The organism is Duganella sp. GW821-FHT01E12, assembly GCF_059422325.1.
Map to the genome: position 1 here is coordinate 56,228 of NZ_JBWKWR010000016.1, position 54,492 is coordinate 110,719.

The 54,492-nt window shown below is 64.3% G+C and carries 57 protein-coding genes and 3 tRNA genes (2 of these 60 only partly in view); 32 read left to right on the top strand and 28 right to left on the bottom strand.

What is annotated here, in order from left to right:
- A protein-coding gene (locus tag AC07WS_RS28610; protein ID WP_494732329.1) for an alpha-hydroxy acid oxidase crosses the window boundary here: on the bottom strand, positions 1-1,087 show its 5' portion. Its footprint begins 62 nt before the window's first position; the window shows 1,087 of its 1,149 coding nt (coding positions 1-1,087); it begins with the start codon at positions 1,085-1,087; its stop codon lies beyond the left edge, outside the window.
- A gap of 83 nt (positions 1,088-1,170) precedes the next feature.
- Between AC07WS_RS28610 and AC07WS_RS28615 the strand changes: the two genes are divergently transcribed.
- Positions 1,171-1,371, top strand: a complete 201-nt coding sequence (locus AC07WS_RS28615; RefSeq protein ID WP_494732330.1) for an entry exclusion lipoprotein TrbK — start codon at positions 1,171-1,173, stop codon at positions 1,369-1,371.
- A 49-nt stretch (positions 1,372-1,420) separates the two neighbouring features.
- On the opposite strand, the gene AC07WS_RS28620 is transcribed toward AC07WS_RS28615, so the two are convergent.
- A tRNA-Arg gene (locus tag AC07WS_RS28620) sits at positions 1,421-1,497 on the bottom strand.
- 173 nt (positions 1,498-1,670) lie between these two features.
- On the opposite strand from AC07WS_RS28620, the gene AC07WS_RS28625 reads away from it, so the two are divergent.
- Positions 1,671-2,390 carry a hypothetical protein gene (locus AC07WS_RS28625; protein ID WP_494732331.1) on the top strand — a complete coding sequence of 240 codons (720 nt, stop codon included), beginning with the start codon at positions 1,671-1,673 and terminating at the stop codon, positions 2,388-2,390.
- A 49-nt stretch (positions 2,391-2,439) separates the two neighbouring features.
- Here AC07WS_RS28625 and AC07WS_RS28630 read toward each other — a convergent pair.
- From AC07WS_RS28630 to AC07WS_RS28640, 3 genes are all read right to left on the bottom strand, one after another.
- Positions 2,440-2,516 (bottom strand) — tRNA-Arg (locus AC07WS_RS28630).
- Between the two features lie 137 nt (positions 2,517-2,653).
- A tRNA-Arg gene (locus AC07WS_RS28635) sits at positions 2,654-2,730 on the bottom strand.
- A gap of 190 nt (positions 2,731-2,920) precedes the next feature.
- Positions 2,921-3,121 (bottom strand): hypothetical protein, encoded by a 201-nt coding sequence (locus AC07WS_RS28640; RefSeq protein ID WP_494732332.1) that lies wholly within the window; start codon positions 3,119-3,121, stop codon positions 2,921-2,923.
- 345 nt (positions 3,122-3,466) lie between these two features.
- On the opposite strand from AC07WS_RS28640, the gene AC07WS_RS28645 reads away from it, so the two are divergent.
- The 3 genes from AC07WS_RS28645 to AC07WS_RS28655 all read left to right on the top strand — a co-directional run bounded on the left by AC07WS_RS28645 (position 3,467) and on the right by AC07WS_RS28655 (position 7,828).
- A complete protein-coding gene (locus AC07WS_RS28645; RefSeq protein ID WP_494732333.1) occupies positions 3,467-4,297 on the top strand; it encodes a response regulator in 831 nt (276 codons plus the stop codon).
- A 136-nt stretch (positions 4,298-4,433) separates the two neighbouring features.
- Positions 4,434-6,668 carry a hybrid sensor histidine kinase/response regulator gene (locus AC07WS_RS28650; RefSeq protein ID WP_494732334.1) on the top strand — a complete coding sequence of 745 codons (2,235 nt, stop codon included), beginning with the start codon at positions 4,434-4,436 and terminating at the stop codon, positions 6,666-6,668.
- A gap of 182 nt (positions 6,669-6,850) precedes the next feature.
- Entirely contained in the window at positions 6,851-7,828 is a 978-nt protein-coding gene (locus tag AC07WS_RS28655) for a diguanylate cyclase domain-containing protein (RefSeq protein ID WP_494732335.1), read from the top strand.
- Between the two features lie 16 nt (positions 7,829-7,844).
- On the opposite strand, the gene AC07WS_RS28660 is transcribed toward AC07WS_RS28655, so the two are convergent.
- Positions 7,845-8,186 (bottom strand): hypothetical protein, encoded by a 342-nt coding sequence (locus AC07WS_RS28660; protein WP_494732336.1) that lies wholly within the window; start codon positions 8,184-8,186, stop codon positions 7,845-7,847.
- Between the two features lie 226 nt (positions 8,187-8,412).
- On the opposite strand from AC07WS_RS28660, the gene AC07WS_RS28665 reads away from it, so the two are divergent.
- Both AC07WS_RS28665 and AC07WS_RS28670 read left to right on the top strand, forming a co-directional pair.
- Positions 8,413-10,044, top strand: coding sequence for a response regulator (locus tag AC07WS_RS28665; RefSeq protein ID WP_494732337.1), 1,632 nt, complete (start codon positions 8,413-8,415; stop codon positions 10,042-10,044).
- 77 nt (positions 10,045-10,121) lie between these two features.
- On the top strand, positions 10,122-10,835 hold the full coding sequence (locus tag AC07WS_RS28670; RefSeq protein WP_494732338.1) for a sensor histidine kinase: 714 nt from the start codon (positions 10,122-10,124) through the stop codon (positions 10,833-10,835).
- A gap of 1 nt (position 10,836) precedes the next feature.
- Here AC07WS_RS28670 and AC07WS_RS28675 read toward each other — a convergent pair whose 3' ends face one another.
- The 3 genes from AC07WS_RS28675 to AC07WS_RS28685 form a co-directional block, all read right to left on the bottom strand.
- Complete coding sequence (locus tag AC07WS_RS28675) at positions 10,837-12,141, bottom strand: NAD(P)/FAD-dependent oxidoreductase (protein ID WP_494732339.1); 1,305 nt, start codon at positions 12,139-12,141, stop codon at positions 10,837-10,839.
- A 36-nt stretch (positions 12,142-12,177) separates the two neighbouring features.
- Positions 12,178-12,657 (bottom strand): hypothetical protein, encoded by a 480-nt coding sequence (locus AC07WS_RS28680; protein ID WP_494732340.1) that lies wholly within the window; start codon positions 12,655-12,657, stop codon positions 12,178-12,180.
- Positions 12,658-12,767: 110 nt separating this feature from the next.
- Positions 12,768-13,523 carry a transporter gene (locus tag AC07WS_RS28685; protein WP_494732341.1) on the bottom strand — a complete coding sequence of 252 codons (756 nt, stop codon included), beginning with the start codon at positions 13,521-13,523 and terminating at the stop codon, positions 12,768-12,770.
- 108 nt (positions 13,524-13,631) lie between these two features.
- On the opposite strand from AC07WS_RS28685, the gene AC07WS_RS28690 reads away from it, so the two are divergent.
- Genes AC07WS_RS28690 through AC07WS_RS28705 form a run of 4 tightly spaced genes read left to right on the top strand, consistent with a single transcriptional unit; the run spans position 13,632 to position 18,194 of the window.
- The gene (locus tag AC07WS_RS28690) at positions 13,632-14,066 is read left to right on the top strand and encodes a MarR family winged helix-turn-helix transcriptional regulator (protein ID WP_494732342.1); all 435 of its coding nucleotides are present in this window, start codon (positions 13,632-13,634) and stop codon (positions 14,064-14,066) included.
- On the top strand, positions 14,063-15,586 hold the full coding sequence (locus AC07WS_RS28695) for an MDR family MFS transporter (protein ID WP_494732343.1): 1,524 nt from the start codon (positions 14,063-14,065) through the stop codon (positions 15,584-15,586). Before AC07WS_RS28690 ends, AC07WS_RS28695 begins: the two co-directional genes overlap by 4 nt.
- 23 nt (positions 15,587-15,609) lie before the next feature.
- The gene (locus AC07WS_RS28700) at positions 15,610-17,031 is read left to right on the top strand and encodes an efflux transporter outer membrane subunit (protein ID WP_494732344.1); all 1,422 of its coding nucleotides are present in this window, start codon (positions 15,610-15,612) and stop codon (positions 17,029-17,031) included.
- 14 nt (positions 17,032-17,045) lie between these two features.
- Positions 17,046-18,194 (top strand): HlyD family secretion protein, encoded by a 1,149-nt coding sequence (locus AC07WS_RS28705; RefSeq protein ID WP_494732345.1) that lies wholly within the window; start codon positions 17,046-17,048, stop codon positions 18,192-18,194.
- On the opposite strand, the gene AC07WS_RS28710 is transcribed toward AC07WS_RS28705, so the two are convergent.
- Positions 18,195-19,754, bottom strand: a complete 1,560-nt coding sequence (locus AC07WS_RS28710) for a hypothetical protein (protein WP_494732346.1) — start codon at positions 19,752-19,754, stop codon at positions 18,195-18,197.
- Between the two features lie 291 nt (positions 19,755-20,045).
- Positions 20,046-20,543, bottom strand: a complete 498-nt coding sequence (locus tag AC07WS_RS28715) for an Lrp/AsnC ligand binding domain-containing protein (protein WP_117010045.1) — start codon at positions 20,541-20,543, stop codon at positions 20,046-20,048.
- A 100-nt stretch (positions 20,544-20,643) separates the two neighbouring features.
- Here AC07WS_RS28715 and AC07WS_RS28720 point away from each other — a divergent pair, with 100 nt between their 5' ends.
- The gene (locus tag AC07WS_RS28720; protein WP_494732347.1) at positions 20,644-21,927 is read left to right on the top strand and encodes a D-amino acid dehydrogenase; all 1,284 of its coding nucleotides are present in this window, start codon (positions 20,644-20,646) and stop codon (positions 21,925-21,927) included.
- 143 nt (positions 21,928-22,070) lie between these two features.
- Positions 22,071-22,910 (top strand): HDOD domain-containing protein, encoded by an 840-nt coding sequence (locus tag AC07WS_RS28725; RefSeq protein ID WP_494732348.1) that lies wholly within the window; start codon positions 22,071-22,073, stop codon positions 22,908-22,910.
- A gap of 3 nt (positions 22,911-22,913) precedes the next feature.
- On the opposite strand, the gene AC07WS_RS28730 is transcribed toward AC07WS_RS28725, so the two are convergent.
- Entirely contained in the window at positions 22,914-23,486 is a 573-nt protein-coding gene (locus AC07WS_RS28730; protein ID WP_494732349.1) for a cysteine dioxygenase family protein, read from the bottom strand.
- Between the two features lie 81 nt (positions 23,487-23,567).
- On the opposite strand from AC07WS_RS28730, the gene AC07WS_RS28735 reads away from it, so the two are divergent.
- Positions 23,568-24,593: a transporter gene (locus tag AC07WS_RS28735; RefSeq protein WP_494732350.1), complete on the top strand. Its 1,026-nt coding sequence runs from the start codon at positions 23,568-23,570 to the stop codon at positions 24,591-24,593.
- Positions 24,594-24,595: 2 nt separating this feature from the next.
- Here the strand turns inward: AC07WS_RS28735 and AC07WS_RS28740 are convergent, their stop codons facing one another.
- Positions 24,596-24,826: a hypothetical protein gene (locus tag AC07WS_RS28740; RefSeq protein WP_494732351.1), complete on the bottom strand. Its 231-nt coding sequence runs from the start codon at positions 24,824-24,826 to the stop codon at positions 24,596-24,598.
- Between the two features lie 153 nt (positions 24,827-24,979).
- Here AC07WS_RS28740 and AC07WS_RS28745 point away from each other — a divergent pair, with 153 nt between their 5' ends.
- Positions 24,980-25,330: a hypothetical protein gene (locus AC07WS_RS28745; protein WP_494732352.1), complete on the top strand. Its 351-nt coding sequence runs from the start codon at positions 24,980-24,982 to the stop codon at positions 25,328-25,330.
- A 51-nt stretch (positions 25,331-25,381) separates the two neighbouring features.
- Entirely contained in the window at positions 25,382-25,570 is a 189-nt protein-coding gene (locus AC07WS_RS28750) for a DUF1737 domain-containing protein (protein ID WP_494732353.1), read from the top strand.
- A gap of 109 nt (positions 25,571-25,679) precedes the next feature.
- Here AC07WS_RS28750 and AC07WS_RS28755 read toward each other — a convergent pair whose 3' ends face one another.
- On the bottom strand, positions 25,680-26,195 hold the full coding sequence (locus AC07WS_RS28755) for a hypothetical protein (RefSeq protein WP_494732354.1): 516 nt from the start codon (positions 26,193-26,195) through the stop codon (positions 25,680-25,682).
- A gap of 130 nt (positions 26,196-26,325) precedes the next feature.
- Here AC07WS_RS28755 and motA point away from each other — a divergent pair, with 130 nt between their 5' ends.
- The 4 genes from motA to AC07WS_RS28775 all read left to right on the top strand — a co-directional run bounded on the left by motA (position 26,326) and on the right by AC07WS_RS28775 (position 29,374).
- Positions 26,326-27,189 carry a flagellar motor stator protein MotA gene (gene motA / locus AC07WS_RS28760; protein ID WP_494732355.1) on the top strand — a complete coding sequence of 288 codons (864 nt, stop codon included), beginning with the start codon at positions 26,326-26,328 and terminating at the stop codon, positions 27,187-27,189.
- The gene (locus AC07WS_RS28765; RefSeq protein WP_494732356.1) at positions 27,186-27,404 is read left to right on the top strand and encodes a DUF6500 family protein; all 219 of its coding nucleotides are present in this window, start codon (positions 27,186-27,188) and stop codon (positions 27,402-27,404) included. Before motA ends, AC07WS_RS28765 begins: the two co-directional genes overlap by 4 nt.
- Before the next feature lie 132 nt (positions 27,405-27,536).
- Positions 27,537-28,757: an MFS transporter gene (locus AC07WS_RS28770; protein WP_494732357.1), complete on the top strand. Its 1,221-nt coding sequence runs from the start codon at positions 27,537-27,539 to the stop codon at positions 28,755-28,757.
- Positions 28,754-29,374: a helix-turn-helix transcriptional regulator gene (locus tag AC07WS_RS28775; protein ID WP_494732358.1), complete on the top strand. Its 621-nt coding sequence runs from the start codon at positions 28,754-28,756 to the stop codon at positions 29,372-29,374. Before AC07WS_RS28770 ends, AC07WS_RS28775 begins: the two co-directional genes overlap by 4 nt.
- On the opposite strand, the gene AC07WS_RS28780 is transcribed toward AC07WS_RS28775, so the two are convergent.
- The 3 genes from AC07WS_RS28780 to AC07WS_RS28790 are packed head-to-tail and all read right to left on the bottom strand — an operon-like array spanning position 29,361 to position 33,674.
- Positions 29,361-32,024: a bifunctional diguanylate cyclase/phosphodiesterase gene (locus AC07WS_RS28780; protein WP_494732359.1), complete on the bottom strand. Its 2,664-nt coding sequence runs from the start codon at positions 32,022-32,024 to the stop codon at positions 29,361-29,363. The two genes, AC07WS_RS28775 and AC07WS_RS28780, sit on opposite strands and share 14 nt — an antisense overlap.
- Complete coding sequence (locus tag AC07WS_RS28785) at positions 32,021-32,449, bottom strand: type 2 periplasmic-binding domain-containing protein (RefSeq protein ID WP_494732360.1); 429 nt, start codon at positions 32,447-32,449, stop codon at positions 32,021-32,023. The genes AC07WS_RS28780 and AC07WS_RS28785 overlap by 4 nt, the downstream gene beginning before the upstream one ends.
- A 10-nt stretch (positions 32,450-32,459) precedes the next feature.
- On the bottom strand, positions 32,460-33,674 hold the full coding sequence (locus AC07WS_RS28790; RefSeq protein ID WP_494732361.1) for a porin: 1,215 nt from the start codon (positions 33,672-33,674) through the stop codon (positions 32,460-32,462).
- A 426-nt stretch (positions 33,675-34,100) separates the two neighbouring features.
- On the opposite strand from AC07WS_RS28790, the gene fur reads away from it, so the two are divergent.
- Positions 34,101-34,553, top strand: coding sequence for a ferric iron uptake transcriptional regulator (gene fur / locus AC07WS_RS28795; RefSeq protein ID WP_494732362.1), 453 nt, complete (start codon positions 34,101-34,103; stop codon positions 34,551-34,553).
- On the opposite strand, the gene AC07WS_RS28800 is transcribed toward fur, so the two are convergent.
- A complete protein-coding gene (locus AC07WS_RS28800; RefSeq protein ID WP_494732363.1) occupies positions 34,516-35,433 on the bottom strand; it encodes a LysR family transcriptional regulator in 918 nt (305 codons plus the stop codon). The genes fur and AC07WS_RS28800 overlap by 38 nt on opposite strands.
- Positions 35,434-35,557: 124 nt before the next feature.
- On the opposite strand from AC07WS_RS28800, the gene AC07WS_RS28805 reads away from it, so the two are divergent.
- Positions 35,558-36,562, top strand: coding sequence for a zinc-dependent alcohol dehydrogenase family protein (locus AC07WS_RS28805; RefSeq protein WP_494732364.1), 1,005 nt, complete (start codon positions 35,558-35,560; stop codon positions 36,560-36,562).
- 41 nt (positions 36,563-36,603) lie between these two features.
- Here AC07WS_RS28805 and AC07WS_RS28810 read toward each other — a convergent pair whose 3' ends face one another.
- A complete protein-coding gene (locus tag AC07WS_RS28810; RefSeq protein WP_494732365.1) occupies positions 36,604-37,713 on the bottom strand; it encodes an alkene reductase in 1,110 nt (369 codons plus the stop codon).
- Positions 37,714-37,837: 124 nt separating this feature from the next.
- Between AC07WS_RS28810 and AC07WS_RS28815 the strand changes: the two genes are divergently transcribed.
- The 7 genes from AC07WS_RS28815 to AC07WS_RS28845 all read left to right on the top strand — a co-directional run bounded on the left by AC07WS_RS28815 (position 37,838) and on the right by AC07WS_RS28845 (position 45,795).
- Positions 37,838-38,722, top strand: a complete 885-nt coding sequence (locus tag AC07WS_RS28815; RefSeq protein WP_494732366.1) for a LysR family transcriptional regulator — start codon at positions 37,838-37,840, stop codon at positions 38,720-38,722.
- Between the two features lie 65 nt (positions 38,723-38,787).
- Positions 38,788-39,012 (top strand): hypothetical protein, encoded by a 225-nt coding sequence (locus tag AC07WS_RS28820; protein ID WP_494732367.1) that lies wholly within the window; start codon positions 38,788-38,790, stop codon positions 39,010-39,012.
- Between the two features lie 51 nt (positions 39,013-39,063).
- On the top strand, positions 39,064-39,210 hold the full coding sequence (locus tag AC07WS_RS28825; protein ID WP_494732368.1) for a hypothetical protein: 147 nt from the start codon (positions 39,064-39,066) through the stop codon (positions 39,208-39,210).
- A 45-nt stretch (positions 39,211-39,255) separates the two neighbouring features.
- Positions 39,256-43,656 (top strand): DEAD/DEAH box helicase, encoded by a 4,401-nt coding sequence (locus AC07WS_RS28830; protein WP_494732369.1) that lies wholly within the window; start codon positions 39,256-39,258, stop codon positions 43,654-43,656.
- 164 nt (positions 43,657-43,820) lie between these two features.
- Positions 43,821-44,438, top strand: a complete 618-nt coding sequence (locus AC07WS_RS28835; protein ID WP_494732395.1) for a LemA family protein — start codon at positions 43,821-43,823, stop codon at positions 44,436-44,438.
- Positions 44,435-45,295 carry a TPM domain-containing protein gene (locus AC07WS_RS28840; protein WP_494732370.1) on the top strand — a complete coding sequence of 287 codons (861 nt, stop codon included), beginning with the start codon at positions 44,435-44,437 and terminating at the stop codon, positions 45,293-45,295. The genes AC07WS_RS28835 and AC07WS_RS28840 overlap by 4 nt, the downstream gene beginning before the upstream one ends.
- A complete protein-coding gene (locus AC07WS_RS28845; protein ID WP_494732371.1) occupies positions 45,289-45,795 on the top strand; it encodes a TPM domain-containing protein in 507 nt (168 codons plus the stop codon). Before AC07WS_RS28840 ends, AC07WS_RS28845 begins: the two co-directional genes overlap by 7 nt.
- A 49-nt stretch (positions 45,796-45,844) precedes the next feature.
- Here the strand turns inward: AC07WS_RS28845 and AC07WS_RS28850 are convergent, their stop codons facing one another.
- Positions 45,845-46,417 (bottom strand): type 1 glutamine amidotransferase family protein, encoded by a 573-nt coding sequence (locus tag AC07WS_RS28850; protein WP_494732372.1) that lies wholly within the window; start codon positions 46,415-46,417, stop codon positions 45,845-45,847.
- A gap of 153 nt (positions 46,418-46,570) precedes the next feature.
- On the opposite strand from AC07WS_RS28850, the gene AC07WS_RS28855 reads away from it, so the two are divergent.
- On the top strand, positions 46,571-47,137 hold the full coding sequence (locus AC07WS_RS28855) for a carboxymuconolactone decarboxylase family protein (protein ID WP_494732373.1): 567 nt from the start codon (positions 46,571-46,573) through the stop codon (positions 47,135-47,137).
- A gap of 139 nt (positions 47,138-47,276) precedes the next feature.
- Here AC07WS_RS28855 and AC07WS_RS28860 read toward each other — a convergent pair whose 3' ends face one another.
- The 7 genes from AC07WS_RS28860 to AC07WS_RS28890 all read right to left on the bottom strand — a co-directional run bounded on the left by AC07WS_RS28860 (position 47,277) and on the right by AC07WS_RS28890 (position 53,176).
- Positions 47,277-48,737, bottom strand: coding sequence for a hypothetical protein (locus AC07WS_RS28860; protein WP_494732374.1), 1,461 nt, complete (start codon positions 48,735-48,737; stop codon positions 47,277-47,279).
- A gap of 598 nt (positions 48,738-49,335) precedes the next feature.
- Positions 49,336-49,857 carry a hypothetical protein gene (locus tag AC07WS_RS28865; RefSeq protein WP_494732375.1) on the bottom strand — a complete coding sequence of 174 codons (522 nt, stop codon included), beginning with the start codon at positions 49,855-49,857 and terminating at the stop codon, positions 49,336-49,338.
- A gap of 94 nt (positions 49,858-49,951) precedes the next feature.
- Entirely contained in the window at positions 49,952-50,284 is a 333-nt protein-coding gene (locus AC07WS_RS28870) for a low molecular weight protein tyrosine phosphatase family protein (protein WP_494732376.1), read from the bottom strand.
- Between the two features lie 56 nt (positions 50,285-50,340).
- Complete coding sequence (locus tag AC07WS_RS28875; RefSeq protein WP_494732377.1) at positions 50,341-50,541, bottom strand: hypothetical protein; 201 nt, start codon at positions 50,539-50,541, stop codon at positions 50,341-50,343.
- Positions 50,542-51,285: 744 nt separating this feature from the next.
- Positions 51,286-51,774 (bottom strand): hypothetical protein, encoded by a 489-nt coding sequence (locus tag AC07WS_RS28880; protein ID WP_494732378.1) that lies wholly within the window; start codon positions 51,772-51,774, stop codon positions 51,286-51,288.
- Between the two features lie 112 nt (positions 51,775-51,886).
- The gene (locus tag AC07WS_RS28885; RefSeq protein WP_494732379.1) at positions 51,887-52,402 is read right to left on the bottom strand and encodes a GFA family protein; all 516 of its coding nucleotides are present in this window, start codon (positions 52,400-52,402) and stop codon (positions 51,887-51,889) included.
- 15 nt (positions 52,403-52,417) lie between these two features.
- Positions 52,418-53,176: an ArsR/SmtB family transcription factor gene (locus tag AC07WS_RS28890; protein WP_494732380.1), complete on the bottom strand. Its 759-nt coding sequence runs from the start codon at positions 53,174-53,176 to the stop codon at positions 52,418-52,420.
- Positions 53,177-53,309: 133 nt separating this feature from the next.
- Here AC07WS_RS28890 and AC07WS_RS28895 point away from each other — a divergent pair, with 133 nt between their 5' ends.
- On the top strand, positions 53,310-53,522 hold the full coding sequence (locus AC07WS_RS28895) for a ParD-like family protein (RefSeq protein WP_494732381.1): 213 nt from the start codon (positions 53,310-53,312) through the stop codon (positions 53,520-53,522).
- Positions 53,519-54,286 carry a type I methionyl aminopeptidase gene (map, locus tag AC07WS_RS28900; RefSeq protein WP_494732382.1) on the top strand — a complete coding sequence of 256 codons (768 nt, stop codon included), beginning with the start codon at positions 53,519-53,521 and terminating at the stop codon, positions 54,284-54,286. The genes AC07WS_RS28895 and map overlap by 4 nt, the downstream gene beginning before the upstream one ends.
- A 19-nt stretch (positions 54,287-54,305) precedes the next feature.
- Here map and AC07WS_RS28905 read toward each other — a convergent pair whose 3' ends face one another.
- Positions 54,306-54,492: the final stretch of a sigma-54-dependent transcriptional regulator gene (locus AC07WS_RS28905; protein ID WP_494732383.1), read on the bottom strand. The gene runs 1,145 nt beyond the window's last position; the window shows 187 of its 1,332 coding nt (coding positions 1,146-1,332); the start codon falls outside the window, past its right edge; it ends in the stop codon at positions 54,306-54,308.

The following is a 54,492-nucleotide window of genomic DNA, read 5'->3' on the forward strand; positions in this document are numbered from 1 at the left end:
AGAAGGCCATCGTCAGATCGAGCTCGTTGCGGATGATGTCCAGGCATTTGCTCACGCCCTGCTCGCCCATCGCGCCCAGGCCATACAGGAACGGCCGGCCGATGTAGACGCCCTTGGCGCCCAGCGCCAGCGCCTTGATCACGTCCTGGCCGGAGCGCACGCCGCCGTCCATGTGCACTTCGATCCGCGTGCCGACCGCGTCGACGATGGCCGGCAGCGCGCCGATCGACGACTGCGCGCCGTCCAGCTGGCGGCCGCCGTGGTTGGAGACGATCAGCGCGTCGGCGCCGCTCTCCACCGCCAGGCGCGCGTCCTCCGCGTCCATGATGCCCTTGATGATCAACTTGCCGCCCCAGCGCTGCTTGATCCACTCGACATCCTTCCACGACAGGCTCAGATCGAACTGCTGGCTGGTCCACGCCGACAGCGACGACATGTCCGACACCGACGAGGCGTGGCCGACGATGTTGCCGAAGCTGCGGCGCTGGGTGCCCAGCATGCCCAGCACCCAGCGCGGCTTGCTGGCCATGTTGACGATGTTGGCGATGGTGAGCTTGGGCGGCGCCGACAGGCCGTTGCGCAAGTCCTTGTGGCGCTGGCCCAGCACCTGCAGGTCCAGCGTCAGCACCAGGGCCGAGCAGCGCGCCGCCTTGGCGCGGTCGATCAGGCGGTTGATGAATTCGCGGTCCTTCATCACGTACAGCTGGAACCAGAACGGCTTGCTGGTGTTGGCGGCGATGTCTTCGATCGAGCAGATGCTCATGGTCGACAGCGTGAACGGCACGCCGAATTTTTCCGCAGCCCTGGCGGCGAGGATCTCGCCGTCGGCGTGCTGCATGCCGGTCAGGCCGGTCGGCGCCAATGCCACCGGCATCGCCACCTCCTGGCCGACCATGGTGCTTTTGAGCGTGCGGTTCTCCAGGTTGACCGCCACGCGCTGGCGGAATTTGATGCGCTGGAAATCGTCGACGTTGGCGCGGTAGGTCGATTCGGTCCACGAGCCGGCATCAGCGTAATCGTAGAACATGCGCGGCACGCGCTTCTGGGCCAAGACGCGCAGGTCTTCAATGGTGGTGATGATGGTCATGCACGCTCCTCCGGGATGATGATCGGATAATCATCGCACGAGGCCCGTGTATCATGGAAGCACTATCAAAAAAGGAATGATCTTTGAAATCCAAAACCAACGTCGCCATCACGCTGGCCGCCGCAGCGCTGCTGGGCATATTCGGCTACCGCAGCTTGACCCGCCAGGTGCAGCCGGTCGCGGTCAGCGCCGCCAACTGCACGCCGGAGCACATCCGCGGCGTCACCGACGCGATGGAGCGCTCGATCCTGTCGGCGCAGTGCGCCAAGGCCCGCAAGCCATAAAGAAAAAGGGCCTGAAGATTTCTCTTCAGGCCCTTCGTCTTACGAATTTTGGTGCGGCTGGCAGGAATCGAACCCACGACCCCTTGGTTCGTAGCCAAGTACTCTATCCAGCTGAGCTACAGCCGCGAAAGACAACATTATAGCAGGGGAAATTCAAATCAAGAAGAGCGGCGGCGACTTTTTTTATGGTGCGTTTTTCAGCGGCCTGCGCGGAGCAAAAGTGATAATTCGTGTAATTTCCCGCCATTTATGCCGCATACAATGCACTCCCCCACTTTATGTGACACGGAGAGAAATTAATGATTCAAAAAATAGAACAGGTCTACCTGCAATTACTGCGGATAGTTTTGCTGCTGGTCGCAACCCTGGCCATCGTCGCCAGCGTCGTATTGGGAATTCGATATATCAATACCTATGATGCCCAAGCCGTTCCCGTAAAAGACGAGATCAAGCTGAATCTGTCGAGTTACGAGCCAGCCAAGCAAGCCCAAGCCCCGGCAAAGGGCGGCGACCGGACTGACTCCTCACAGCAGGCCACCCGGAAACTGGATCCCCTGTTCGAAGATTACTATAAAGCGGTCGATTCGTTCATCAAAGCCGCCGGGGCCGCAGTGACCCTCAACAAAGAACAACTGCACCAAGGGTTCGAGAACATGGAACAAGACCCAAGCCTGGGGCGCGACTTCCTTAAATTATTCATTCCCGTCATTAACGATGCGGCGAAAAACCCAGCCATCCTCGCTCGCGCGAAATCAAATATGAACGAAGAATATGGCCGCCTGCTGAGCCATTTTGGCGAAGAGTTCAAACGCGACGCGCAACAAATAGAAGCGAAGAAAATGGACGCCCAGCAGCTTGCCCAGACGGCGCGGGCCAGCTCCACCTCGTCGCTGTACGCCGCCGGCGCGGGCTTCATGATCTTTGCCGGCCTGGTCCTGTTGATCGTCTTGCTGAAAATCGAGCGGAATCTCCGCACCGGAATAGTGAAGGCATCCGACCAGGCGGAATTGGCCGGATAAAGAAAAAGGGCCTGAAGATCGCTCTTCAGGCCTTTCGTCTTACGAATTTTGGTGCGGCTGGCAGGAATCGAACCCACGACCCCTTGGTTCGTAGCCAAGTACTCTATCCAGCTGAGCTACAGCCGCGAAAAACAAGATTATAACAGCGTTTTCTTGTTTGGCGAAGCATTCCTTGAAGAAATTTTGCAATCTGTTTCAAGGGCTTACACTTATAGCAAAAGGGCCCGAAGATTGCTCTTCAGGCCCTTTCACTTACGAATTTTTGGTGCGGCTGGCAGGAATCGAACCCACGACCCCTTGGTTCGTAGCCAAGTACTCTATCCAGCTGAGCTACAGCCGCTTAAGCAACATTATAAAGCATTAATTTCGTTTTGCAAAGTTCGATTTTTTCTATCGTTTAGTTGGTTAAGTGTGCGAAACACCGAATCAACCACTTTGCAAACTGCTTTGCTGCATCTCCTTCAACCGGCATGCCGTTCGAAAGAAGCAGCATTATAGGGACACTCCCCCGGCTTGTCCAGCACTCTCTGTCAGGTGCCGAATTCGGCCGCCGCCTTGGCCGACCACAGCGCCTCGTTATAGGACCCGTACGGAACGCCATAGCAATCGATCTGGCCGTTCTCGCCGACAAACTTGATCCACCAGCCGGCGGCATCGACGATGATGGCGATATCGCCCGGCCGGCAGTTGTCCGCGATCTGTTCGCTTTGTTCGAGTACAACAATATGCACTTTTCTGTGCTTTAACACCGTGGCCATCGCCGCTCCCGTTTTGCGGCACTGCGCCGCTCCGCCCGCCAGTGTATATGCAGCGCACGGCCTGGCGGGAAAAAACCTGGCCATTTCACTCGCAAACCCGGCATGTTCAAGGCCTGCGGGTGGCTTCATTCATGCCAGTGATCTCGCTCATCATCAGAAAAAATTTGCATTCGATTGCGCGTTGCAGCATCATTCACCTGTCTCCTCTATTCTCCTCCAAGGAAATAGATTTAGCCCGCTCCTGTAGCGGGCTTTTTTTTTAGTGTACGATGCGGTCAGCTTTGCCTTCCAAGACAAATACAGACAGGTTGCCCCAGCATGACACCATCCACCGCCGTCGCGCCGCCCTCCCCTGACTGGTCGCGCACCGCCCTGGGCGAGCCGGCCGGCTGGCCGCTGCCGCTGCGGCTGACGGTGGACATCCTGCTCAACTCCCCCGCCGCCATGCTGCTGATGTGGGGCCACGAACAAATCATGGTCTACAACGACGCCTACGCCGCGCTGATCGGCTTGTCGAGCCTGCGTGCGCCCGGCGGCGGCGTGCCGTCCATCCAGCCGGCCGCGTGGAGCTGGAACGGCGCCGCGATCCGCCAGGCCTGGGCCGGCGACAGCAGCAGCTACCGCGGCGTCAGCCTGCCGGCGTGGCGCAACAACGGCGTCGCCCAGCTGCCGCTGGACCTGTACTACACCCCGGTGCGCAACGACACGGGCGGCGTGGCCGGCGTGCTGTGCACGCTGACGGCGGCCCAGGCCGCGCCGCTGGCCGATGCCGCGCGTCCGCTGCGCATGCTGGTGGTCGAGGACAACGCCGACGCCCGCTACCTGGTCTGCGAAACCCTGCGCGCGCTCGGCCACGAGGTGCAGGCCGCCGCCAGCGGCGAAGAGGCCCTGCCCGAGCTGGCCCGCCTACCCTTCGACGTGCTGTTCACCGACGTCAGCCTGCCCGGCATGTCCGGCGTCGAGCTGGCCCGGCTGGCGCACAAGCAGGCGCCGGCGCTGCAGCTGCTGTTCGCCTCCGGCTACGGCGACGCGCTGACGCGCCACCTGGAATTCCCCGCCCAGTCGCTGCAGAAGCCCTACGACATCGAACAGCTGCAAGCCGCGCTGGACCAGATCGCCCAGCACATGGGCGGCGCCCGACCGGCCTGAGCCGCTGCCAACCGTGCGTAGCCACGGTGGGAGATGGGCATACAATAAAGACACCGTAAAACGTCAAGCGTTAGCCTGACGAGCCTGACGGTCGCCGTCCGGCGGCCACAGGTATCGTGGCAGCCCCAAGCCCTACATGATTCTTCCAAACGAGCCCACCGACGCCGTAACGCCCGAACCCCCGCCGGACGACGCCGCGCTCCTCCCATCCTCCAACGCCCAGCTAGACTTGCTGAGCGCGCGGGAAGCGTTGCGCCAAAGCCAGCTGGAGCTGCGGGCGCTGGCCAATTCGATGCCGCAACTGGCATGGATCGCCGAGCAGGACGGCAGCAAGATCTGGTACAACCAGCCGTGGTACGCCTACACCGGCACCACGCCCGAACAGATGGGCGGCAACGGCTGGCGCCAGGTCTACGCGCCCGACTGCATCGCCCCCATGCTGGAGCGCTGGGAACACTCGCGCGCCACCGGCCAGCCCTACGAGCTGGAGGTGCCGATCCGCAGCGCCAACGGCGAATTCCGCTGGTTCCTCACGCGCGCCAACCCGGTGCACGACGCCGCCGGCCGCGTGCTGCGCTGGTTCGGCACCAGCACCGACGTCGACCAGGTCAAGCGCGTGCAGGAAGCGCTGCGCGACGAAACCGCCGTGCTGGAACTGGTCAACCGCACCGGCAGCGCGCTGGCCTCGACCCGCGACCTGCATCCGCTGCTGCAGGAAGTGACGGACGCCGCCACCCGCATCAGCGGCGCCCGCATCGGCGCCTTCTGCTACCAGGGCGCCGACGGCCACGGCAAGGGACGCATGCTGCACCTGATGTCGTCCGACGCCCCGGCCGGCTACGCCGGCTTCGGCCGCCCGCCCGACGGCGCGCCGCCCGGCGCCGCGCTGGGCGCGCACGGCACGGTGCGCAGCAACAACTGGCCGGCCGACACGCGCAACGCCCGCGGCGCGGACGGCCACCGCATGCCGCCCGGCCAGCCGCCGCTGCGCAGCTACCTGGCGGTGCCGGTGGCGCTGCGCTCGGGCGCGGTGATCGGCTGCCTGTACTTCGGCCATCCGGAGCCGGCCATGTTCAGCGAGCGCACCGAGCGCATCATCGGCGGCATCGCCGCCCAGGCCGCCGTCGCGATCGACAACGCCCGCCTGTACGAAGCGTCGCAGCAGGCCGCCGAGGAACGCAAGATCCTGCTCGACAGCGAGCGCCAGGCGCGCGCCGAGGCCGAGCGCACCAGCCAGATGAAGGACGAATTCCTGGCCACGCTGTCGCACGAGCTGCGCACGCCGCTCACGGCCATCCTCGGCTGGGCCCAGGTGCTGCGGCGCGGCAGCCGCGACCAGGCCGACCTGCACCGCGGCCTGCAGACCATCGAACGCAACGCCCGCGCCCAGGCCCAGCTGATCGAGGACCTGCTCGACATGAGCAGCATCGCCTCCGGCAAGGTGCGGCTGGAGATGCTGGCGCTGGCGCCGGCCGCCATCGTGGCGGCCGCCATCGACACCGTGCGCCCGGCCGCCGAGGCCAAGCAGATCCGCATCGAGCAGGACTTCGAGCCGGCGCCCGGCATGGTGGCCGGCGACGCCAACCGCCTGCAGCAGATCATCTGGAACCTGCTGACCAACGCCCTCAAGTTCACACCGGCCGGCGGCCGCATCGAGGTCGCCATCCGGCGCGAGGGCGACCAGATCGCCATCGTCGTGCGCGACAGCGGCATCGGCATCGCGCCCGACTTCCTGGCCCACGTGTTCGAGCGCTTCCGCCAGGCCGACGCCACCACCACCCGCAAGCACGGCGGCCTGGGGCTGGGGCTGGCGATCGTCAAGCACCTGGTGGAGCAGCACGGCGGCACCGTCACCGCCGCCAGCGACGGCGTCGGCCGCGGCGCCTGCTTCACCGTGCGCCTGCCGCGCCGGCGCGGCGGCAACGAACCGTTGGGCGCCAGCCACGGCGGCCGGCGCGCGGCCGCCCACGACCTGTCCGGCCTGCAGGTGCTGGTGGTCGACGACGAGGACGACGCGCGCGAACTGATCAAGCGCATCCTGGCCGACTGCAACGCCGACGTGCTGACCGCCGCCACCGCCACCGAGGCGCTGTCGCTGCTGCAGCATGCGCGGCCGGACCTGATGGTCAGCGACCTCGGCATGCCGGAGGTGGACGGCTACGGCCTGCTGGACCGGGTGCGGGCGCTGGGGCCGTCGCGCGGCGGCGACCTGCCGGCCATCGCGCTGACCGCCTTCGCCCGCTCGGAGGACCGCATCAAGGCGCTGTCGAGCGGCTTCCTGGCGCATATTTCCAAGCCCGTCGAACCCAACGAGCTGATCGCCAAGGTGGCCGCCATGGGCGCCGGCCGCTCCTACCCGCAGACGCGGTAATGTCCTACAAGCAATCCGAAATTCGATTGATAAACTACGGAAAAACGAAAATGCAGGTACAATTAGTTTCCATGTGGAAATATCATGCGCAGGTGTGCGCCGCAGCACAGACGCTTGCGCTATGATCGTGGGACGATAACTTTCCGGCCAGAATGGCCGATTTGAGACAGACAGAGACCTATATGCCGAGCCGAGACGAAATCCTGCACGCCAAGATCCTGGTGGTGGATGACAGCGCCGACAACGTCGAATTGATGTTGGAGATCCTGCGCGAAGCCGGCTATACCGATGTCGCCTCCACCATGCTGCCCGAGCAGGTGTGCCCGCTGCACCGCCAGCACTGCTACGACCTGATCCTGCTGGACCTGCAGATGCCGGGCCTGAACGGCTTCCAGGTCATGAAGGGGCTCAAGGAAATCGAGCAAGGCGGCTACCTGCCGGTGCTGGCGCTGACCGCCCAGCCCAGCTTCAAGATCGCCGCGCTGGAAGCGGGCGCGCGCGACTTCATCAGCAAACCCTTCGACCTGCTGGAAGTGCACAAGCGCATCCACAACATGCTGGAGGTGCGGCTGCTGTACAAGGAACTGGCGCAATACAGCCGCCAGCAGCAGGAACTGGCGCTGCACGATCCGCTCACCGGCCTGCCCAACCGCCGCCTGCTGGAAGACCGCATCGCCACCGTGCTGCAGCACGCCACGCGCCAGCAGAACAAGGCCGCCGTCATGTATCTGGACCTGGACGGCTTCAAGGCCATCAACGACACCCACGGCCACGCGGCCGGCGACGAGATCCTCAAAATGGTGGCGCAGCGCCTGGTCGGCTGCGCCCGCAAGGAGGACACGGTGGCCCGCGTCGGCGGCGACGAGTTCGTCATCGTCATGGGCAATATCGCGCAGCCGGGCGACACCCACGAGCCGGCCGCCAAGCTGATCGAGGCGGTCTCCGAACCCTACGTCGTCAACGGCCTGACCCTGCGCCTGTCGACCAGCATCGGCATCGGCATCTATCCCGACGACGCCGACCAGGTGGCCTCGGTGATCGCCGTGGCCGACGCCGCGCTGTACGAGGCCAAGCGCCTGGGCAAGAACCGCTGCTGCACCGCGCAGATGATGCCCATGCCGCCGCAGCAGCACCACGCGCTGTCGCCAACGCCGGCCTGAGCGGCCGGCGCAAGGCTTAGTGCGCCATGGCCGGGGTGGTCTCGACGCGGGTCGCGCCGGCATCGACCGACACCGGATCGCTGGCCGGGAAGGTCATCTCCAGGCCATCGTCGAGCCGGACTTCGGCGGCCAGCTCCTGCGGCGTGGCCTGTTCATGCTCGGCCAGCGTGGTGATCGCGCTGGCCCATTTGACGAAGTCCAGGTTGGCCAGTTCGCGCACCGTGTGCACATTGAACGCCTGTGCCAGCGCCTTGGCGTCCTTGGCGCTCAGGCCGCGCAGCGCGCTGGTGGGGGCGTCGGCCAGCGCCCGGAAACTCAGGCCGACGTACTCTTTATCCACGACAGTATCGATGTTCATGATGGGTCCTTTCCTTGGGGGTGGACCACCACTATCGCAGCTAGCGGCCGCCGGTTCTGTACGGAGCCGAACACTGGCGCCGCATGGCTGTTGTCGCGTCCGATTGACAGGGCGTTTTTGACATTCATATATGCAATTGATATGATGATTTGGCGTATATTTCTTGCTTCTCTGGCAGCTTCAAGGCCGCGAAGATTTCGCCGTGTCAGCAGTATGCAGAGACCCCGTGCCTAAAACTGAAAAACCCAAAATCCTGGTGGTCAACGACGATGCCAACAGCCTGTTCGCGTTGACCAGTCTGCTCACGCAGTGGGCCGAACAGGAAGCCTACGAGGTGTTGGCGGCCCGCTCGGGCCAGGAGGCCTTGCGCCAGGTGCTGATGCACGACTTCGCCGTGATCCTGCTCGACGTCAACATGCCAGGCATGGACGGCTTCGAGACCGCCGAGGCCATCCACCAGCGCGCGCGCTCGGCCAACATCCCCATCATCTTCATCACGGCCTTCCTCGCGGACGAGCTCGACCGTTTGAAGGCTTACCAGCGCGGCGCGGTGGACTTCCTGTTCACGCCGGTGATCCCGCAGGTGCTGCGCGCCAAGGTCGCGGTGTTTGTCGCGCTGGCCACCAAGAACGAGGAACTGAAGCGGCAGGCGCGCCAGCTGAGCCAGCGCACCACCGAGCTGACCGCCACCAACCTGCGCCTGACGCGCGAGATCGAGGAGCGCGAGTCGGCCGAGCGGCAGAACCACGCCAAGGACGAGTTCCTCGCCATGCTGGGCCACGAGCTGCGCAATCCGCTGTCGGCCATCAGCAGCGCGGCCTCGCTGATCGGCCTGCCGGGCGTGTCGGCCGACGGCGTGAGCCGCGCCAAGAAGATCATCCAGCGCCAGAGCCAGCACCTGGGCAGCATCGTCGACGACCTGCTGGACCTGTCGCGCGCGATGTCGGGCAAGATCCTGCTCAACCGCGCGCCGCTGGACCTGGCCGCGCTGGTGGCGCAAACGCTGGAAACCTACCGCGCCACCGGCCGCAGCGCCGACTACCAGCTGGTGCACGACCTCGACCACGGCTGGGTCGACGGCGACGCCACCCGGCTGGAGCAGATCGCCAGCAACCTGCTCGACAACGCCCTCAAGTACACGCCGGCCGGCGGCCGCATCGAGGTGCGCACCTGGACCGAGAACGACGACGTCGTGCTCAGCGTGCGCGACACCGGCGTCGGCATCGCGGCCGACCTGCTGCCGCACGTGTTTGACGTGTTCGTGCAGGGCTCGAGCACGCTGGACCGCTCGCAGGGCGGCCTGGGCATCGGCCTGTCGCTGGTGCGCCGGCTGGCCGACCTGCACGGCGGCCACATCGCCGCCGAAAGCAAGGGGCCGGGCGGCGGCAGCACCTTCACGCTGCGCCTGCCGCGCATCGAGCACCAGACGGCGCCGGCGCCGCCGCCCGCCGAGGCCGGCGGCGCGCACGGCCTGCCCAATATGCCCAGCATCCTGCTGATCGAGGACAACGACGACGGCCGCGAAATGATGACCATGATGCTCAGCTGTTACGGCTACGAGGTGCACTCGGCGGCCGACGGCCACGAGGGCGTGGCGGCCGCCGCCCGCCTGCAGCCGGACGTGGCGCTGATCGACATCGGCCTGCCCGGCATCGACGGCTACGAGGTGGCGCGCCGCCTGCGCGCCGATCCCGCCACCGGCGCCATCCGCCTGATCGCGCTGACCGGCTACGGCCTGGCCGAAGACCTGCGGCGCGTGATGGACGCCGGCTTCGACCGCCACCTGGTCAAGCCGGTCGACATCGACCAGCTGCTGGAGGCGATCGGCGGCTGCGTGTGCGTGCCGGTCAAACAGTGAGCATTTGCCAGAGTGCGCCACGACTTGCAAAGCTCGGGTATGATCGCCACACAAAGTACGTCCTAACAGAGAGAACCATGTCCGTCCCGGCACCACAAGAACAAGACGCCCTGCGCAGCGCCGAGCTGAGCGACCTGCTCGGCCACGTCCACACCTGCTGGGACAACGAGCGCCGCTCGCTGTCGCGCCAGCTGCACGACAGCCTCGGCTCGTCGCTCACCGCGCTGACCATGCACCTGGGTTTGCTGATGCAGAAAATGCCGCAGGAGGCCGCGCTGCAAGACCGCGCCGTCCACATGAAGCAGCTGCTGATGCAGATCGTTGAAACCAACCGCCAGATGCAGATCAAGCTGTGGAACGACAAGCTCGAATTCCTCGGCGTGCGCGTGGCGCTGGGCGAGGCGGTCGAGCAGTTCGGCCAGCAGCACCAGGTCGCCGCGCGCTGCAGCCTGCCGGAAGAAGAACTGAACTGTCCGCGCAGCCACGGCATCGTGCTGCTGCATACGCTGGAAGAAGCGCTGCGCAACATCGCCGCGCACGCGCATGCGACCGAGGTGGACGTCATCGTCGACGACAACGAGGACGAGGTGATGCTGACGGTGAAGGACAACGGCATCGGCCTGAGCGCCCCGCTGGCGGGCGTGCTGGGCCAGGTCAGCGGCAAGTTCGGCCTGCGCACCGCGCGCGAACGGGCCGCCTACCTGGGCGGCACACTGACGCTGTCGGCCGGCGCCGAGCGCGGCGTCACGCTGACGATGATACTGCCCAAGCCTGCGCCGGCATCAAGCTGAGCTAGTGCAGCTTGACCAGCGGCGTGCTGCGCTTGATCAGGAAGCGCGCCAGCGCCAGCAAGGCGGTGCGCACCGTGCCCAGCACGGCGCGGTGATGCATCAGGTGCAGGCTCACGTACATCAGCCGCGCCACCAGGCCGTCGACAAACCAGCTCAAGCCCTTCAGCGATCCCATCAAGCTGCCCACCGTCGTGCTCTGGCCGAACGACACCAGTGAGCCGTAGTCGCGGTAGACGTACGGCCGCTGCTGCGGCGGCCTGCCCTGGTGCTGGCGCATAACGGTCTGGTACAGGTAATCGGCCTGCTGGTGCGCGGCCTGCGCGCGCGGCGGCACCAGCTTGCCGTCGGCCCCGGCGCAGGCGGCGCAATCGCCCAGCGCGTAAATGCCCGGATGGCCTTGCACCGCCAGGCGGGCGTCGACTTCGAGCTGGCCCGACTTCGTGGCCGGCAAGCCCAGCTGACCGAGCCACGCCGGCGCCTTGATGCCGGCCGCCCACACCACCAGCTGCGCCGGGTAGACGGTGTCGCCGGCCGTCACCGCGTCGGCGGCGATGGCGCTCACGCGGGTGTCGGTCACGACCGTCACGGCGCGTTCGCGCAACAGCGCCAGCGCGGCGGCCGCCACCTTGTCCGGCAACGGCGCCAGGATGCGCGGCGCGCCTTCGAGCAGGGTGATGCGCACGTCGCGTTCGGCGTTCAGTCGATGGAAGTCGTAGGCCGCATACACGCCGCTGGCCTCGCGCAGTTCGGCCGCCAGTTCGACGCCGGTGGCGCCGCCGCCGATGATGACGATGTCGACGCCGGCCTCGGGCCGCGTTGCCTTCTGCAGCGCGGCCTGGGTGAGCAGCTTGAGCAGGGTCAGGCGGAAGCGCTCGGCGTCCTCGGTGGCGTTCAGGGAAATGGTGTGTTCGGCCGCGCCCGGCACGCCGAAATAATTGGAGACGCTGCCGACCGCCAGCACCAGCGCGTCGTAGCCGATGCGGCGCTCGGGCAGCACTTGTTCGCGCTGGCCGTTGTCGCCGCTGTAGATGGGGCCGACCGTCAGCTGGCGCTCGGCCTCGGCCAGCGCCAGCATCGGCCCGTAGACGAAGGTGAAGCCGTTGTCGTGCGCCAGCATCGGATAGGACAGGCCTTCCTGATGCACGTCCAGCGTGCCGGCCGCCACCTCATGCAGCGACGGCTTCCAGATGTGGAACTGCCGGCTGTCGACCAGGGTCACCGCCTGCGGACCCAGTTTGCGGCCCAGCTTGCAGGCGAGTTCCAGCCCGCCCGCACCGCCGCCTACAATCACGATTTTGCTGTGCAAACCTGACTCCCGTGGGCGGCGGCCGGCGCCGCGGGATTAGTCCTTGTTGTGGCCGTTGCCGTTGCCGTGGCCATTGCCATTGCCATTGCCATGTCCGCGGCCGTTGCCGTTGCCATGGTCGTCGTCGCGGCGGTCGTCGCGGCGGTCGTCACGCCGGTCTTCGCGGCGGCCTTCGCCATGACGCTCGCGATAGCGCGGCACGTATTGATTCTGGTACCAGCCGTCATCGACGAAGTACACGCGCTGGCCGCAGGCGCGATACTCGGCGCAATGCTTGTCCCAGTGCTTGGCGTGGCCCGGCGGCACATGCAAGTAGACCGGCGCGGTCTCCACATAGCGCACCGGGCGCTGGATGATCACCGGCTCGCGGTAGATCACCTGCGGCTGCGGGAAATCGCCGATGTCGATGCGGCCATAAAAGCCCGGCTGGCCGATGTTGATGGAAACGCCGACGTCGCTGGCATACGCTGCGGAGGACAATGCCAGCAGGCTGGCGGCAAGTATCTTGGCTTTCATGATGGCCTTCTTTTCTTGTAATCGTGGCTGAGCGAACTTGCTCACTTCTCATCTTAGCAAACCGTGGAGTAACTTTCCGTACGCTAGCGTACATAAAACGCCACAATCGCTCACCACAGTTGCGCCAAAGGCAACACTACGCCGCTGAAGAAAGCCCAGTCCGGCGACGCGCGGTTCAAGCCGTGGGCCGCGCCGACATCCACCGTCAAGCGCTTGCTGGGACTGTAGCTGAACGCCACCAGCACCTGCGCCGTGCTGGCCGCGCCGCTGCGGCGGGTGCCGGACCACTCGCCGGTCACGCCCCACTGTTCGTTCAGCGGCGTCGAGAACGAGGCCGACAGCCCGGTCTGCACCCTGCCCGTGCCGGCGTCGTAGGCGCCAAGGCGGGTGGCGTTGAGGTTGGCGTCCATGTGGACCTTGCCCATGTCCTGGCTGTAGATGCCGTTGAGGCTGTAGTCGGCGCGGCCGCTGCCGATGCTGTCCTTGGCGGTGGGCGCCTTCGCGCCCAGTTCCAGCCCCAGCGCGCTGGCCTCGTCGAGGATGAAGGCGCGCTTGAGCACGAACTGCGTGTCGCCGATGCCGCGCGCGCGGCCGCCGTTGCCGTCCGGCGCCGACACAAAGCCCTCGCCCACCAGCACCACGCCCCACTGCTCGTTGAAGCCCAGCTTGAGCGCGTACGGCAGGCTGTTGCGGCGGCCATCATCGGATTTGCTGCTCAGTCCACCCAGTTCAAGTTCCAGCTGGCCGGCGGCCGGCAATTGCGCCGGGCTGGACACGGACGGCCGGTACGGCGTGATCGGCGGCCCGTCTTCCGCGTGGCAAAACAGCGGCAACAGGCACAGCGCGGCGGCGAGAGGAGTTTTCATCATGTTTCCCAATTTAACAATGCCATCAGCGTAGCACGCCGCTTGCTGAAGGGAAAACCCCCATGCTAGAATAATCGTTCGAGACCTAACCATTAGTCGCTAAATCATATGCCCTCTATCGAAGAACGCTTCTCCGCCGCGCTGCACGGCACCGCCCGCGCCTGGCGCCTGGCGGTCGACCGCCGCCTCAAGCACCTGGGCCTGAGCCAGGCCAGCTGGATGGCGATCGCCTTCATCGCCAAGGAAAGCGAGGCGCTGTCGCAAACCCGGCTGGCCGCCCGCGTCGGCGTCGAGGACCCGACCATGGTCGCCACCATCGACCGCCTGGTCAAAGCCGGCTACGTGGTGCGCACGCCGTCCGCGACCGACCGCCGCGTCAAGCTGGTCAGCCTGACCGAGCAAGGGCAGCAGATCTACCAGAGCGTCTGGCAGGAAGCCTCCGCCTTCCGCCTGGAACTGCTGGGCGGCGCCGATCCGGCGGTGCTGCGCGTCGTCACCGAATTCCTGGAGACGCTGCTCACCGAGATCGAGCCGCGCCCATGAGCACAGCCGCACCGCCGGGCGAGATCAACCGCCCCATGATCACGCTGTCAATCATGCTGGCGACCGTCATCCAGGCGCTCGACGGCACCATCGCCAACGTCGCGCTGCCGCACATGCAGGGCAGCCTGTCGGCCTCGCAGGACCAGATCACCTGGGTGCTGACCTCCTTCATCGTGGCGGCAGCCATCGCCACGCCGCTGACCGGCTGGCTGTGCGACCGCTACGGCCAGAAGAACATCTTCCTGACGGCGGTGGCCGGCTTCACGCTGGCCTCGGTGCTGTGCGGGCTGTCCGGCTCGCTGGCCGAGATCGTCGCCGCGCGCCTGCTGCAGGGCGTGTTCGGCGCGGCGCTGGTGCCGCTGTCGCAGGCCACGCTGCTCGACATCAATCCGCGCGAGAAGCATGGCTCGGCCATGGCCGTGTGGGGCATGGGCGTGATGATCGGCCCCATCCTCGGCCCCACGCTGGGCGGCTGGCTGACCGACAGCTACAACTGGCGCTGGGTATTCTTCATCAACGTGCCGGTCGGCGCGCTGGCGTTCTACGGCATCTGGCGCTACATCCGCCCGGTGCCCGGCGCGCGCAAGATGAGCTTTGACGCCTTCGGCTTCGCCACCCTCAGCCTGTCGATCGGCGCGCTGCAAATGCTGCTCGACCGCGGCGAACAGAACGACTGGTTCGCGGCCAGGGAGACCTGGGTGGAGGCCATCGTGCTGGCCCTGAGCTTCGCCTACTTCGTGGCGCACACCGCGCTGCGGCCGGCCGGCAAATCGTTCTTCGACTACCGGCTGCTGAAGAATTCGAACTACGTCAGCGGCCTGCTGTTCATCTTCATCGTCGGCCTGGTGCTGTTCGCCACGCGGGCGCTGACGCCGTCGATGCTGCAAAGCCTGATGGGCTATCCGGCCGCCGTCGCCGGCCTGGTGACGGCGCCCAGCGGCATCGGCACCATGATCGCGATGATGGTGGTGGGCCGGCTGGTCGGCAAGTTCGACCTGCGCCTGCTGCTGGGCATAGGCTTCGCCATCACCGCCTTCTCGCTGTGGCAGATGACGCGCTACACGCTGGTGCTCTCGCGCAGCGACATCGTCTGGCCGGGCGTGATCCAGGGACTGGGACTGGGACTGGTGTTCGTGCCGCTCAGCGCCGCGACCTTCGCCACGCTGTCGCCGGAGATGCGCGCCGAAGGCACGGCCATCTACAGCCTGATACGCAATATCGGCAGCTCGATCGGCATCGCGATGGTGCAAACGCTGCTGGTGCGGAACACGCAGACCATGCACGCCACGCTGGCCGAGAAAATCACCACCGTCAATCCGGCGCTGCTCGACAACGTGGCCACGCCGGAAGCGGCGGCCGCCCTGAACGGCGAGATCACCCGCCAGGCGTCGATGATCGCCTACGTCGACGATTTCTGGCTGATGATGATCCTGACGCTGTGCGTGATCCCGCTGCTGCTGTTGGTGCGCCCGCCCGCCAAACAGGCCGCGCCGGCGGTCGACCACGCCGCCATGGAGTGACTTTGAAACGAATGGAACCTCAAATGAACAAGACCACCCTGCTGCTTGCCATGGCCCTGGCATTGGCCGGCTGCGCCCACATCGCGCCGGACCAGCATCCGCCGGCGCGGCGCGACATCGCCGAGCTGCCCGCCGACATCAAGCTGGCGCGCGAAGGCTGGCCCGACGCGCAATGGTGGACCGCCTACCGCGATCCGCAACTGGACGCGCTGATCGCGCAGGCCCTGGCCTCCGCCCCGACACTGGAGGTGGCGGCGGCGCACATCGGCAGCGCGCGCTCGGCGCTGTCGCGCACCGCCGCCGACCTGGGACTCGATGTCGATGGCTACGCCGGCGCCAACCGCCAGCGCTATTCCGGCACCGGCCTGTTCCCCGCGCCCATCGGCGGCGCGTGGTTCACCGCCGAGACCTTGCGCCTGGAAGCGCGCTACAACTTCGACTGGTGGGGCAAGAACCGCGCGCAGGTGGCCGCCGCCGTCGGCGAGTTGAACGCCGGCCGCGCCGAATACGCGGAAGCCGAACGCGCGCTGGCCGCAACCATCGCGCAAAGCTACTTCCGTTTGCAAGGCGCGTGGGCGCGGCTGGCCAACAACGAACAGCTGGCGGCCACGCAGGCCGCGCTGGTGCAGGACAAGGCCAGGCGCATCGCCGGCGGCCTGGCCGTCGGCGACGAGCAGCGCGCCGCCGAAGCGGAACTGAATCAGATCCGCAAGCAGCACGCCCAGCTCACCGCCGACATCGGCCGCGAACGCGAAGCCCTGCGCGCCCTGACCGGCGCCGGCGGCGAGGCGCTCGCCGGCCTGGCACCGCGGCCGCTGGGCAGCGCGGCGCACGCCCTGCCCGCCCGCCTCGGCATGGAGCTGCTGGCGCGGCGCCCGGACCTGCAGGCGGCGCGCTGGAAGCTGGAAGCCTCGCTCAGCAGGATAGACGCGGCCAAGGCGGCGTTCTATCCCGACGTGAACCTGACCGGCTCCATCGGCCTGGACACCATCAAGCTGGAGAACCTGCTGCAGGCGGCCAGCCGCACGTTCTACCTCGGCCCGACATTGACGCTGCCGCTGTTCGACAGCCGCCGCCTCGACGCGCAGCTCGACGGCGCCCGCACCGGCCGCAACGAGCGCATCGCCGAATACAACCAGGCGGTGGTCGACGCCGTGCGCGAGGTCGCGCAGGACGGCGTGCAGCTGCAAGGCATAGAGCTGCAGATCGCGCAGCAGGCGGCGGCCACCGGCGCGGCGGGCGCGCAGCTGGCGTCGGCGCAGGCGCGGCTGGCGCACGGCCTGGCCGACCGCGCCGCCGCGCTGAACGCACAACTGGCGCTGCTCAAGCAGCAGGACGCCGACCTCTATCTGCAACAGGTGCAGCTGCTGGCCGAAGTGGCCCTGACCAACGCGCTGGGCGGCGGCTACCGCGAAGAAGCGCCCACCGCCACCGCCTCCAAATAAAACGGGAACCGAATATGAGCACTGACATCACCAAAACCAACGACAGCAAACGCAAGACCGTCCTCGCCGCCATCACGCTGCTGTTCCTCGCCGCCGGCGCGGCCTACGCGGTCTACTACAAGACCGTGCTGTCGAAGGAACAGGAAACCGACAACGCCTACGTGGGCGGCAACCTGGTCAACGTGTCGTCGCAGGTGGCCGGCAACGTCACCGAGATCCGCGCCGACGAAACGCAAATGGTGCGCGCCGGCGCCACGCTGATCAAGCTCGATTCGGCCGACGCCGATGTCGCCCTGAGCCAGGCCGACGCCCGCCTCGGCGCGGCCGTGCGCCAGCAACGCCAGCGCTATGCGGACGTGGCGCAGTACGAGGCCACGGTCGCGCTGCGCAAGCTGCAATTGAAAACCGCCGAGGACGACCTGGCGCGCCGCAAGCCGCTGGCGGCGGACCACACGGTGTCGGGCGAGGACGTGGACCACGCGCGCCAGGCCGTGGACAACGCGCGCGCCGCGATCGCGGTGGCGCTCAGGCAGGCCGAGGCCGCGCAGGCCGGCGTGGCGGGCGTGGCGCTGGCCCAGCATCCGCTGGTGCAGGCGGCCAAGGCGGACTATGTGCAGGCGTGGCTGGCGGCGCGCCGCAACACCATCGTCGCGCCGGTGTCGGGCTATGTGGCCAAGCGCGGCGTGCAGATCGGCGCGCGCGCCACGCCGGGCACTTCGCTGCTGTCCATCGTGCCGCTGGACCAGCTGTGGGTGGACGCCAACTTCAAGGAATCGGAACTGCGCGGCATCCGCGTCGGTCAGGACGCGAAGATCGAGGCCGATATGTATGGCGGCAAGGTGCTCTTCCACGGCAAGGTGGCCGGGCTGTCGGCCGGCACGGGCAGCGCGTTCTCGCTGCTGCCGGCGCAAAACGCCAGCGGCAACTGGATCAAGGTGGTGCAGCGGCTGCCGGTGCGCATCGCGCTCGACGCCAAGGAACTGGCCGAGCATCCGCTGCGCATCGGTTTGTCGACCACGGTGACGGTCGACATCAGCAAGACCGACGGCCCGGTGCTGGGCGCGGCCATGCCGCAGGCGGCGGTCTACAGCACGCAGGCGCTGGCGCAGCCGATGCAGCAGGCCGCCACCGCCGCCGACGCCATCATCGCCCGCAACCTGTGATTATTTGCGCAGCTCGGCGTCGAGCTGGCGGATCGCCGCCTGGGCGTGGGTGATCACGCGGTCGGCCACGCGCTGGCGCATGCCGGGCACGCGGCCGGCCGCTTCGGCCTCCAGCAGCAAGGGCGTGAGCAGCTGCAGCGCCGATTCGTGGAAGCCTTGCGCCACCAGGTCCAGTTGCGCGTTGAAGCTTTGCTCGGCGGCCTGCAGCTGCTTGCGCAGTTCGGCCTCGAAGGCGGCGCGCTTGTCGCGGATCTCGGTTCGTTTGCGCTTGCCGCCGTCGCTGAACCACTTGAACGCGCCGGCCAGCAGCACCGCGCCGCCGACGAACGGCGCCACCGGCGCCACCACCGGCAGCACCACCGCCGCGCCGATCAGATAGGCCGCCGTGCCGGTGCCGGCCGCCACCACCGCGCCGCTCATCAGGGTGACGTTGGCCGCCGTGTCCACGCTGTTGACGATGCGCGTGCCAACCCGCAGGCGCGGCATCAGCCTGGCCAGCGTGGAGTGGTGCTGACGCTGGAACACCGACGATTGATTCAGCCGCATCGCCTGCTGGAACAGCCGCAGGTCCTCCTGCAGCAGATGCAGCGATTGCTCCTTGCGGCGCACGATGCGGTCCAGCCGCCGCTCCATCTCTTGGCCGAACTGCTGGCGGCCCATGCTGGCCCAGACGTCTTCATCCTTCCACTGGTCGGTGTTGAGCCGGTCGGTGATCGCCAGTTCGATGGCATTGCCGGCGTCGTGCACGGCGTCGTCGATTTCCTCCACCAGCAGGCGGCGTTCGTGGGCGATGCGCTGGTCCACCAACGTCAGGCGTTGCAGCACCTGGTTTTTCAGGTCGTTGGCGGCGCTGATCAGCGTGGCGGCCATGGCCTCGCCCACCGACAGCATGCGCGCCTGCTCCAGGTAGGCGCTGATGTCCTGCGCGATGGCGGCGGTGGTGGCGCCCACCAGTTCGCGCAATTGACCGTGGTCGATGTCGCCGGACTGGAAATTGCGCGCGTGTTCGACCAGCACCGGCTGGCCCGCGTGGCGGCCGAAGTCGGCCACGGCGTCGGCCAGCGAGCGGCCGCGCACCAGCCGGCGCGCCTGTTCGCCCAGGTTGGCGAGGATGCCGCGTTCCTCGGCCTGCGGCAGGCGGTTCAGGTCTTCGGGCGAGAGCCGGGCCGACAGCGCCTTGGCCAGCCGCTGCGCCAGCACGCGGGCGTCGGCGCCGTGCAGCGCCAGCAGCGGGATGGTCATACTAAGGGCGTTTTCGCGCGCGGCCTGGTCGATGCCGGCGCTACTGCGGCTCAGGGCGTTGAAGGCCCAGTCGACGTCCACGCCCGATTCGATGGCGTTCAACACCAGCGCGGTGAAGACGGCGGAGGATTTGCCGTCGCCGGCGATGTCGGTGACGGCGGCGAATTGGGCCAGCGTCAGGCTGCCTTCGTTGCCGGCGATGGCGCCGACCGCGCGCGCGTAGGCCGAGCTGAAACTCTGGTCGGTGGACATGTGCTCGTCCAGAGAGCGCACGCTGATGACATGGGTATCGCCTGGAGTACCGTGCTGATTGTTCACACTTGCTCCACTTCGTAAATAATGCTGTTATTGCATTTTAACTGAAGCGGCGCGATCGCTGCGTTAGCTGGCGAACGGCTAGGAGCGGAAGTAGGTCAATGCGGCGAACAAAATGACATCCTGAAAAATACTGAGCGCTAAGATCCAAACCTTCACGTCGGTCGCCAGTTGCGAGAACGCGTCGCGAATCCGCGCGTTTTGCTCTTTGATCGATTGTGTACGCAACGCTTCGCTAAGCGCGGCCGCGTGCGCTTCTGCCAGCGCCGCGCAAGCGCCACACTTTGAGGCGGCTCAAGCCTGCGCCACCTCGGTGGAAAGAATCAACGTTTCCTTGATCTCCTCCATCACGACGTAACTTTTCGACTGCGCCGCCCCAGGCAAGCTGAGCAGCATATCGCCCAGCAGCTTGCGGTACTCGGCCATCTCGTGGATGCGCGCCTTGATCAGGTAGTCGAAATCGCCCGACACCAGATGGCATTCCTGCACCTCCGGGATGCGCAACACCTCGCGCCGGAACTGCTCGAACACCGGCCCCGATTTCTGGTTCAGCGTGATCTCCACGAACACCAGCAGCTTGGCCCCCAGCGCCGGCGGATCGATGCGCGCGTGGTAGCCGGTGATCACCCCGTCCCGCTCCATGCGCTTGACCCGCTCGATGGCCGGCGTGATCGACAGCCCGACCTGCTCGCTCAAATCCTTCATCGAGATCCGCCCATCCTCCTGCAGGATGCGCAATATCTTTCTGTCCAGCTTGTCCAGGGTGCGGACAGATTCCTTTTGAATTCGCATGAAAATCCACTGAATTTATCAAGTTATACAGTAACAAATACTGGTGATACAAGCATACCATAGCGGAATATCTGGCATGGCTAAATAATCGGGAGACTGTATGCGCGTTGTGATCTTGGGTAGCGGTGTTATCGGCGTCACCAGCGCCTACTATCTGGCCCAGGCCGGCCACGACGTGACCGTGCTCGACCGCCAGCCCGGCCCCGCGCTGGAAACCAGCTTCGCCAACGCCGGCCAGATCTCCCCCGGCTACGCCTCCCCCTGGGCCGCGCCCGGCATCCCGCTCAAGGCGATGAAATGGATGCTGCAGCGCCACGCCCCGCTGTCGATCACCCCGGACGGCACGCTGTTCCAGCTGCAATGGATGTGGCAGATGCTGCAGAACTGCAATGCCGAACGCTACGCCGTCAACAAGGAGCGCATGGTGCGCCTGGCCGAGTACAGCCGCGACTGCTTCAAGGCCCTGCGCGCCGCCACCGGCATCGAATACGAAGGCCGCCAGCAAGGCACGACCCAGCTGTTCCGCACCCAGAAGCAGCTCGACGACGCCGCCAAGGACATCCAGGTGCTGCAGGAAACCGGCGTGCCCTACGAGCTGCTCAACCGCGAACAACTGGTCGCCGCCGAGCCCGGCCTGGCCCAGAACAAGCTGGTCGGCGGCCTGCGCCTGCCCAACGACGAGACCGGCGACTGCCAGCTGTTCACCACCCGCCTGACCGCGATGGCCGAGCAGCTGGGCGTGAAGTTCCGCTACGGCGTCGACATCACCGGCCTGGTCACGGCCGGCGAGGAGATCAAAGGCGTGCAGCTCGCCGGCGAACTGGTGACGGCCGACTCCTACGTGGTGGCGCTGGGCGCCTACTCGACCACGCTGCTGAAAGACCTGGTCAAGATTCCGGTCTACCCGCTGAAGGGCTACTCGATCACCGTGCCGATCGTGAACGCCTCGGCTGCGCCGGTCTCGACCATTCTGGACGAGACCTACAAGATCGCCGTGACCCGCTTCGACGACCGCATCCGCGTCGGTGGCATGGCCGAGATCGCCGGCTTCAACCTGAACCTGAACCCGCGCCGCCGCGAAACGCTGGAAATGGTGGTCAACGACCTGTTCCCCGGCGCCGGCGACACCGCGTCCGCCACCTTCTGGACCGGCCTGCGTCCGATGACGCCGGACGGCACGCCGGTGGTGGGCCGCACCGGCCTGCGCAACCTGTTCATCAACACCGGCCACGGCACGCTGGGCTGGACCATGTCCTGCGGCTCGGCTCAGCTGCTGTCGGACCTGATCTCGTCGCGCCGCCCGGCCATCTTGTCCGACGACCTGTCGGTCAGCCGCTACCACCGCGACGGCGCCGCGCGCCGTCCGCAGTTCGCCAACGCCTGAAGAAGCTCAGACTAGCTTTCCCCGTGCGCGGCGCCCGCGAAGGCGCCGCGCACTGTCGCATTGCCGCCTCCTCCCGTCCCAGGAAACCACATCGCGCCATGATGGCGTTGAGATTGGGGCCGCGCATGCGTATAATTTTGATCATGAATAAACTTGAAGCATTCGGCCATATCGCGGCGCTGGCCATCCGTGGTGAACTGGTTTTCCCGACCAGCGTAAATGCGGCGCTCCGCGTCCAGCTTGCGCTCGACGATCCGGAATGCCCGGTCGACAAGGCGATCAGCCTGGTGCTGGCGGAGCCTATCCTGGCCGCGCGCACCGTCGCCATCGCCAATTCGGCGATGTTCAACCGCTCCGGCGCGCCAATGATCACCAACGTGCGCGGCGCCATCATGCGCATCGGCTACCAGAACCTGTTCGCGCTGGCCGCCGCCATGGTGGTGCGCCAGTTCGGCGCAAAAATCGCCGACCCCGAACTGCGCTACAAGGCCGAAAAGCTGTGGGACCATACCATCGCCGTGGCCGCGCTGTCGCGCATCATCGCGCGCCAGGTCACCGGCGTCAATCCGGACACCGCGCTGTTCGCCGCCATCGTCCACGAGGTGGGCGGCTTCTACCTGCTCTCGCGCGCCGACGAATTCCCCGGCCTGCTGGAGGAAGATCCCGAGAACTGGCACTCGGCCAGCGAGGAGATCATCACCCGCGAAGTGATGCGCAAGCTGTGCATCCCCGAGCCAGTGGCCGAAGCCATCGAAGGCCTGCGCGACAGCTTCATGTCGATCCCGCCGGACACGCTGCTCGACACGCTGCTGCTGGCCAATCACCTGTCGCCGGTGAAGTCGCCGCTGCAGGAGCCGCAGCGCGACCTGCCGCCGCACTCCGATTCGGCCATCGACCTGTTCATCGACCAGGAGAAGCTGGAATCCATGCTGGCCGAAGCCAGGGTCGACGCCATCGAGATGAACGCCGCGCTGCTGGTCTGACCTTCAGCGATTGGCATAGCCGGAGCGGAACGGCTTCTGGCTGCCGTCGGGCGCATACACATGGCGGTCGGCGGCGCCGATATCCGCGCCATACACATGCACGCCGACCGACACCCGGTCGTCAAAGGCGTTGCGCACTTCGTGGATGTCGCCCAGCGCGGGCGACACCGCGCACACCTCTCCCACCTTCAGCAACAACGGTGCGCCATCCGGCGCGAGGGCGCCGCCTTCTACGCGCCATGCCTGCGCCACCTCCGCGCCGCGCAGCATGCCGGCTAGGCCCCATACCGTGTGATCATGCACCGGCGTGCGCTGGCCCGGCCCCCATACGAAGCTGACGACCGAGTAGCGTTGCGCGGGATCGAGATACAGCAGGTACTGCCGGTAGAACTGCGGATGCGGATGCGCCATCGCGTCGGGCAGCCAGTCGTCGTGCGCCAGCAAGGCGCGCAGCAGCGCCGCGCCCCGCGCCAGGATGTCGGCTTCGGACGGACTGCGCGCCAGCAGCGCGTCCATGCCGTCGACAAAGCGCCGCAGGCGCGGCGGCAGATCCGGTTGCTGTTGCGGGTGCTCCATGCGGCCTCCCGTCGAGGATTTATCACCCCATCTTAGCGTATTTTGCTATCCTGACGTCCGCGATCATCACGGAGGAATCGAATGCAGCATGCGCCATTGTCCTACGGCTCCGACTCATCGGGTCTGGTCTGCGGCTACCTGTTCGGCCGCGCGCCGGACGGCAAGGGCCTGCCGCTGGACGCCGACGCCGCCTGCATCTGGCTGGCCGCGCGCGAGCAGCATCCGCAGGAATTCATCTGGCTGCACTACAACCTGGCCAACACCGCCAGCGAGAAATGGCTACACGAGCACACCGCGCTGCCGGAGGAGTTCTACGAAAGCCTGCACGAAGGCCCGCGCTCGACCCGCATCGAGATGGCCGACAACACGCTGATCGCCGTGGTCAACGACGTGCTGCACGATTTTTCGTTCGAGCCGTCCGACATCTCCACGCTGTGGTTGAGCGTCGACCGGCAGATCGTCATCAGCGCGCGGCGCAAGCCGTTGAAGGCGGTGGACGGACTGCGCAACGCGGTGCGCAACGGCGAGCCGATACGCTCCTCGGTCGAACTGCTGATCCACCTGCTGCGCGACCAGGCCGACGCGCTGATCAAGATCGTCCGCAACGCCATCAGCACGGTCGACGAGATCGAGGACAATCTGCTAGCCGGTAAACTGAAGACCAAGCGCGCCAGCCTGGGCGCGCTGCGGCGCGTGCTGGTGCGCCTGCAACGCCTGCTGGCGCCGGAACCGGCGGCGCTGTTCCGATTGCTGCAACGGCCGCCGGCATGGGTGGCCGACATCGACGCCCAGGAGCTGCGCCAGTCGACCGAGGAATTCTCGATGGTGCTGGCCGACATGGCCTCGCTGCAGGAGCGCATCAAGCTGATACAGGAAGAAATCGCGGCGCTGGTCAACGAGGGCAATAACCACAGCCTGTTCGTGCTGACCATCGTCACCGTGCTGGCCCTGCCGATCAACATCATCGCCGGCCTGCTGGGCATGAATGTCGGCGGCATCCCGCTGGCGCAGGACCCGGAAGGCTTCTGGCTGGTGGTGGCGATCGTCGCCAGCTTCACCGTGATCGCAGGCTGGCTGGCCTTCCGCCGCCAGCGCGATGTGTCATAAGGTCATGGAAAGGTCAAGTCCATGCCGAGCATTCTGACCACGAGGAAGGTGACGAACCCCAGGCCCAGGAGCGATAGCGTGAAGAGCGCCACCACCTTGCCGCTCGCACGCAGCACCGCGCGCCCCTCGCCCTTCTTGCCTTGATCGTAATGCCATTTGATGGCGAAGAACATGCCCGTGCCAAGCACGAGAGCCTTGAACGTACCGAAGACTATTGGGATCCAGTCCATCATTTTGTGTGTTTCCAGGTTATTACTTGCGACTATCCATCGTGAGGAGCTCAACCTCCGCACGGTCTGAGGCATAGTACCTAAAAACTATTTCCATGTATCGGGACAAAATGTCCCAGGTGCGTCTTAAGTGGAGCTTGCGGAAATGAGGAGCAAATGCGTCTTACAGCCAAATTAGCCCAGATCGGCATATCCCTGGCCCTGGCAACAGCGCTGGCTCTCCTGTCGGTGCATGTTGAGCAGGTCGGTCCCGAAGTGGCGGAGTACGGCAACTTGTGTGGACCAAACGCCGCCAGTCCGTGCTACAAGCTGGAATTGAAGGGCGGTTTTCCGGCGGCATATTTGTTCGACGCACCGGGTATTTCCGTGGAACGCCAGCTGTCGTTCGGTGAAGATCGGCTGTTCGTACCTGCTCTGATGCTAGATATGGCTTTTTATTTTACTATTGCCTTACTGGTCACTCAGGTTATCTCACAACGCTGGGCCATGCATCGCCCCAAGTCGTAGCCAGGATCGACTTCGATTCCGCTCAGTCTCTTCAACAAGCGAAAGGAAACCATGAAAGTACCACCTGACGATTTGCCGATTTATCGGGTGCTAACGGGCCCGGACGATGCAAAATTTTGTCGCCGCGTTAGCGAGGCGCTTGCGCTAGGATATGTGCTTTACGGCTCGCCATCGGTGACGTTTAACGGAGAAAGCGTGATCGTAGCCCAGGCCATCATCTGGCCTGCGATTGACGCTTAGTTGGCTTCATTCGGCCAATACCGACGATCCCGAGGACTTGGAGAAGTTCAAGCTCAACGTGCTGTATCACTTCTCCTGGCGGTCGAACACATCACGGCCAACCTGGCCTTTATCGTGGCCGGCGACGTGGAGCTGCTGGAGCGACTGCGGCCCTGAAGTTCCAGACGCGGCGCCCGCCGTAGGCCGCGAACAGCACGCCCATCGCCAGCGCGATCAGGTTGTCGCGGCGGTAGCTGCCCTGCACCGTGGACAGCGGAGACACCTCCTTGCCGCCGACCGTCAAGCCATAGGCCACGTAGTAGCGCCCCGGCAGAAAACTCGGGCTGCTCACTTGCCCCGGGTGGTAGCTCACCTTGACCGGATAGGCTTGCGCATCAAGGATCGCCGCGCGCAGGCGCTGGTCCGAGTCGCCTTTGGCAAACAGCACGAAGCGGCGCTCGTCGCCGTCCAGCGTGAAATACAGGCCGCCCTGCGCCGGCTGCGACCACGCGACGCGGCCGCTCGCCGTCTCCAGCTGGCCGGCGTCCGGGAAGTTGCGCTCCAGCGCGACGAACAGCAGCATCAGGCCTATGCCCAGCAGCAGAAAGAAGTACGCACCGCGCTCGCTGGCAAACCAATTCTTCATCGTGTTTCAGGGTAGGGACAATGCCGCCATCATACAGGCGCGGCCCGCCGCCGTGGCTAAGACTATCCGCGTATATTTTCTCGGAGCAACGTTGTATAGTGAGCACCTGTTTGTCATTTGAGGAGCGGCGATGCTGGTGATACTTGGATTCTTGATCGTGATGGGCGCGGTGTTCGGCGGCTTCGCGCTGGACGACGGCCACCTGGCTGCGCTGTACCAACCGTATGAGCTGCTGATGATAGGCGGCGGCGCGCTCGGCGCCTTCGTCATCGCCAACGACAGGAAGTCCATCCGGGCCACGCTCAAGGCGCTGCCGACGCTGTTCCAGACGTCCAAGTACACGCGCGAGCTTTACCTGGAGCTGATGTCGCTGCTGTACGAGATCCTGGCCAAGGTGCGCAAGGAAGGCCTGATGGCGCTGGAAGCGGACATCGAGGCGCCGTATCAAAGCCCGCTGTTCGCCAAGTTCCCCAACATCCTCGCCGACCATCATCTGGTGGAGTTCATCACCGACTATCTGCGGCTGATGGTCTCGGGGAATATGGACCCGTTCCAGATCGAGAACCTGATGGACAACGAAATCGAAACCCACCACCAGGACGGCGACCTGCCGATCCACGCCATCACCAAGCTGGCCGACGGCATGCCGGCGTTCGGCATCATCGCAGCCGTGATGGGCGTGGTGCACACCATGGGATCGGTGGGCCTGCCGCCGGCGGAGCTGGGCAAGCTGATCGCCGCCGCGCTGGTCGGCACCTTCCTCGGCATCCTGCTGTCGTACGGCGTGGTCGGCCCGCTGGCCGCGCTGCTGCAGCGTAAATTGAACGAGTCGTCCAAGATGTACCAGTGCATCAAGGTCACGCTGATCGCCAGCATGAACGGCTATTCGCCGGTGCTGGCGGTAGAATTCGGCCGCAAGGTCATCTCCGCCACCGAGCGGCCGTCATTCAACGAACTTGAAGCGCACTTCAAGCAAAACAAAGCCAGGGCATGAGACTTCAACTGCGAGAAAAAATCATCCGCGTCTGCAACGACAAGATCGCGCAAAAGGGCGAGACGGTCGGCCTGTCCTTCTACGCCTTCTTCGCCAACCGCAACGACGATCCGGAGCTGCTGATGGAGGCGGCCGAATGGTGGATACGCACGCACCAGCTGGATCACTTCGAGAAGGCCGTCAAGATCCGCTCCATGGTCGAGCAGGGACAATAAGCGATGCGCAGGTCCGCGACTGCCGCCCCACCCCGCCGCTGGTCCTGCGTCACCCAGTTAATAAACATTTCAGTTTACTTATTAGCAGAGTCCGCTTACAGTGTCGGTACTCGCTCCCCTTGATTGCCGCCGATGAAAACACCCCTGCTGATCAGCGCCGCCTGCCTGCTGGCCCTGCTCTCGACGATAGGCGCCTCGCTGCCCTATCCCATCCTGCCGCCGCTGTTCGCGGCCGGCGTCAGCAATGGCCTGAACCAGTTCCTCGGCCTGCCGCCCAAGCTGCTGTTCGGCCTGGCGCTGACCATCAACCCGCTCGGCCTGCTGATCGGCTCGGCGCTGCTGGGCCCGATGTCCGACCGCTACGGCCGCCGCCCGGTGCTGCTGATCACGGCGGTCGGCGCGGCCATCGGCCATGCCGCCACCGCCTGCGCGCTGCTGCTCGAATCCTACCCGCTGTTCATCGTGGCCCGCTTCGTCACCGGCCTGCTGGAAGGGAACGGCTCGGTGGCGCGCGCCATGCTGGCCGACCGCCTGAGCGGAGACCTGCGCCGCAAGGCCCTGTCCTGGCTGAACGGCGCGTTCTACATGGGCTGGCTGGCCGGGCCGCTGGTGGCCGGCTTCACGCTGGCATGGGGCCTGACGGCGCCGTTCTGGATCGCCATGGCCGCGCTGCTGCTGGTGGCGCTGCTGGTGGCCCTGGTGCTGCCGAACGAGGCGCCGTCGCTGGCGACCACCTCGTGGTGGCAGGTGGCGCGCGACCGCCACTCGCTCAACCTGCTGCGCGAACCGGACCTGCGCAACCTGTTCATCGTCACGCTGGCCTACACCTGCGGCGTGACCGCGTTCTACGAGTTCTATCCATTGTGGCTGGTCGAGGTGCCGGGCTTCGGCGCGCGCGGCATCGCCTGGACCACCGCCGCCATGTGCGCGGTGATGACCACCACCACCATGTTCGCCGGCCGTCCGTTCGAGGGCGAGCCGCTGCTGCGGGCGCGCCGCTTCGCGCTGGTCACGGCCTCGCTGATCGCGCTGGTCGCGGCCAGCAACGCGTGGGTCGGCATCGCCGCCATCGTCTTGTACGGCATACCGCATTCGATCTACAACGCCATCGTCCCCAACTGGTGCGCCGAGCGCTTCGGCGCGCACGGACAGGGCGCCGTCATGGGCCTGATCTCCACCACCTTCTGCCTGGCCAACATCATCATGGCGCTGGTCGGCGCGGTGCTGACGCTGATCGACACCCGCCTGATCCTGGTGCTGGGCGCGGCGCTGACGGCGTGGTCGGCCTGGCGCATGCAAAGCTGGCACGCGGCCATGGCCAGCAAGGACAAGCTGGAAGGCGCGCTGCAATGAACACCGCCGAACACACGCTGTTCCTGCTCAAGACGCGCGGCCCGCACACCGCGCAGCAGCTGGCCGCCCTACTCAACCTGACGTCGATGGGCGCGCGCAAGCAGCTCGAGGCCTGGCAGGAAAAAGGCATGGTGACGTACGAGGACGTGGCCGACAAACCGGGCCGCCCGTCGCGCCGCTGGCTGCTGACCGACGCCGGCCACGCGCGCTTCCCCGACCGCCACGCCGACCTGACGCTGCAGCTGATCGACCAGGTGCGAGGCCTGTTCGGCGACGCCGGCCTCGATAAGCTGATCAACGCACGCGAGGCGGCCAGCGAGCAGCAGTACCGCCAGCATCTGCAGGGTTCCGGCACGCTGCCGCAGCGGGTGGCCGCGCTGGTGCAGGCGCGCACCAGCGAGGGCTACATGGCCGAAGTGGAAACCCGCGACGACGGCAGCCTGCTGCTGATCGAGAACCACTGCCCGATCTGCGCCGCCGCCCGCCAGTGCCAGAAGTTCTGCCGCTCGGAGCTGGACGTGTTCCAGCGCGTGCTGGGCCCTGAATGCTCGGTGGGCCGGGTCGAGCATCTGCTCGACGGCGCGCGCCGCTGCGTCTACGTGATCAAGCCGTTGTAGCGTCCAGCGGCACGGCCGCCGAATGCGGCGGCGCGCGGTCCAGCAGCAGTTGCCGCAGCTGCTCAGGCGGCAGCGGGCGGCTGAACAGATAGCCCTGCATCTCGTCGCAGCCGTTCTGGCGCAGGAAGGCGCACTGCTGCTCGGTCTCCACGCCCTCGGCGATCACGCGCAAATGCAGCCGGTGCGCCAGGTCGATGATGGAACTGGCGACGGCCTGGTCGCCTTCGCTGATGCCCAGGTCGCGCACGAAGGACTTGTCGATCTTCAGGGTGCTGATCGGGAACGACTTCAGCGCCGACAAGCTCGAATAGCCGGTGCCGAAATCGTCGATCGACAGCGACACGCCCATCGCGCGCACCTCGCCCATCTTGGCCACGGCCTGCTGCAAGTCGCGCATGATGACGCCCTCGGTCACTTCCAGCTCCAGCCATTCCGGCGCCAGGCCGCTGTCGGCCAGCGCCAGCGCCACGCGCGGCACCAGGCCCTGCTCCTCGAACTGGCGTGGCGAGACGTTGACCGCCATCCGCAGCGGCGGCAGGCCGGCGTCCTGCCAGGCGCGGTTCTGGCGGCAGGCGGTCTGCAACACCCACTCGCCCAGCGCGACGATCATGCCGCTTTCCTCGGCCAGCGGAATGAACCGATCCGGCCCGATGCATCCGTGCTCCGGATGGTCCCAGCGCGCCAGCGCCTCCACGCCGAAAATGCGGCCGCTGCGCAGGTCGACCTTGGGCTGGTACACCAGCCGGAACTGGCCCTCGTCCAGCGCGCCGCGCAAGCCTTCCAGCAGCACCAGCTTCTCCTCGATGCTGGCGTTCATCTCGCGGGTGTAGAACTGGCAGTTGTTCTTGCCCATGTCCTTGGCGCGGTACATGGCGGCGTCGGCATGCATCAGCAGCGTCCCGGCGTCGCTGCCGTCGTTGGGATAGACTGCCACGCCGATGCTGCAGCTGACCTGCACTTCCTGTCCGCTCAGCGTGATCGAATCGAGCACCGCCTCGCGCACCCGCTCCAGCACCGGCGCCGCGTCCTCGCCGTTGCGCGACTCGTTCAGCAGCAGCACGAATTCGTCGCCGCCGAAGCGGCCCACGGTGTCGCCGGCGCGCAGGCAGGCGCTCATGCGCGCGGCCACCACCTTCAGCAGCTCGTCGCCGGCGTTGTGTCCCAGGCCGTCGTTGACCAGCTTGAAGCCATCGAGGTCTATGAAGGCCACCAGCACCGCGCCGCCGCTGCGGCTGGCCTGGGCGATGGTCAGGTCGAGCCGGTCGGCGATCAGGCTGCGGTTCGGCAGGCCGGTCAGCGTATCGTGATGCGCCAGGTGCTGCATGCGGCCCTCGGCCAGTTTGCGTTCGCTGATATCGCGCACGATGGCCACCAGCCCGCCCTCCACCGGCACCACCTGCTGGTGGATCCAGCGCGCCCGCAGCTGCGGGATCGTGCTTTCCCATTCCTGCTCGTGCACGCCGCCCACCCTGGTCACATGCACCAGGTGTTCGAACATGCCGTTGCCGCGCGCCTGCGGCAGCAGGCCGCACAGGGTCGTCAAGCGCAGCTGCTCCTTGCTCAGGCCCGTCATTTTCTCGCCCCGCGAGTTGGCGTCGACGAAGCGGAAGTCGACGATCTCGCCGCCGGCGCCGCGTACTTCGCGCAGCACGAAGAAGGCGTCCAGGCTGGCCGCCGACGCCGCCGCGTAGGTCTCCTGCGCGCGCCGCATGCGCGCGCGGTGGCGCGCGCCCTGCCACGACCAAAGCCACAGCAAGGCGGTGCTCACCGCCAGCACCGCGCTGGCCACCGAAGCCTCGCCGATCTTCTCGCGGCGCTCGCGTTCGAAGCCCGCCATCTGCTCCTGCTCCGCCAGCCCGACCACCACGTTCAGCGCCACGCCATGCAGCTCGCGCATGCCCATGTAGCGGCGCACGCCCTCCACCGTGGCGACCTCGCTGGCCGGTTGCGCCATGCGCTGGCCGAAGGACAGCTTGTCGCCGACCCGCAGCGAGCGCACCACGCCGTCGCTGCCGACCAGGCCCAGCATGCCCTGCTCGCCCAGGCGGCTGCGTTCATAGCTGCTGGTGAAGTAGGCGGGGTCCGTTTCGACGATGACGATGCCGGCGAAGTTGCCCGCCGCGTCGTCCAGCCGGCGCGTGAAGTGCAAATGCCATTCGGTGTTGGCGGCGTCGCGCGTGGCCTGGCTGACGAAGGTGGCGCCGCTGTCGCGCTCCTGGTGGAACTTGAAGTAGCCCTGATCGGCCACGGAGATCGACAGCGCCTTGGGGTTGCTGGCGACGGTGACGCCGTTGCGGTCGACGATGCTGACCACGAACACCACGCCCGGCGGCAGCAGGCCCTCGCGGCCCAGCTCCGGCAGCGCGCCCAGCGCGCCCTTGCGTTCGACCGCGTACTTAAGCACGCGCAGCGTCTGGTCGATGCCATCCAGGCTGCGCGCCACCTGTGCCTCGTAGGTGCCCATCAACTCGCGCAGCGAATCGGCGGCCGCTTCGCGCGCGTGCGCGCGCTCGGCGTCGACCTCGTGGAAGGTCACCACCCAGATCGCCACCAGCAGCAGGAAGGCGAACAGCGGCAGCGAAAAGTGCGTGTCGAGGCCACGCCGCAGCCAGCGGTGGCGCAGGGTCTCGCTGCGGGAGCGCACCGTCATCGCGTCACCAGCACGGCCTTGACGCTGGCGTCCAGCGCAGCGCGGTCGATATAGCCGATCATCGACGGATTCTCGGCCACCATCTTGCGCACCGCGGCGCTGTTATCCAGTTCGCGCGGCGGCTGGCCGCGGCCGGTGAACACCATCTTGGTCCAGTAGGCCTTCATCAGCGCCGGCGACTTGGCCGCCACCTTGTTGTAGAACTCATCGCGCAGCGGGCTGCCGACCGGCAGGTCCAGCGCGGTGGCCTCGTCGCCGCCGGGGAAGCGGCCGGTCTGCGCCAGGAAGATGTCGGCCACCTGGTCGGGGCGCAGCGCCGACACGGGGTTCCTGGCCGAGACGATGACCACCAGTTCGGCCGCGCCGGCGCCGCCGTAGGCCAGCACCAGCACCAGCAGCAGCGAAATCAATCGGAGGGTATGCATGCCATCCCCTTCAGAACACAAAATCGACCGAAGCGCTGACCACGCCGATCGGATGGCCGGACTGGAAGCCCGGCTGCACGTTGATGAAGGTGCCGTTCGAGCCGTTGCGCGGCGTGAGGCGGTCGTACTGCAGCTTGAGCGCGTAGTTGGCGCGCAGGTCCCAGCGCACGCCGGCGGTGACGCTGCGCTGCTGCGGGATGGTGTCCAGCATCTGATTCAAGCCGGTGTTGAGCAGCAGGCCGGCGCCGGCCAGCACCGGCGGCAGGCCGCGCAGGTCCAGGCCCGGCGTGCGGGTAGGCGTGTTGGAACGCGACGCGGCGTAAGCCAGGTAGGGCGTCAGGTCGCCGAAGCGATAGCCGGCGCTGACGTAGCCGGCGGTCTTGTCGCCCAGGTAGGAGCGCGCGTTCATGCGCCCCACTTCGCCCATCAGGAACCACGCGCCCGGATCGTAGCTGGCGCCCAGCGAGACGACGTCGGCGCGCTTGGCGTCGACATCGTAGCGCGCCGTCAGCGCCGCGCCCTGAGGCCCGAACTGGTTCAAGCCGGCGAACAGTTCGCGCGCCAGGCCCAGCGTCAGCTCGGTGCACATCGCGCTGGCGCGCACGGTCAGCGCGCCGCTGGTGGTGGTGTTGGACAGGCCCGTCATCGCGCGCGCCGTCGCATGCGTCCGCGGCGCGACGACGATATCGGTATGGCCGAAGAACACCTGGGTGACGTTGTTGACGCCGGCCGCGCTCCAGCGGTAGCTGGCGTCGATGCCGTCGCTGTTGCTGATCGGGATGGCGCCGTACACCTCGACCGGCGGCCGCACCCACGGCAAGGCAAAGCCGGCCTTGCGGTAGTCGCCGGCCAGGAACAGCGGCAGCGCGATGCGCCCCAGCCGCAGGCTCAGGTCCGGCGTGGCCTGGTATTTGATGTTGGCCCACTCGACCTGCGGCGCGTAGCCGCTTTGCAGCGTGCGCTCGGACACCACCTGCAGCACCGCCGACCAGCGGCTGTCCAGGTTCACGCCCACTTGCATGCCCACCCGGCTGTCCACCGTGGCGCTCCATTCGTGGCTGGCGCCGGCGTTGCCGGGATTGAGGACGTTGGCGGTGAAATCGGACTGGCTGTCGTTGCTGTGCACGAAGCCCAGCGTGCCGTAGCCGCCGAAGGTCCAGCGCGGCGCGGCGCCGTCGCCGGCCTGCGCGACGGCGCAGGCGAGCATCGCCAAGGTGAAAGTCAACGACGTCCGGACAGCGCGCAAAGGTGAAAATTCAACGGTCATTCATGGTTCCTGTTTATCGTCTACATACGGCGTGTGCTGCCCAATGCACCGTGTTCAGGACGCGCGCAGACGCGGACGCCGTCCGCAATGGCGGGCGTTCGTACTCAACAAGGTGGGATGGTCGCGGCTGGGGCGCGTGGCACATGGCTGGGTGCCGTACCGAAGAACTGAATCGGATGTAAGCACTTTATACTGCCGTAAAGCAACTGTCGATGAATTAGAGCACAACACCAAAAAATCTATCGAAAACCCACACAATCGCATAATTAAATATCAATAAAGATGACATTCGACTACCGAATATATTGCATCGCCGACCACTGTAGCCAGTTATATAAAATTGGGTTACCATGAGAATAAGAATCATTATCAATTAGGAGCCACATGGACATCCCTCAAGAACTGCGCAAGCTCGGACTGAAAGCCACCCTGCCCCGCCTGCGCATATTGCAGCTGTTTCAGGAATCGAAAAGCAAGCACCTGAACGCCGACGATGTCTACCGGCTGCTGCATGAAGAGCATATCGACATGGGCCTGGCCACGGTCTACCGCGTGCTGATGCAGTTTGCCGACGCCCGCATCCTGATCCGGCGCCATTTCGAAGGCGTGGCCTCGGTGTTCGAGCTGAATGAAGGCAGCCACCACGACCACCTGATCTGCACCAACTGCGGCCGCATGGAGGAGTTTCTCGACGCCGAGATCGAGCTGCGGCAGGAGGCCGTGGCCAGGGAGCGCAACTTCGTGCTGCACGAGCACTCGCTGTCGCTGTACGGCTTCTGCGGCGAATGCGCCGGCACCATCAACCCGCTGGCGGGGCGCAAGGCGCGGCGTCCTTGAACAGAGCGTCGATGAAATCGACGAACACCTTGACGCGCGCGGCGCGCTGGTGCCGCTGCGGATACAGCACCGATACATCCGGCCCCGGCGCCTGCCACGGCAGAAGCAGCGGCACCAGCGCGCCGCTGCGCAGCGGCTCGATCAGCGACACCGACAAGTGCTGCACCACGCCGGCGCCGCCCACCGCCATTTCGATCAGCGATTCCACATGGTCCATCGCCACCGCGCCGCGCGGCGTGCTGGTGAAGGGCTGGCCGTCCTGCTGGAAGAGCCATGGCCGCAGCTGGCCCGCCTTGGGATAGAGGAAGTTAAGGCAGGGGAAATCGTTCAAGTCATCGGGATGCCGCGGCTGGCCGTGGCGGGCGATGAACTCCGGCGAGGCGCAGCAGATGTAGCGGTTCTTGAACACGCTGCGCGCCACCAGGCCGGAATCGGGCAGCTCGCCGATACGCAGCATCACGTCCACGCCTTCGTCCACCATGTCGATCAGGCGGTCGTTGGCGCTCAGGCGCACACTCAGCTCAGGATACGCCGCCAGGAAGCGCGGCAGCGCCGGCGCCACGAACTGGCGCGCCAGGATGCCCGGCATGTCCACCCGCAGGCTGCCGCGCGGCGTCTGGTGGGCGTCGCTCATGCTGCCTTCCAGTTCGTCCATTTCCTCCAGCAGCCGGCGCGCCTGCTCGACGCAGCGGCGGCCCTCGTCGGTCAGCGACATGCTGCGGGTGGTGCGGTTCAGCAGCTTGACGCCGAAATGCGCCTCCAGCACGCCGATCTGGTGGGTCACGGACGATGTCGATATCCCCAGCCTGGCGGCCGCCCGGCTGAAGCCTCCCGCATCGACGACGGCGCAAAAAACTTTGAGGGCGTCCAGACGGTCCACGTTTTCTCCTTGTTCTGGCCTGATTATCCACGATTCCGGGATACTGAATGCGGCGCAGCCCACTTTTTCCCGCCGCCGCCCGGCCGCAGAATAGCTCCATCAACCAATCACAGGGAGCCGCACCATGAACACCATGCAAGCCGTCGTACTGAACGCCCCAGGCGCACCGCTGTCGGACCAGCAGATCGCCCGCCCTGCCGCCACCAGCGGCCAGGTGCTGGTGCGCGTCATCGCCAGCGGCGTCAATCCGCTCGACACCAAGATCGCCGCCGGCAACGCCGGCCACGCCCAGGTCCGGCTGCCCGCCGTGCTGGGCATCGATATCGCCGGCATCGTCGACAGCGTCGGTGACGATGTGCGGGGCTTTGCCGCCGGAGACCGCGTCTTCGGCATGACGGGCGGCATAGGCGAGATACAAGGCTCGCTGGCGCAGTACGCCGCGGTGGACGCCCGCCTGCTGGCGCATATGCCGCCGCAGCTGACGATGCGCGAAGCGGCCGCCCTGCCGCTAATCTTCATCACCGCCTGGGAGGGCCTGGTCGACCGCGCCCGCGTCGGCGAGGGAATGAAGGTGCTGGTGCACGGCGGCGCCGGCGGCGTCGGCCACATGGCGGTGCAGCTGGCGAAGGCGCGCGGCGCGCAGGTCTACGCCACCGGCAGCGCCGGCCAGCGCGAGGCCATCGAAAAAATGGGTGCGGCCTTCATCGACTACCAGAGCACCAGCGTCGAACAATACGTCCAGCAGCACACCGATGGCGAGGGCTTCGACATCGTCTACGACACCGTCGGCGGCGCCACGCTGGACGCCTCGTTCCGCGCCGCGCGCCAGTATGGCGGCCACGTGGTGAGCTGCCTGGGCTGGGGCACGCACGCGCTGGCGCCGCTGTCGTTCCGCGCCGCGACCTATTCGGGCGTGTTCACCTTGCTGCCGCTGTTGTCCGGCAAAGGCCGCGCGCACCACGGCGCGATCATGCAGCAAGCCGCCGCGCTGGCCGTCGAAGGAAAATTGAAAGTGACGCTGGATGATGGTGTCTACACGCTGGACGCGGCCAGCGTCACCGACGCCCACACCGCGCTGATAGAAGGCACGGCGCGCGGCAAGGTCGTGGTGCAGGTCGCCGGCGATTAAGGCTTGAGCGCGCCGTCATCGGGCCGCTGGCCTGCGCGCACTCAGGCCGCCAGCGCCTGCTCCTGGTAGAACGGATAGTCGGTGTAGCCGGCTTGCGTACCGCCGAAGAAGCTCGGACGGTCGTAGTCGTTCAGCGGCCAGCCGTTACGGAAGCGCTCCGGCAGGTCCGGATTGGCGATGAAGTGGCGGCCGAACGCCACCAGGTCGGCGTCGCCCGCCGCGAGGATGGCGTCGGCCGATTGCCGGTCGAAGCCACCGGCGGCGATGATGGTGCCCGCGTAGTGCTTGTGTATCAGCTGCGCGGCCAGCGGCGCCTGACTGCGGCTCTCGTCCTCGATATTGCCGGCGATGCGCGGCTCGATCAGGTGCAAATAGGCCAGCTGCAGCTGCGCCAGTTGAGCCGCCACGTAGGTGAACAGTCCTTCCGGATCGGTGTCCGACATGTCGCCCCAACTGCCGCTTGGGCCGATCCGCACCGCCACCTTGTCGCTGCCCCAGACCGAGATCACGGCCTTGGTGGCATCCATCAGGAAGCGCGCGCGGTTTTCAAACGAACCGCCATAGATATCGGTGCGCTTGTTGCTGCCGTCCTGCAGGAACTGGTCGAACAGATAGCCGTTGGCGGCATGCAGCTCGACGCCGTCGAAGCCCGCTTCCCTGCCACGGACGGCGGCCAGACGGAAGCCCTCGACCAGGACTTCGATTTCGGCGATCGTCAATGCGCGGTTGGGAGTGTTCGGCACCCAACCGTCGGTGGTGTAGGCCACGCCGCCGTGCGGCACTTCGGATGGGCCGACCGGAATACTGCCGGCCGGCTGCACGTCCTTGTTGGACTGGCGGCCCGCGTGGTACAGCTGGAGGAATATCTTGCCGCCCTTGGCGTGCACGGCTTCCGTCACCAGCTTCCAGCCGGCGATCTGGCTGTCGTCGTACAGGCCAGGCGCGCCTAGGTAGCCGTTGCCGTTTTCAGCGGCGATAGTGGCCTCGCCGATCAGCAGGCCGCCCTGCGAGGCGCGCTGCGCATAATATTCCGCCATCAATGGGCCGGGTTTGGCGCCGGCTTCGGCGCGCATGCGGGTCAGCGGCGCCAGCACCACGCGGTGGTCGAAGGTGTAAGGGCCGACTGCTACAGGGGACATCAGGTTTTTCATGATTTGCTCACTTGGTTAGGAATACAGCCAATGTAAGGGATGTCCTACAAAAGAAAAATAGCTTGCAATTCCCGAGATACCGGACAGATACTTCCGCAATAGCCTTTTTTAACGAGCCAGCCATATGGACAGCCTGAGCGGTATTTCGATGTTCGTCACCGTCGCCGAGACGCGCAGCTTCACCAAGGCCGGCGCACAGCTGGGGGTGTCCTCGTCCGCCGTCGGCAAGGGAATCGCCCGCATGGAGGAGCGACTGGCGGTGCGGCTGTTCCACCGCAGCACCCGCAGCATCACGCTCACCGCCGAAGGCGCGCTGTTCCTGGAGCGCTGCCGACGCATCCTCAGCGAAGTGGAGGCAGCTGAAGCGGAACTGTCTGAACTCTCCGGCAAACCCGGCGGCCGCCTGCGCGTCAGCACTCCGCAGCTCACCGGCCTGGTGATGCCGACACTGACAGGCTTCATGCGCCGCTATCCCGACATCGCGCTGGAAGTCGACCTGTCCGAACGCATGGTCGACATCATCGAAGAAGGTTTCGACGCCGTGATCCGCACCGGCACCCACCACGATTCGCGCCTGGCTTCGCGCCGCATCGGCGCCTGCCCGCAGGTGGTGGTGGCCTCGCCAGCCTATCTGGCGCGGCACGGAACGCCGTCGCATCCGCGTGAGCTGGCGCGACACCACTGCCTGCTGCACAAGTTCCCGGCCACCGGCCGCATCGAACGCTGGCCCTTCAAGCTGACGGCGGACGAGCCGGAACCGCAACTGGCGGAGCGCATGACATGCAGTACCATCGAGGCGATCACCTATGCGCTGCTGCAGGGCGAAGGCATCGCCTTCCTGCCCACCTTCATCATCGAGGACGAACTGAAGGACGGCCGCCTGCAGATCATCCTGGCCGACTACATGGAGCAGACGGTGACGTTTTCGCTGCTGTGGCCAGGCAGCCGCTATGCCTCGCCCAAACTGCGGGTGTTCATCGACTACGTGGTGCAGCACCTGCGCATCTAGCGGCACGATATCGGAACAAACGGTTCGATATCTTCGGAACGCCAACCCGTTTATCTTCGAAACCGATGCCGTCAGACTGGCCCTCCACACATTTTGAAGGAGCCACGCTGGGCCACCCGGACAGTATCCAAGCGCTGACGGTCAACCAGTTCAAGGAAGTGACGCTGATCGAATCCGGCGCGGTGCTGCCGCACACGCCGGCGGACCAGGTGGTGGTGAGCGGTACATTCGCCAACGGCGCCGTGCTGACGGCCCACCTGGAAGCGGGCAAGCGCAATAACTTCGGCTGACAGCTGGACCTGACCGGTTCCGCCTGCGACCTCGGTAGCAACCAGCTGGAGTTGACCAACCTGTACGCGGCCTACGCACGCGATGTGCAGGACGGCACCCGGCTCGCGCCCACCTTTGCCGATGCGCTGGTGATGCACGACCAGCTCGATAAGATCGATGCGTCCAACAACAGCGGCCAGCGGATGCGGCTCAAATAACCGGACGCGATTGACATCCAACGCGACATCCCCAACTATAACGGCATGCGCCAACCGCCCACCGCCGCCGACCTGTGGCAAGACTTCCACCCCGCCGTGGCGGCATGGTTTCGCTCGGCCTTCGCCGGGGCAACCGAGGCGCAGCGGCGCGCCTGGCCGCTGATCAGCAGCGGCCGGCCGACGCTGATCGCCGCCCCCACCGGCTCGGGCAAGACGCTGACCGCCTTCCTGGCGGCCATCGACGCGCTGGTGGCCGAAAGCGCCGGCGCCCCGCTGCCCGACGAGTTGCGGGTGCTGTACGTATCGCCGCTGAAGGCGCTGTCCAACGACATCCGCCTCAACCTGCTGGCGCCACTGGAGGGCATCAGCCGCGAGCTGGCCGCGATGGGCCTCGCCGACCACGGCATCCGCAGCGCCGTGCGCACCGGCGACACCACCCAACAAGAACGCAACGCCATGCGCCGCCGCGCCCCGCACATCCTGGTGTCGACGCCCGAGTCGCTGTACGTGCTGCTGGGCTCCGACAGCGGCCGCGCCATGCTCTCGACCGTGCGCACGGTGATCGTCGACGAGATCCACGCGGTGGCCGGCAGCAAGCGTGGCAGCCACCTGGCCCTGAGCCTGGAGCGGCTCGACGCCCTGTGCCCGCAACCGCCGGTGCGGGTTGGCCTGTCCGCCACGCAGAAGCCCTTGTCGGCGGTGGCGCGCTTCCTGGTCGGTGCGGACGGCGACTGCGCGGTGGTCGACGTCGGCCACGTGCGCGCGCGCGACCTGGGCCTGGAACTGCCGCCGGTGCCGCTGGAGGCGGTCATGGCCAACGAAGTCTGGGAGCGCGTGTACGACCGCCTGGCCGAACTGTCGGTGCTGCACAAGACCACGCTGGTGTTCGTCAACACCCGCCGCATGGCCGAGCGCATGGCGCGCCACCTGGGCGAGCGGCTGGGCGCGGAGCTGGTGGCGGCCCACCACGGCAGCCTGGCCAAGGAATACCGGCTCGACGCCGAACAGCGCCTCAAGCGCGGCGAGCTGCGCGTGCTGATCGCCACCGCCTCGCTGGAACTGGGCATCGACATCGGCGACGTCGACCTGGTGTGCCAGATCGCCTCGCCGAGAAATATCGCCGCGCTGCTGCAGCGCGTGGGCCGCTCCGGCCACCAGGTCGGAGGCCTGCCCAAGGGCCGCCTGTTCCCCACCTCGCGCGATGACCTGATCGAATGCGCCGCGCTGCTGGACTGCGTGCGCCGCGATGAGCTGGACCTGCTGCACATCCCCGCCGCGCCGCTGGACGTGCTGGCGCAGCAGATCGTCGCCGAAGTGGCCAGCCGCGAATGGGGCGAGGACGCGCTGTTCGACATGGTGCGCCGCGCTGCGCCCTACGCGCAGCTGGAGCGCGCCAGCTACGACGCCGTGATCCGCATGCTGGCCGAGGGCTACACGGGCCGCAACGGCGTGCGCGGCGCCTACCTGCATCGCGACACTGTGGCCGGAGCGCTGCGCGGACGGCGCGGCGGCAAGCTCACCGCCGTCACCTCCGGCGGCACCATCCCGGACAACGCCGACTACACGGTGGTGCTGGAACCGCAGGGCCAGATGGTCGGCACGGTGCATGAGGACTTCGCCGTCGAGAGCCTGGCCGGCGACGTCTTCCAGCTCGGGAACACGTCCTACCGCATCCAGCGCGTGGAAGCGGGCAAGGTGCGCGTGGAGGACGCGCACGGCGCCGCGCCCAACATCCCGTTCTGGCTGGGCGAAGCGCCTGGCCGCAGCGACGAACTGTCGATCGGCGTGGCGCGCCTGCGCGGCGAGATCGAACATCAGCTGGCGTCGGTCGCGGACGGCGCCGCCGCCATCGAACGCGCGGTCGAGTGGCTGTACGAACATCTCGGCCTGGCCGACGACGCCGCGCGCCAGATCGTCGAATACCTGGCCCGTTCGCGCGCCGCGCTGGGCGCCCTGCCCACCCGCGACACGCTGGTGATGGAGCGCTTCTTCGACGAATCGGGCGGCATGCAGCTGGTGCTGCACTCGCCGTACGGCAGCCGCATCAACCGCGCCTGGGGGCTGGCGCTGCGCAAGCGCTTCTGCCGCAGCTTCAACTTCGAACTGCAGGCCGCCGCCACCGAGGACGCCATCGTGCTGTCGCTGTCGACCGCGCACAGCTTCCCGCTGGACGAGGTGTGGCGCTACCTGCGCTCCACCACCGCCGAGCACATACTGATCCAGGCGCTGCTCGACGCGCCGCTGTTCAACGTGCGGTGGCGCTGGAACGCCACCACCGCGCTGGCCCTGCCGCGCTATGCCGGCGGCCGCAAGGTCGCGCCGCAGCTGCAGCGCATGAAGAGCGACGACCTGCTGGCCTCCGTCTTCCCCGACCAGGCGGCGTGCCTTGAAAACATCGTCGGTGAACGCGAACTGCCCAGCCACCCGCTGGTCGACCAGACGCTGGACGACTGCCTGCACGAAGCCATGGACTGCGAGGGCTGGCTGGCCCTGCTGCGCCGCATGGAGGCCGGCGACATCAAGCTGATCGCGCGCGACCTGCCGGCACCGTCGCCGCTGGCGATGGAGATCCTCAACGCCCGCCCCTACGCCTTCCTCGACGACGCGCCGCTGGAGGAACGCCGCACGCAGGCCGTCATCAACCGGCGCTGGACCGATCCCGCCTCCACCGACGACCTGGGCGCGCTCGATGCCGGCGCCATCGCCAGCGTGGCGGAGGAAGCCTGGCCGAGCGCGCGCAACGCCGACGAGATGCATGAAGCGTTGATGTCGCTGGCCTGCATCACGCAGGCGGAGGCGGCATCCAACGAAGGCTGGCCCGCCTGGCTGGACGCGCTGGCCGCCGGCGGCCGCGCCACGCGACTGCGCGCCGATGCTACGGCAGCAGGCGTCATCGACTTCTGGGTTCCGCTGGAGCGCCTGGCCTGCCTGCAGGCCGCCTATCCGCAAGCGCAAGCGACGCCGCCACTGGCCGCGCCGTCCAACGACGCCGACGTCTGGACCGAGGACACCGCGCTGGTCGAAATCCTGCGCGCGCGCCTGAGCGGCTTCGGCCCGCAACCGGTGGCCGCCATCGCCGGCGCGCTGGGCCTTGCCACCGGCAGCGCCACCATCGCCCTCACCCAACTGGAAAGCGAAGGCTACGTGATGCGCGGCCGCTTCACGCCGGGCGCCAGGGCAGAGGAATGGTGCGAACGCCATCTGCTGGCGCGCATCCACCGCTACACCATCAAGAGCCTGCGGCGCGAGATCGAACCGGTGGAGCGCCAGGACTTCATGCGCTTCCTGTTCGACTGGCAGCACCTGTCGCCGGACGCGCAACTGCAAGGCGAAGACTCGCTGCCGCTGCTGCTCGCCCAGCTGGAAGGCTACGAAGCCGGCGCCGGCGCGTGGGAAAGCGACCTGCTGTCGCTGCGCATGCGGGACTACGAAAAAGCCTGGCTCGATGACCTGTGCCGCAGCGGCAAACTGGTTTGGACGCGCATCGGCGCCCCGTCCAGCGCCGCCGGAGGGCCGGTGCGTAACACGCCGCTGGTGCTGCTGCCGCGCCGCCAGCTGACGTTGTGGCACGCGCTGCCGGTAGTCGCGGCGGAAATCGAAGTATCGCCGCGCGCCGCGCGCGTGCTGGCGGCGCTGCGCCGCGACGGCGCCATGTTCTTCGACGAACTGGCGCACGACGCGCGCCTGCTGCCGGTGGAACTGGAAAACACGCTGGGCGAGCTGGTGGCGACAGGCCTGGTCAACGCCGACAGCTACGCCGGCCTGCGCGCCATGCTGCTGCCCGCGAACAAGCGCGCCAGCAACGACAAGCGCCGCCATCGTGGCGCGGCGCCGTCGATGGAGGAAGCGGGACGCTGGGCCTTGGTCCGTCGCGGCGACGGCGTGGCCGTGCGCGAACGCGTGAGCGAGATCGCAGCCGCCGCCGGAAGCGCCGCCACCCCCGAAGTCGCCGACGTCCGCAACGCGCCGCCGTCCCGCAAGCCGCGCACCGCGCCCGAAACGCTAGAGCACATCGCCATGACGCTGCTGCGCCGCTACGGCGTGATGTTCTGGCGCCTGCTGGAGCGCGAGGCCGCTTGGATGCCCTCGTGGCGCGAACTGCTGCCGGTCTACCACCGCCTCGAAGCACGCGGAGAGATACGCGGCGGGCGTTTCATCGCCGGCCTGTCGGGCGAACAGTTCGCCCTGCCCGAAGCCATCCCGCTGCTGCGCGACATGCGCCGCCGCAAACACGACGGCAGCCTGGTGTGCGTGTCCGGCATCGACCCGCTCAACCTGTGCGGCACGCTGCTCCCCGGCGACAAAGTCCCGGCGCTGGCCGGCAACCGCCTGCTGTTCCGCGACGGCCTGCCGGTGGCGACCATGGTGTCCGGCAAATTCAACTACCTGTACCAACCCTCCGCCGACGACCGCGAAGCGCTGCACAACGCGCTGGTGCATGCCTGAACCCTGGGCATTGCGCACGTGGCTGGCCCATTGCCGGGCGTCAAATTAACGCAGATGGTCTATTTTGATTCAGATCAAAGAAATTCAATTGTCCGACGACTAGTCTGAACCCTGCCCCCCCAACCGTTGTAGACCTGTGGAGAATTCAAGTGCGTAAATTGTGGATGCTGCTGGCGATGGTCGCCCTTCTTGCTATATCAGGGTGCGGCTACAACTCATTGCAAAGCAATGACGAGCAAATCAAGGCGAGCTGGTCGGAGGTTGTCAACCAATACCAGCGACGCGCCGACCTGATTCCCAATCTGGTCAATACCGTCAAGGGATATGCCGCGCATGAACAAGATGTGTTGACGCAGGTGACGCAGGCGCGGGCGGCGGCGACCTCCGTGCAAGTCACGCCGGAAGTACTGAACGATCCGGCGTCGTTTGCCAAATTCCAGGCGGCACAAGGGGCGCTGTCCGGCGCGTTGTCGCGCCTGCTTGCAGTCAGTGAAAACTATCCCCAGTTGAAAGCCGACGCCAATTTCCGGGACCTGCAGGCGCAACTCGAAGGCACTGAAAACCGCATCACCGTGGCGCGTAATCGCTATATCAAGTCGGTACAGGAATACAACGTCACCGTGCGCTCGTTTCCTTCCAATCTGACCGCGATGGCCTTCGGCTACAAAACGAAGGCCAATTTCTCGGTCGACAATGAAAAGGAAATCAGCAAGCCACCGACAGTCGATTTCAAATCGGCGCCGGTCCAGCCTCAGGACCAGGCCCAGGAGGCGAAAAAATGATCACGATGGCGCGCGCGATGCAAGCGGCAAGGGTGCCGTTGTTGCTTATCGCGCTAGGGGCGCCGTTCGCCGCGAACGCCCAGGTCGCCGTGCCGCCATTGACCGGACACGTTACCGATCAGACGGCGACTCTGACGGCTGTGCAGACCTCCAAACTGGAACAAACCCTGCAGTCGTTTGAGGCGGAAAAAGGCAGCCAGCTCGCAGTCCTTATCGTCCCCACCACCGCGCCGGAAACGATCGAGCAATACGCAATGCGCGTGGCCGAGCAATGGAAGCTGGGGCGCAAGAAAATCGACGATGGCGCCATCCTGGTGGTGGCCAAGAACGATCGTGCGCTGCGCATAGAGGTCGGCTACGGTTTGGAGGGGGCGCTCAACGACGCGAGCAGCAAGCGCATTATCAGCGAAACCATTACGCCCTATTTCAAGCAGGACGACTTCTACGGCGGCATTGCCGCCGGCACGGAGCAGATGATGCGCGTGATCGGCGGCGAGCAATTGCCGGCGCCAGAGACCAGGCTTGACGGCGCGTCCGATGCGCGGCGCTATTTTCCCGTCGCCTTCATTCTGGTGTTCGCGCTCGGCAGCGTGTTGCGCGCCGTGCTGGGCAGACTTCCTGGCGCCCTGGTCACCGGTGGCGCGGTGACGGGCATCGTCTGGCTGTTCACGGGAACGGTACTCGTCGCGGCCGGCGCAGGCGTGATGGCGTTGTTGTTCACCTTGATAGGCGGCGGCATGCTGGGACGTGGCCTGGGTGGCTACGTAGGGGGCTCCGGTCGCGGTGGCTTTGGCGGCGGCGGTTTCAGTGGAGGCGGCGGCAGCTTTGGCGGCGGCGGCGCTTCGGGGAGATGGTAGTGCTCAACCTTCAACGTCTGGCGCAGCACCTGCTGACAACACGCCGGCAAATCAAGCGCGCCTTTCCGCCAGCAACCCTGAGCGCGATTGAAAATGCCATCGCCAGCAGCGAGCGTACCCATGCCGGCGAAATTCGTTTCGCGGTGGAGGCCGCGTTGGATGGCGCGCCGCTGCTCGCCAATCAATCTGCCAGGGCACGGGCCATCGATGTGTTTTCCCAATACCGGATGTGGGATACCGAGCATAATAACGGGGTCTTGATTTACCTGCTGCTGGCCGATCGCAACGTCGAGATTGTTGCCGATCGCGGCATACACATCAAAACCGGCTCGCTCGAATGGGAAAAGATTTGCCACCAGATGGAAACCGCCTTCCAGCAAGGCCACTACGAGGCCGGGGTGCTAGCCGGAATCGAGGCGGTCACGCGTCATTTGACGAAACACTATCCGGCGACGGGCAACGCCGCCAATGAATTGCAGAACCAGGTGCTGGTGCTTTGAAATGATCGGGGGGGCGTAGGCCAACTAAGTGCCTCCGCCCACCGGATATCTAGCCAGCCTTGCTGTGCTCGGCGGCGTGCATCGCCACGTAGGCCTTCAAATTATCGTCGCCTATCCCCATGACACGCAAAATCTCCGCCATGAAGCTCACCGGCGCGCTGCCGGGCGCCGTGACCACGCCCTGGTCGGCGACGGCGTAAGGCACATCCTGATAGTGGGCGGCTCCGGCATAATTCAACTGCGCCAGGTTGTCCGCCGAGTTGGAGGTATGCCGCACATGATCCAGCACGCCGGCCCGCGCCAGCGCGCGGGTGCCGTCGCAGATGCCGGCGACCACCACGTTACGCTGGTGGGCGGCGGCAAGCAGCGCGCCGATCTCGGGCGCGCGATCGGTCTGCCAGATGGTGCCGCCGCAGACGATCAGCAGGTCCAGCCCTTCGAGCTGAATGGCGTCGATCGCCAGCTGAGGTGTTACCTTCATCCCACCGGACGAAGTGACCGGATTGCCACCGGGGCTGGCGAAGCGCGTGTCGAAGCCGTAGTAGGCGCGCGCGGTTGAATTGATCAGGGCGGTTTCCCAGTCGGCAAAGTCATCCGTGAGTATGGTGATGGATCGTTTCATGATGGTGTCCTTTCGCGGAAAAACTAAGCGTAGCCGAAACGACTGTCAATTTGTGTCAGTAGTACCTGGTGTGCAGGGTGCGATGGCGTACAGAGTTCGCGGGAACGCCCGCCTATCCTGACGGTTGACCATTCATCCACCGAGGGAACAAGCATGCGCCTGCCACTGATCGCCCCACGAGACCTCACGCCCGAACAAAAAGCCCTGTACGACAATATGCGCAAGGGCATCACCAGCAACTTCAACGACTTCATCTCCGTGCGCGAAGACGGCGCCCTGATGGGACCGTGGAACCCGTGGCTGCACGAGCCTGGCATCGGCAAGGCGATCTGGGGCCTGACGCTGGCCATGACCGCCAACGCCACCCTGCCCGACAACGTGCGGCAGATCGCCATTCTGGTGGTCGGCGCCAGCTACAACGCGGCCTACGAAATCTACGCGCACATCGCCGTCGCCGAGCGCGAAGGCATGCCGGCGGCGCGGCTGGCCACGCTGGTGGCCGATGTCAAACCCGGGGATCTGAGCAAGGAAGAAAGCGTGGCCTACGACATGGCCTATGCACTGAGCCGCGGCGGAATATTGCCGGAGCCCTTGTACCGCCTGGCGGTCAACACCTTCGGCCAGCATGGCGTCAACGAGCTGATCTACCTGGTCGGCTTGTATGCGCTGGTGTCGGTCACGCTGAACGGCTTCAACGTGCCGGTGCCGGAGCGGGATTGAGGATAGTTCTCAGCGGTTCCGATCTGGCCCCACCGCGAGCGCCGACCGAGGGCAGCTTCCGCCCCAAAGCGGAAGTCCAAATAGAAGACCGAGCAATGGCACATTTATTAACAAAGGCATATGTGCGACATTGCCACACTCAAGACGCAGAAACTTTTCGGCGTTTAGGGGCATTAGTTTTAGATATAGATTTTGAAGATGTTCCCTTTGTGACGGACATAGGCTCGCTGTTACTCTCTTCCACTTTAGGTTTTCTAGAACTTATATTTATTTCGGAGACTAACGATACGCCATCTATAATTTGCGTTTGAGCTTCTTTTGTTGCCTGCTCTATAAATGGCCTCTCATACACTTCCTCATATGCCTTTTGGAAACTCTCAGAGTTTCTAAATTCGTGGAAAAGAGGCCATGTATGGTAGGCGAGTTGATCTATCATTTCCCCACTTTTTCCAACACTCTTCATCAGTTCGATAGCCTCATCGTACTCTTCTCGAAGAACAGCAATTGCCAGTCTAAAATCTCTTAAACTAGCAGACCAATCTAATGATTTCAAGAGATTCATCGCCTCATCATTTCTCGACGAGTGCTTTAATCCAATCGCTGTGTTAATAACCCTTATTCTCCTGTTGATGTCGGTTGTTTTTCTCGATATAGTTTCTCCTAATCCGAATTTTCCAAATTCCGCACTATGCCTCCACCATTCCTTAGATAATAATTCAAAAATAGTATTATTCATTTCCGAGTCTGCAACCTCGATGTCATCAGGCAAAATTTTTCGCCACAGCGTGTGCGTAAGCATAAATGCAACTTTTGCAATGATAAAAAGCGAATCTGTGAAATATTTACCTGAGGGCATTAAGTCATCGCCACAGGAAGGCCTAGATTCGAATTTATAGCCAGTTCTATCGCAAACTGATAAGTATTGTTCGCTGCATAACCCCCCGTTATGTGTTAACAGGTTTCTACGCTGGCCCAACTCAACGAATTTTGACCACTCTGGAAAACTTCGTAGAGTAGATATTTCAAACTTTTTTTCCAACTCTGCAAATTGTTCAACGTAACTATTGCGACGGAAAGAGTCAATCTCAGAATCTAGAATATCCTGTTTAACCGCATCAACTGAGGAGAATTCTAATAAATCGCTTAAGCTTACTTCGCGCTTAATGCTTTTAAACAATTCTGGCTTCGACGAATAAAAAGCTTTCAATAATTCGCCAATAAAGACATCATATTCACTAAAAATGCCGATGAATAAGCTCTTCATTAATGCCTTGACTGGCTTTGAGTGACGAAGCCGGCTCAACTCCTTCGAAGCGCTCAACATTTCTTTTGCGCTTTGAGGATCATGAGCTACGGCTGTAATCTCGTGCTCGTTTTCTTCACGGATAAATTTTGAAATTATCTTATTTTGTTTCTCGATCTCGGAAATTTGCCATTTACCAACCGCCGGGCCGCCAACGATGGCGGCATCGCGAAAATCTTCTATAGCTTTAAGAAACCTTCCTAATGCATTACCAATTGGACTAGAAGTTTTTTCAGATTTTTCATTTTTTCCTTGATCTGGGCTGACCGAAGGAATTGCGGCGGTGGTATCGTTCATTTAGGGAAATTTATTAGTGTATTGCGGTTTAAATTCAAAATTTTTAATGCGCAGTATTTTCTATAATGCCGGCTTCTGGCCGACAACAGGCACGCACTAGTGTTGTTGAGTCGGCGAACTTACCTCGGAACTGGGTTCTTTCAGAAAATCTTCGCAAGCCTTTGCAAGTTGACTCGAGCTCATCGCAGCTACATTCGACTCCAATTCACTACGTACCGCCACATAAGCATTCGACTCCCGCAATTTTTTTAGAAAAACTGCATCTTCATTACGCACGAAGTAAGCCACTGTGGCTGAATACCGTGTATGTAGTTCTGGTTTTACGGCCGAACACTTGGTTTCAAAGACATCATACGGTGCAATAAAGGACGCTGATGCAGCGTCGATACACGCATCACCTTTGCATGGGGAAGTTGCATACGCAGAAGTTGCCCATAGTATCGGCAGACACGTCATAATTTTCGGAGCAATTTTCATTCTTAATCTTACCTGGTGATTACGTAAAAATCAGTCTGCTTTTGGGCGATAAAAGTCGCACTATCGCTGGCAACAACACTATTTTCATACGCCGAGTTTTCGCGTTGACGGGTCATGGCTCTTATTTCAATTGCAGTGTCTTCATCAGTTCCAGCAGCCCCCCGATATCCGGGCGTTCTTTGTTGGTCTGGGAAATATGGATGTCGAACCACAATCCATCCACATAAGCGCTCGCCAATACGTGCGCTTGACTCACCGCTAAACCTTGCGGCTTATCGAGATAAAAGTAAGCTACCTTGAATTGACGGTCATCGGTCATCTTTATTTCTTGCGCATCCTTGTACAGAGGATTCTTCAGCGCCTCTTTCAGACAGTCATCCGCTGACCGGCAAGGTCCCGTTTTGTCTATGTAGACCGAAAAGACAGTACGTGCCTGTTCACTGTACATCATGTAATAGGCGACCTTACCATCCGAACGTCTTTGTTCTTTGTTCAACGCCCAGTCCGCGCGCGGCATCACCAGCCCTTGCGCACCTAACGGTATCGAAAACCTGCGGTCGGTAATTGAATCGTTCACATCAGCATATACCTGCGGGGCAGCTAGCATAACTATTGCGGACAAAACATAGCGAAAAAATTTCATTACATCCCTTGGTTAATTAAATGGGTGACCGTTGCAAAACCATTTTCAGCGGTTGGCGCAAGCGCAACGACTACAGCTTTTGGCCGAGTTCGGCCTATGAGGACGAACGTAAAAAATGACCGGCTTTTACTTCTAAGAGCTTTATGAGCTCAGGTTGCATGTACTCATAGTCATCCGGAATATCGAGACAGATAACTCGCTTCCCATTTAAATATGAACGGAATTTGGATGAGAGTCGATTCCGATGGGCTTTTTCCATCACAAATATGATGTTTGCCCAAGCTATTTGCTCAGACGACAGCGGTACAGTTGCATCGCCACCCAACCCCGCCGAATCGGTCTCAACATCTGGCCAGGCAGAGAATATATGTTCAGCTGTAGGGCTTCTCAGACGGTTTTGGCTACAGATGAACAGTGCACACTTCAATCGATTTCAACCTCAAAGTATCTTTTTAAATGTTGGGAACGGCAGCTTCTGGCCGATTACGGTCCCTGCATATGCCCAATTAAACCGGCGATCCGGACCACTTCAACAGGTTCATCTTCAAAAATTCCTGCGTTCGACCATGTGCTGTCGCAGAGCTCCCAGCTGACCTGTGTCGTGCGCAAATGGGCAAGAATTTCGGCCCTTGTGTCTATGAATTGCAGTGGATGGCCCGCGATGCCACCCTTGACGCGACCCATTGATATCTCAACCCATTCAATATCGCGGAACGGAAAGAGGCCTCCTGGCCCCTCAAGATAGCCTCTACTCGGAATCGTGAGATGCTGTCCCCAATGTCCCTCTTGTGAGTCACTGCCAACCTTCGCGCAGACGCGAACCCAACAACGTAGATTTGAAACCAATTCACATATGGGCGACCAGTACGATAAAGCGTCGTTCAAATTTTCACCTATTTTTCAAATTCCTATTTTTAGCATGGGCGGCTGCTCTTGGCCGTTCACGGTCTAAATCGCGACAGGCATACCACTACAACTAATCATTTGTTTCCCATCGAAACAAACTTCTTCGCCGTAGGAGGCTCGGCATACCAAAATTAGCTATAGAGCTGCTTGTACCCAGCTCCTTCTAGTTTCAACTTCGCCTTGCAACTGGGGCAATCGACCGCCATTCCACCCATATGCTCGAATATTTCCCCTGGCGCGCCGCCGGCCGGACGAATCGTGGCATTTGCACGCCAACTGAACCCACAGGCGCCACATGCGGCTTGCGCAGCACGCAAGTTAGTCCGTCGTGGGGCGCCATTCCCTCCGATCGAGTTGTCAGGGACAGTGTTCCATTCCAGCTTAGTCAGATTCAGGTTGCTCATTGCAATTCCTTTCAGGTAAATTTTTCTGGAACCAGCGTTAGAAATGCTAAGAAATAGTGTTTTGAACTAGCGGCTTATGGCCGATTTCAGACCAGTTGGATGAAATCGACTTACACGCTTAATGAAGTGTGGCCCGAACTTGGTCGATAGTCTGTACAATTTCTTCCGCAACGGAAGTGCTACGTCGGGTCATAGTCATTGGAACGCCATCCGGGCCGGTGCAGGCCAATTTCTGTCCTGCCCGCTCATAGTGACAAGAAATGGCCACATCAACGTTTTTACCTTCCCGCTGGTCCTTGGGTAGCAATGGGCGAACCATTAAGGTATCGCCATTCAAGGTTACCTGCACCGGAAAGCCGATGATCGCGCGCGGACCAGGCTTCCCATCATCTACGCCGTCCGCGCGGCGGGCTGGCGACGTCGAGCCGGCTGCCATTCCAAATCCGTCGGCCAGAAGATAGATTTCAGATTGTTTATCCGCGCCATCGTACAACGAGGAGCCCGTGCCCCAGGTGCCAATGATATGAACCGGCAAGATATCTGCAGCATTGGCCGACAGGGAAATCGCACAGCATGACAAGAGCAAACATAAGCAGATCCGATGCATTCAAATTCCTTTTTCATTGTGCATCCAGCCTGGCGTCGACGCTTCCAGCTGGCTCCGGCAGGAGAGCATCAGGATAGCATCTTGTCAATGTGTAAAATGCGCCAATTATCACTCAGCGATGAATTACCATCGCAATCCTGGCCGCTATCAGCTTCGCCATGAACCGGAGCGGATACGATGCAAATCCTGGCGGGTCGGATGACAAGGGCTCCTTAGCCGTCCTCGACTTGGTGCAAATGCGCATCTGCACCGGCATCACATCATCCGGAAAGCGCGCCCGGTACATCGATACCCAGTGCCGGCTATCGTCAAAGCTCATCAGCATGGCTGAATTGCAGCACGTGGCGACCACGCGATTGGTCGCCGACGTCGCGTCGAGCTTGTAATTTTTCAGCAGTGTCGCGCCCCGCACTGGCGTCACGCGATCCTTGCGATACACCACATATGCTGTCCCGCCGTCGGAATCTTGAACGGCCGTGGCATGGGGCAAGGAGGCAAGCTCGCGCGATCCTCGCTGGCAGTCGCCGCAGTAGCAGATGACGCTACAGATCGGCGCGGCCCGCGCCTTCAATGCAACGCTTCCGCACGCGCACGATACGATCAATTCAGGCTTTGCTGGCGTCGACATCTTCCGCTCCGGGGCTCAGACGAAGTCCAAGCCGTTTCCGGTTTCAAGCAGGGACTTGAGGCTGGACGCGATCTGCGCCCATGCTTCCTTCAATCCCTCGTGGCCTTCGGGCAGGTCATAGTGCAGGATGGTCAGTTTGGTGGTCTCGCCGCCCGGCTTGATTTCGTACACGATGCGCGACGGCTTGATATCGGACGGAATCCAGCTGGGAATGAAGGTCATCTCAAGCCGCTTGCAAGGTTCGGCGAACAGGATATCGCCCGACACCATCACCTTGCCCTCGGCCGTGCGGTGTTCGTACTTGCCGCCGGTTTCGAACCGGCCGTGGATCTCGGTGCCGCGCAGGTTGTAGCGTCTCGACAATTCTGCGCTGGTCAGCGCCTCCCACAGCCTCTCGGGCGTGGTGCGGATGAAGGTTTCAAGGATGAAATCGGGTTTGACGGTATCCATGGATGATGTCCTTTCCAGTTCGACCTTCAGGTCAAGAATGGCCCTGGTCAACGGTTGGCGGGTGAGCGGTTCGATCCAGCGGTCGACCAGCGACTGCAACGGAGCGGCGTTGAGGTAGTGGTATTTGAACCGGCCTGAGCGGTGCGTCACCACCAGGGATGCGGCTTCCAGCACCTTCAAGTGCTTCATGACGCCGAAGCGCGTCATGCCGAGCGCGCTTTCGAGCTCGGTCAGCGTCTGGCCGTCGCGACTGCGCAGCATGTCCAGCAGTTGACGGCGGGTTTCATCACTCAGGGCTTTAAAGATCGCATCCATGGCAGTCATATTAAGTGACCAAACAGTCACGTGTCAATATGGTCACATGAAATACCGCTGAGAGCGTGTCCGAATGTCAGACTTGACCCCACCCCACGGGGGGATATACACTTCGTATACGTTTCGTATATAGGGATGGAAAATGGGTATAGTGAACATCGACGACGAGCTGCACGACCAGATCCGCAAGGCGAGCGCCGTCGCTTGCAGGTCCATCAACGCGCAGGCGGCCTTCTGGATCAAGATGGGTATGCTGAGCGAATTGAATCCCACACTGAGTTTCAACGAGATCGTCGCAAGCGAACTGCGGGCTGCCGGCGTCGAGGCGCCTCCACTCAGGAGCGTCCCGGCATGACCAAGCGCCCCGAAGAAATCGCCCTGATGGCGGAGGCCGGCAAGCTGCTGGCCAGCGTGTTCGGCCATCTGGATCAGCTGAATCTGATCGGCATGTCCACCATGCAGGTCAACGATCTGGTCGACAGCTTTATCGTCGATGAGCTCAAGGCGCGTCCCGCCAGCAAGGGGCAGTATGGCTATGCCTATGCGCTGAACTCTTCCCGCAACAGCGTCGTTTGCCACGGCGTGCCGTCGCCGACCGAGTTTTTGCAGAGCGGCGATATCGTCAATTTCGATATCACGCTGGAGAAGAACGGCTTCATCGCCGATTCCAGCAAGACCTATCTGGTCGGCGAGGTGGCGCCCTTGGCCAATCGGCTGGTGCAAGTGACTTACGAAGCCATGTGGAGCGGCATCCGGGCCGTCCGTCCCGGCGCCAGACTGGGCGACGTCGGCCACGCGATCGAGCGTCACGCGCGGCGCAACGGTTATTCGGTGGTCAGGGAATATTGCGGGCACGGCATAGGCCGCGAGATGCACGAGCCGCCGCAGGTACTCCATTGGGGCAAGCCGAAAACCGGACTGGTGCTGCAGGAAGGCATGGTGTTCACCATCGAGCCCATGCTCAATCAGGGCCGCCGCGCCGTCCGCACCGAGGACGATGGCTGGACCGTCGTGACCATGGACGGCAAGCTGTCCGCGCAGTTCGAGCATACGGTGGCGGTGACGCGCAGCGGCGTACAGGTCTTGACGCTGCGCGCCGGCGAGCGGCCGTTGAACTAGGCCGCCGCCAAGCGGACGGCTATTTGTAGTCGTCCGGCGTCAGCCCGTACTTTTGCATCTTGTAGTACAGCGTCTGCTTCGGCACGCCCAGCGCGGCGCTCACTTCGGTGACGCTGCCGCTGGCCCTGCGCAATTCCTGTTCGATGACGGCGCGTTCGAAGCAGCCCACCTGCTCCGCCAGCGGCAACGGCGCCAGGCTGCGCGCC

What these genes read in the sequence shown, in the direction of transcription:
- AC07WS_RS28625 (WP_494732331.1), top strand. Translation starts at nt 1,671, where the DNA reads ATGATTCAAAAAATAGAACAGGTCTACCTGCAATTACTGCGGATAGTT.
- AC07WS_RS28645 (WP_494732333.1), top strand. Translation starts at nt 3,467, where the DNA reads ATGACACCATCCACCGCCGTCGCGCCGCCCTCCCCTGACTGGTCGCGC.
- AC07WS_RS28650 (WP_494732334.1), top strand. Translation starts at nt 4,434, where the DNA reads ATGATTCTTCCAAACGAGCCCACCGACGCCGTAACGCCCGAACCCCCG.
- AC07WS_RS28655 (WP_494732335.1), top strand. Translation starts at nt 6,851, where the DNA reads ATGCCGAGCCGAGACGAAATCCTGCACGCCAAGATCCTGGTGGTGGAT.
- AC07WS_RS28660 (WP_494732336.1), bottom strand. Translation starts at nt 8,186, where the DNA reads ATGAACATCGATACTGTCGTGGATAAAGAGTACGTCGGCCTGAGTTTC.
- AC07WS_RS28670 (WP_494732338.1), top strand. Translation starts at nt 10,122, where the DNA reads ATGTCCGTCCCGGCACCACAAGAACAAGACGCCCTGCGCAGCGCCGAG.
- AC07WS_RS28680 (WP_494732340.1), bottom strand. Translation starts at nt 12,657, where the DNA reads ATGAAAGCCAAGATACTTGCCGCCAGCCTGCTGGCATTGTCCTCCGCA.
- AC07WS_RS28685 (WP_494732341.1), bottom strand. Translation starts at nt 13,523, where the DNA reads ATGAAAACTCCTCTCGCCGCCGCGCTGTGCCTGTTGCCGCTGTTTTGC.
- AC07WS_RS28690 (WP_494732342.1), top strand. Translation starts at nt 13,632, where the DNA reads ATGCCCTCTATCGAAGAACGCTTCTCCGCCGCGCTGCACGGCACCGCC.
- AC07WS_RS28695 (WP_494732343.1), top strand. Translation starts at nt 14,063, where the DNA reads ATGAGCACAGCCGCACCGCCGGGCGAGATCAACCGCCCCATGATCACG.
- AC07WS_RS28700 (WP_494732344.1), top strand. Translation starts at nt 15,610, where the DNA reads ATGAACAAGACCACCCTGCTGCTTGCCATGGCCCTGGCATTGGCCGGC.
- AC07WS_RS28705 (WP_494732345.1), top strand. Translation starts at nt 17,046, where the DNA reads ATGAGCACTGACATCACCAAAACCAACGACAGCAAACGCAAGACCGTC.
- AC07WS_RS28715 (WP_117010045.1), bottom strand. Translation starts at nt 20,543, where the DNA reads ATGCGAATTCAAAAGGAATCTGTCCGCACCCTGGACAAGCTGGACAGA.
- AC07WS_RS28720 (WP_494732347.1), top strand. Translation starts at nt 20,644, where the DNA reads ATGCGCGTTGTGATCTTGGGTAGCGGTGTTATCGGCGTCACCAGCGCC.
- AC07WS_RS28725 (WP_494732348.1), top strand. Translation starts at nt 22,071, where the DNA reads ATGAATAAACTTGAAGCATTCGGCCATATCGCGGCGCTGGCCATCCGT.
- AC07WS_RS28730 (WP_494732349.1), bottom strand. Translation starts at nt 23,486, where the DNA reads ATGGAGCACCCGCAACAGCAACCGGATCTGCCGCCGCGCCTGCGGCGC.
- AC07WS_RS28735 (WP_494732350.1), top strand. Translation starts at nt 23,568, where the DNA reads ATGCAGCATGCGCCATTGTCCTACGGCTCCGACTCATCGGGTCTGGTC.
- AC07WS_RS28740 (WP_494732351.1), bottom strand. Translation starts at nt 24,826, where the DNA reads ATGATGGACTGGATCCCAATAGTCTTCGGTACGTTCAAGGCTCTCGTG.
- AC07WS_RS28745 (WP_494732352.1), top strand. Translation starts at nt 24,980, where the DNA reads ATGCGTCTTACAGCCAAATTAGCCCAGATCGGCATATCCCTGGCCCTG.
- AC07WS_RS28750 (WP_494732353.1), top strand. Translation starts at nt 25,382, where the DNA reads ATGAAAGTACCACCTGACGATTTGCCGATTTATCGGGTGCTAACGGGC.
- AC07WS_RS28755 (WP_494732354.1), bottom strand. Translation starts at nt 26,195, where the DNA reads ATGAAGAATTGGTTTGCCAGCGAGCGCGGTGCGTACTTCTTTCTGCTG.
- motA (WP_494732355.1), top strand. Translation starts at nt 26,326, where the DNA reads ATGCTGGTGATACTTGGATTCTTGATCGTGATGGGCGCGGTGTTCGGC.
- AC07WS_RS28765 (WP_494732356.1), top strand. Translation starts at nt 27,186, where the DNA reads ATGAGACTTCAACTGCGAGAAAAAATCATCCGCGTCTGCAACGACAAG.
- AC07WS_RS28770 (WP_494732357.1), top strand. Translation starts at nt 27,537, where the DNA reads ATGAAAACACCCCTGCTGATCAGCGCCGCCTGCCTGCTGGCCCTGCTC.
- AC07WS_RS28775 (WP_494732358.1), top strand. Translation starts at nt 28,754, where the DNA reads ATGAACACCGCCGAACACACGCTGTTCCTGCTCAAGACGCGCGGCCCG.
- AC07WS_RS28780 (WP_494732359.1), bottom strand. Translation starts at nt 32,024, where the DNA reads ATGACGGTGCGCTCCCGCAGCGAGACCCTGCGCCACCGCTGGCTGCGG.
- AC07WS_RS28785 (WP_494732360.1), bottom strand. Translation starts at nt 32,449, where the DNA reads ATGCATACCCTCCGATTGATTTCGCTGCTGCTGGTGCTGGTGCTGGCC.
- fur (WP_494732362.1), top strand. Translation starts at nt 34,101, where the DNA reads ATGGACATCCCTCAAGAACTGCGCAAGCTCGGACTGAAAGCCACCCTG.
- AC07WS_RS28805 (WP_494732364.1), top strand. Translation starts at nt 35,558, where the DNA reads ATGAACACCATGCAAGCCGTCGTACTGAACGCCCCAGGCGCACCGCTG.
- AC07WS_RS28810 (WP_494732365.1), bottom strand. Translation starts at nt 37,713, where the DNA reads ATGAAAAACCTGATGTCCCCTGTAGCAGTCGGCCCTTACACCTTCGAC.
- AC07WS_RS28815 (WP_494732366.1), top strand. Translation starts at nt 37,838, where the DNA reads ATGGACAGCCTGAGCGGTATTTCGATGTTCGTCACCGTCGCCGAGACG.
- AC07WS_RS28820 (WP_494732367.1), top strand. Translation starts at nt 38,788, where the DNA reads ATGCCGTCAGACTGGCCCTCCACACATTTTGAAGGAGCCACGCTGGGC.
- AC07WS_RS28830 (WP_494732369.1), top strand. Translation starts at nt 39,256, where the DNA reads ATGCGCCAACCGCCCACCGCCGCCGACCTGTGGCAAGACTTCCACCCC.
- AC07WS_RS28835 (WP_494732395.1), top strand. Translation starts at nt 43,821, where the DNA reads ATGCTGCTGGCGATGGTCGCCCTTCTTGCTATATCAGGGTGCGGCTAC.
- AC07WS_RS28840 (WP_494732370.1), top strand. Translation starts at nt 44,435, where the DNA reads ATGATCACGATGGCGCGCGCGATGCAAGCGGCAAGGGTGCCGTTGTTG.
- AC07WS_RS28845 (WP_494732371.1), top strand. Translation starts at nt 45,289, where the DNA reads ATGGTAGTGCTCAACCTTCAACGTCTGGCGCAGCACCTGCTGACAACA.
- AC07WS_RS28850 (WP_494732372.1), bottom strand. Translation starts at nt 46,417, where the DNA reads ATGAAACGATCCATCACCATACTCACGGATGACTTTGCCGACTGGGAA.
- AC07WS_RS28855 (WP_494732373.1), top strand. Translation starts at nt 46,571, where the DNA reads ATGCGCCTGCCACTGATCGCCCCACGAGACCTCACGCCCGAACAAAAA.
- AC07WS_RS28860 (WP_494732374.1), bottom strand. Translation starts at nt 48,737, where the DNA reads ATGAACGATACCACCGCCGCAATTCCTTCGGTCAGCCCAGATCAAGGA.
- AC07WS_RS28865 (WP_494732375.1), bottom strand. Translation starts at nt 49,857, where the DNA reads ATGAAATTTTTTCGCTATGTTTTGTCCGCAATAGTTATGCTAGCTGCC.
- AC07WS_RS28875 (WP_494732377.1), bottom strand. Translation starts at nt 50,541, where the DNA reads ATGGGTCGCGTCAAGGGTGGCATCGCGGGCCATCCACTGCAATTCATA.
- AC07WS_RS28880 (WP_494732378.1), bottom strand. Translation starts at nt 51,774, where the DNA reads ATGCATCGGATCTGCTTATGTTTGCTCTTGTCATGCTGTGCGATTTCC.
- AC07WS_RS28885 (WP_494732379.1), bottom strand. Translation starts at nt 52,402, where the DNA reads ATGTCGACGCCAGCAAAGCCTGAATTGATCGTATCGTGCGCGTGCGGA.
- AC07WS_RS28890 (WP_494732380.1), bottom strand. Translation starts at nt 53,176, where the DNA reads ATGACTGCCATGGATGCGATCTTTAAAGCCCTGAGTGATGAAACCCGC.
- AC07WS_RS28895 (WP_494732381.1), top strand. Translation starts at nt 53,310, where the DNA reads ATGGGTATAGTGAACATCGACGACGAGCTGCACGACCAGATCCGCAAG.
- map (WP_494732382.1), top strand. Translation starts at nt 53,519, where the DNA reads ATGACCAAGCGCCCCGAAGAAATCGCCCTGATGGCGGAGGCCGGCAAG.